The 52,590-nt window shown below is 28.4% G+C and carries 59 protein-coding genes, 1 tRNA gene and 1 riboswitch; of the genes, 12 read left to right on the top strand and 48 right to left on the bottom strand.

Annotated elements, in window-relative coordinates; all coding sequences use genetic code 11:
* The first annotated feature begins 236 nt into the window (after positions 1–236).
* Positions 237–395 carry a hypothetical protein gene (locus H8S10_RS10590; RefSeq protein ID WP_172675781.1) on the top strand — a complete coding sequence of 53 codons (159 nt, stop codon included), beginning with the start codon at positions 237–239 and terminating at the stop codon, positions 393–395.
* Between the two features lie 45 nt (positions 396–440).
* Here the strand turns inward: H8S10_RS10590 and H8S10_RS10585 are convergent, their stop codons facing one another.
* The 13 genes from H8S10_RS10585 to glyA all read right to left on the bottom strand — a co-directional run bounded on the left by H8S10_RS10585 (position 441) and on the right by glyA (position 12,697).
* Positions 441–2,393 (bottom strand): YgiQ family radical SAM protein, encoded by a 1,953-nt coding sequence (locus tag H8S10_RS10585; protein ID WP_186838840.1) that lies wholly within the window; start codon positions 2,391–2,393, stop codon positions 441–443.
* Positions 2,394–2,690: 297 nt separating this feature from the next.
* Positions 2,691–3,203, bottom strand: coding sequence for an AmiS/UreI family transporter (locus H8S10_RS10580; RefSeq protein ID WP_055268127.1), 513 nt, complete (start codon positions 3,201–3,203; stop codon positions 2,691–2,693).
* Positions 3,204–3,235: 32 nt separating this feature from the next.
* On the bottom strand, positions 3,236–4,441 hold the full coding sequence (locus H8S10_RS10575; RefSeq protein ID WP_055268129.1) for an ammonium transporter: 1,206 nt from the start codon (positions 4,439–4,441) through the stop codon (positions 3,236–3,238).
* A gap of 49 nt (positions 4,442–4,490) precedes the next feature.
* Entirely contained in the window at positions 4,491–5,333 is an 843-nt protein-coding gene (locus H8S10_RS10570) for an urease accessory protein UreD (protein WP_186838839.1), read from the bottom strand.
* Position 5,334: 1 nt separating this feature from the next.
* Positions 5,335–5,946 (bottom strand): urease accessory protein UreG, encoded by a 612-nt coding sequence (ureG, locus tag H8S10_RS10565; RefSeq protein ID WP_055268133.1) that lies wholly within the window; start codon positions 5,944–5,946, stop codon positions 5,335–5,337.
* A 97-nt stretch (positions 5,947–6,043) separates the two neighbouring features.
* The gene (locus tag H8S10_RS10560; RefSeq protein WP_055268135.1) at positions 6,044–6,751 is read right to left on the bottom strand and encodes an urease accessory protein UreF; all 708 of its coding nucleotides are present in this window, start codon (positions 6,749–6,751) and stop codon (positions 6,044–6,046) included.
* Positions 6,735–7,205, bottom strand: a complete 471-nt coding sequence (locus tag H8S10_RS10555) for an urease accessory protein UreE (protein WP_186838838.1) — start codon at positions 7,203–7,205, stop codon at positions 6,735–6,737. The genes H8S10_RS10560 and H8S10_RS10555 overlap by 17 nt, the downstream gene beginning before the upstream one ends.
* A gap of 18 nt (positions 7,206–7,223) precedes the next feature.
* A complete protein-coding gene (gene ureC / locus H8S10_RS10550; RefSeq protein ID WP_055268139.1) occupies positions 7,224–8,939 on the bottom strand; it encodes an urease subunit alpha in 1,716 nt (571 codons plus the stop codon).
* Positions 8,939–9,274 carry an urease subunit beta gene (gene ureB, locus H8S10_RS10545; RefSeq protein ID WP_055268141.1) on the bottom strand — a complete coding sequence of 112 codons (336 nt, stop codon included), beginning with the start codon at positions 9,272–9,274 and terminating at the stop codon, positions 8,939–8,941. Before ureB ends, ureC begins: the two co-directional genes overlap by 1 nt.
* An 11-nt stretch (positions 9,275–9,285) precedes the next feature.
* A complete protein-coding gene (locus H8S10_RS10540; protein ID WP_055268143.1) occupies positions 9,286–9,588 on the bottom strand; it encodes an urease subunit gamma in 303 nt (100 codons plus the stop codon).
* Positions 9,589–9,685: 97 nt separating this feature from the next.
* Complete coding sequence (locus H8S10_RS10535; protein WP_055268145.1) at positions 9,686–10,426, bottom strand: carbonic anhydrase; 741 nt, start codon at positions 10,424–10,426, stop codon at positions 9,686–9,688.
* 153 nt (positions 10,427–10,579) lie between these two features.
* Positions 10,580–11,332 (bottom strand): exodeoxyribonuclease III, encoded by a 753-nt coding sequence (locus tag H8S10_RS10530; protein ID WP_055268147.1) that lies wholly within the window; start codon positions 11,330–11,332, stop codon positions 10,580–10,582.
* Between the two features lie 129 nt (positions 11,333–11,461).
* Positions 11,462–12,697 carry a serine hydroxymethyltransferase gene (gene glyA, locus H8S10_RS10525; RefSeq protein ID WP_186838837.1) on the bottom strand — a complete coding sequence of 412 codons (1,236 nt, stop codon included), beginning with the start codon at positions 12,695–12,697 and terminating at the stop codon, positions 11,462–11,464.
* A gap of 112 nt (positions 12,698–12,809) precedes the next feature.
* Between glyA and H8S10_RS10520 the strand changes: the two genes are divergently transcribed.
* On the top strand, positions 12,810–13,574 hold the full coding sequence (locus H8S10_RS10520; protein ID WP_186838841.1) for a threonine/serine exporter family protein: 765 nt from the start codon (positions 12,810–12,812) through the stop codon (positions 13,572–13,574).
* Entirely contained in the window at positions 13,575–14,006 is a 432-nt protein-coding gene (locus tag H8S10_RS10515) for a threonine/serine exporter family protein (protein WP_055268151.1), read from the top strand.
* Between the two features lie 200 nt (positions 14,007–14,206).
* Here the strand turns inward: H8S10_RS10515 and H8S10_RS10510 are convergent, their stop codons facing one another.
* The 12 genes from H8S10_RS10510 to secD all read right to left on the bottom strand — a co-directional run bounded on the left by H8S10_RS10510 (position 14,207) and on the right by secD (position 26,500).
* On the bottom strand, positions 14,207–14,476 hold the full coding sequence (locus H8S10_RS10510; RefSeq protein ID WP_055268153.1) for a metal-sensitive transcriptional regulator: 270 nt from the start codon (positions 14,474–14,476) through the stop codon (positions 14,207–14,209).
* A gap of 150 nt (positions 14,477–14,626) precedes the next feature.
* Positions 14,627–14,770 (bottom strand): hypothetical protein, encoded by a 144-nt coding sequence (locus tag H8S10_RS10505; protein WP_156334270.1) that lies wholly within the window; start codon positions 14,768–14,770, stop codon positions 14,627–14,629.
* A gap of 151 nt (positions 14,771–14,921) precedes the next feature.
* Positions 14,922–16,706 (bottom strand): aspartate--tRNA ligase, encoded by a 1,785-nt coding sequence (gene aspS, locus H8S10_RS10500; protein ID WP_186838836.1) that lies wholly within the window; start codon positions 16,704–16,706, stop codon positions 14,922–14,924.
* Between the two features lie 16 nt (positions 16,707–16,722).
* Positions 16,723–17,970, bottom strand: a complete 1,248-nt coding sequence (gene hisS, locus H8S10_RS10495) for a histidine--tRNA ligase (RefSeq protein ID WP_055268156.1) — start codon at positions 17,968–17,970, stop codon at positions 16,723–16,725.
* 13 nt (positions 17,971–17,983) lie between these two features.
* Positions 17,984–19,408, bottom strand: a complete 1,425-nt coding sequence (locus H8S10_RS10490; protein WP_186838835.1) for a coproporphyrinogen III oxidase — start codon at positions 19,406–19,408, stop codon at positions 17,984–17,986.
* A gap of 9 nt (positions 19,409–19,417) precedes the next feature.
* Positions 19,418–20,017 carry an MBL fold metallo-hydrolase gene (locus H8S10_RS10485; protein ID WP_055268160.1) on the bottom strand — a complete coding sequence of 200 codons (600 nt, stop codon included), beginning with the start codon at positions 20,015–20,017 and terminating at the stop codon, positions 19,418–19,420.
* Positions 20,018–20,039: 22 nt separating this feature from the next.
* On the bottom strand, positions 20,040–20,489 hold the full coding sequence (dtd, locus tag H8S10_RS10480) for a D-aminoacyl-tRNA deacylase (RefSeq protein ID WP_055268162.1): 450 nt from the start codon (positions 20,487–20,489) through the stop codon (positions 20,040–20,042).
* A gap of 10 nt (positions 20,490–20,499) precedes the next feature.
* Positions 20,500–22,686, bottom strand: coding sequence for a bifunctional (p)ppGpp synthetase/guanosine-3',5'-bis(diphosphate) 3'-pyrophosphohydrolase (locus H8S10_RS10475; protein WP_055268164.1), 2,187 nt, complete (start codon positions 22,684–22,686; stop codon positions 20,500–20,502).
* Positions 22,687–22,796: 110 nt separating this feature from the next.
* Complete coding sequence (locus H8S10_RS10470; RefSeq protein ID WP_055268166.1) at positions 22,797–23,315, bottom strand: adenine phosphoribosyltransferase; 519 nt, start codon at positions 23,313–23,315, stop codon at positions 22,797–22,799.
* Positions 23,316–23,349: 34 nt separating this feature from the next.
* Complete coding sequence (locus H8S10_RS10465) at positions 23,350–24,204, bottom strand: DHH family phosphoesterase (protein ID WP_055268168.1); 855 nt, start codon at positions 24,202–24,204, stop codon at positions 23,350–23,352.
* 162 nt (positions 24,205–24,366) lie between these two features.
* Entirely contained in the window at positions 24,367–25,242 is an 876-nt protein-coding gene (secF, locus tag H8S10_RS10460; RefSeq protein WP_055264985.1) for a protein translocase subunit SecF, read from the bottom strand.
* A gap of 4 nt (positions 25,243–25,246) precedes the next feature.
* Positions 25,247–26,500, bottom strand: coding sequence for a protein translocase subunit SecD (gene secD / locus H8S10_RS10455; protein ID WP_055264983.1), 1,254 nt, complete (start codon positions 26,498–26,500; stop codon positions 25,247–25,249).
* Positions 26,501–26,923: 423 nt separating this feature from the next.
* On the opposite strand from secD, the gene H8S10_RS10450 reads away from it, so the two are divergent.
* Together H8S10_RS10450 and H8S10_RS10445 are read left to right on the top strand one after the other, a co-directional pair.
* Positions 26,924–27,688 (top strand): DeoR/GlpR family DNA-binding transcription regulator, encoded by a 765-nt coding sequence (locus tag H8S10_RS10450; RefSeq protein WP_055264981.1) that lies wholly within the window; start codon positions 26,924–26,926, stop codon positions 27,686–27,688.
* A gap of 90 nt (positions 27,689–27,778) precedes the next feature.
* On the top strand, positions 27,779–28,579 hold the full coding sequence (locus H8S10_RS10445; RefSeq protein ID WP_055264979.1) for a Cof-type HAD-IIB family hydrolase: 801 nt from the start codon (positions 27,779–27,781) through the stop codon (positions 28,577–28,579).
* Positions 28,580–28,618: 39 nt separating this feature from the next.
* Here the strand turns inward: H8S10_RS10445 and H8S10_RS10440 are convergent, their stop codons facing one another.
* Positions 28,619–30,808: a DNA topoisomerase III gene (locus H8S10_RS10440; RefSeq protein WP_186838834.1), complete on the bottom strand. Its 2,190-nt coding sequence runs from the start codon at positions 30,806–30,808 to the stop codon at positions 28,619–28,621.
* Positions 30,809–30,975: 167 nt separating this feature from the next.
* Between H8S10_RS10440 and H8S10_RS10435 the strand changes: the two genes are divergently transcribed.
* Complete coding sequence (locus H8S10_RS10435) at positions 30,976–31,938, top strand: hypothetical protein (protein ID WP_186838833.1); 963 nt, start codon at positions 30,976–30,978, stop codon at positions 31,936–31,938.
* Between the two features lie 20 nt (positions 31,939–31,958).
* On the opposite strand, the gene H8S10_RS10430 is transcribed toward H8S10_RS10435, so the two are convergent.
* Positions 31,959–33,317, bottom strand: a complete 1,359-nt coding sequence (locus tag H8S10_RS10430) for an MATE family efflux transporter (RefSeq protein ID WP_186838832.1) — start codon at positions 33,315–33,317, stop codon at positions 31,959–31,961.
* 189 nt (positions 33,318–33,506) lie between these two features.
* Positions 33,507–34,277 carry a peroxide stress protein YaaA gene (gene yaaA / locus H8S10_RS10425; protein ID WP_055264971.1) on the bottom strand — a complete coding sequence of 257 codons (771 nt, stop codon included), beginning with the start codon at positions 34,275–34,277 and terminating at the stop codon, positions 33,507–33,509.
* Positions 34,278–34,520: 243 nt separating this feature from the next.
* Between yaaA and H8S10_RS10420 the strand changes: the two genes are divergently transcribed.
* A complete protein-coding gene (locus tag H8S10_RS10420; RefSeq protein ID WP_186838831.1) occupies positions 34,521–35,252 on the top strand; it encodes a phosphatase in 732 nt (243 codons plus the stop codon).
* 84 nt (positions 35,253–35,336) lie between these two features.
* Here H8S10_RS10420 and H8S10_RS10415 read toward each other — a convergent pair whose 3' ends face one another.
* From H8S10_RS10415 to H8S10_RS10395, 5 genes are all read right to left on the bottom strand, one after another.
* Entirely contained in the window at positions 35,337–36,377 is a 1,041-nt protein-coding gene (locus H8S10_RS10415; RefSeq protein WP_186838830.1) for a M42 family metallopeptidase, read from the bottom strand.
* A gap of 24 nt (positions 36,378–36,401) precedes the next feature.
* Positions 36,402–37,031: an isochorismatase family cysteine hydrolase gene (locus tag H8S10_RS10410; protein WP_186838829.1), complete on the bottom strand. Its 630-nt coding sequence runs from the start codon at positions 37,029–37,031 to the stop codon at positions 36,402–36,404.
* Between the two features lie 122 nt (positions 37,032–37,153).
* Entirely contained in the window at positions 37,154–38,617 is a 1,464-nt protein-coding gene (locus H8S10_RS10405) for a leucyl aminopeptidase (RefSeq protein WP_055264963.1), read from the bottom strand.
* A 263-nt stretch (positions 38,618–38,880) separates the two neighbouring features.
* A complete protein-coding gene (locus H8S10_RS10400) occupies positions 38,881–39,318 on the bottom strand; it encodes a DMT family transporter (RefSeq protein ID WP_186838828.1) in 438 nt (145 codons plus the stop codon).
* A 13-nt stretch (positions 39,319–39,331) separates the two neighbouring features.
* Positions 39,332–39,754 carry a DMT family transporter gene (locus tag H8S10_RS10395; RefSeq protein ID WP_186838827.1) on the bottom strand — a complete coding sequence of 141 codons (423 nt, stop codon included), beginning with the start codon at positions 39,752–39,754 and terminating at the stop codon, positions 39,332–39,334.
* A gap of 117 nt (positions 39,755–39,871) precedes the next feature.
* On the opposite strand from H8S10_RS10395, the gene H8S10_RS10390 reads away from it, so the two are divergent.
* The gene (locus H8S10_RS10390) at positions 39,872–40,552 is read left to right on the top strand and encodes a cyclic nucleotide-binding domain-containing protein (protein ID WP_055264957.1); all 681 of its coding nucleotides are present in this window, start codon (positions 39,872–39,874) and stop codon (positions 40,550–40,552) included.
* A 39-nt stretch (positions 40,553–40,591) separates the two neighbouring features.
* Here H8S10_RS10390 and mgtE read toward each other — a convergent pair whose 3' ends face one another.
* From mgtE to H8S10_RS10375, 3 genes are all read right to left on the bottom strand, one after another.
* The gene (gene mgtE / locus H8S10_RS10385; protein WP_055264955.1) at positions 40,592–41,935 is read right to left on the bottom strand and encodes a magnesium transporter; all 1,344 of its coding nucleotides are present in this window, start codon (positions 41,933–41,935) and stop codon (positions 40,592–40,594) included.
* A gap of 192 nt (positions 41,936–42,127) precedes the next feature.
* Positions 42,128–42,289, bottom strand: a riboswitch (M-box (ykoK) riboswitch).
* Between the two features lie 102 nt (positions 42,290–42,391).
* Positions 42,392–42,661, bottom strand: coding sequence for a hypothetical protein (locus tag H8S10_RS10380; RefSeq protein WP_186838826.1), 270 nt, complete (start codon positions 42,659–42,661; stop codon positions 42,392–42,394).
* Between the two features lie 274 nt (positions 42,662–42,935).
* On the bottom strand, positions 42,936–43,772 hold the full coding sequence (locus H8S10_RS10375; protein ID WP_186838825.1) for a deoxyribonuclease IV: 837 nt from the start codon (positions 43,770–43,772) through the stop codon (positions 42,936–42,938).
* Between the two features lie 202 nt (positions 43,773–43,974).
* Between H8S10_RS10375 and H8S10_RS10370 the strand changes: the two genes are divergently transcribed.
* The gene (locus H8S10_RS10370; protein ID WP_055264949.1) at positions 43,975–44,283 is read left to right on the top strand and encodes a rhodanese-like domain-containing protein; all 309 of its coding nucleotides are present in this window, start codon (positions 43,975–43,977) and stop codon (positions 44,281–44,283) included.
* Between the two features lie 106 nt (positions 44,284–44,389).
* Here the strand turns inward: H8S10_RS10370 and H8S10_RS10365 are convergent, their stop codons facing one another.
* The 4 genes from H8S10_RS10365 to H8S10_RS10350 form a co-directional block, all read right to left on the bottom strand.
* Positions 44,390–44,635, bottom strand: a complete 246-nt coding sequence (locus H8S10_RS10365) for a hypothetical protein (protein ID WP_186838824.1) — start codon at positions 44,633–44,635, stop codon at positions 44,390–44,392.
* A 107-nt stretch (positions 44,636–44,742) separates the two neighbouring features.
* Complete coding sequence (locus tag H8S10_RS10360) at positions 44,743–45,153, bottom strand: hypothetical protein (RefSeq protein WP_055264945.1); 411 nt, start codon at positions 45,151–45,153, stop codon at positions 44,743–44,745.
* A gap of 21 nt (positions 45,154–45,174) precedes the next feature.
* On the bottom strand, positions 45,175–45,519 hold the full coding sequence (locus H8S10_RS10355) for a hypothetical protein (protein ID WP_186838823.1): 345 nt from the start codon (positions 45,517–45,519) through the stop codon (positions 45,175–45,177).
* Positions 45,520–45,531: 12 nt separating this feature from the next.
* Complete coding sequence (locus H8S10_RS10350; RefSeq protein ID WP_186838822.1) at positions 45,532–46,884, bottom strand: FAD-dependent oxidoreductase; 1,353 nt, start codon at positions 46,882–46,884, stop codon at positions 45,532–45,534.
* A 132-nt stretch (positions 46,885–47,016) separates the two neighbouring features.
* Here H8S10_RS10350 and H8S10_RS10345 point away from each other — a divergent pair, with 132 nt between their 5' ends.
* Positions 47,017–47,196, top strand: a complete 180-nt coding sequence (locus tag H8S10_RS10345) for a hypothetical protein (RefSeq protein WP_186838821.1) — start codon at positions 47,017–47,019, stop codon at positions 47,194–47,196.
* A 118-nt stretch (positions 47,197–47,314) separates the two neighbouring features.
* Here the strand turns inward: H8S10_RS10345 and H8S10_RS10340 are convergent, their stop codons facing one another.
* Both H8S10_RS10340 and H8S10_RS10335 read right to left on the bottom strand, forming a co-directional pair.
* Entirely contained in the window at positions 47,315–47,695 is a 381-nt protein-coding gene (locus H8S10_RS10340) for a hypothetical protein (protein ID WP_055264937.1), read from the bottom strand.
* A 138-nt stretch (positions 47,696–47,833) separates the two neighbouring features.
* Positions 47,834–48,352, bottom strand: a complete 519-nt coding sequence (locus tag H8S10_RS10335) for a QueT transporter family protein (RefSeq protein ID WP_055264935.1) — start codon at positions 48,350–48,352, stop codon at positions 47,834–47,836.
* Between the two features lie 309 nt (positions 48,353–48,661).
* Between H8S10_RS10335 and H8S10_RS10330 the strand changes: the two genes are divergently transcribed.
* Positions 48,662–48,736, top strand: a tRNA-Glu gene (locus H8S10_RS10330).
* 77 nt (positions 48,737–48,813) lie between these two features.
* On the opposite strand, the gene H8S10_RS10325 is transcribed toward H8S10_RS10330, so the two are convergent.
* From H8S10_RS10325 to H8S10_RS10305, 6 genes are read right to left on the bottom strand one after another with little or no spacing between them, the layout of a single operon-like run.
* On the bottom strand, positions 48,814–50,499 hold the full coding sequence (locus tag H8S10_RS10325; RefSeq protein ID WP_186838820.1) for a diguanylate cyclase: 1,686 nt from the start codon (positions 50,497–50,499) through the stop codon (positions 48,814–48,816).
* A 56-nt stretch (positions 50,500–50,555) separates the two neighbouring features.
* On the bottom strand, positions 50,556–50,681 hold the full coding sequence (locus H8S10_RS10320; protein ID WP_186838819.1) for a cyclic lactone autoinducer peptide: 126 nt from the start codon (positions 50,679–50,681) through the stop codon (positions 50,556–50,558).
* Between the two features lie 43 nt (positions 50,682–50,724).
* Positions 50,725–51,354 carry an accessory gene regulator B family protein gene (locus tag H8S10_RS10315; RefSeq protein WP_186838818.1) on the bottom strand — a complete coding sequence of 210 codons (630 nt, stop codon included), beginning with the start codon at positions 51,352–51,354 and terminating at the stop codon, positions 50,725–50,727.
* Complete coding sequence (locus H8S10_RS10310; RefSeq protein WP_243175861.1) at positions 51,347–51,685, bottom strand: hypothetical protein; 339 nt, start codon at positions 51,683–51,685, stop codon at positions 51,347–51,349. The genes H8S10_RS10315 and H8S10_RS10310 overlap by 8 nt, the downstream gene beginning before the upstream one ends.
* Complete coding sequence (locus H8S10_RS18280) at positions 51,685–51,813, bottom strand: hypothetical protein (RefSeq protein WP_279287175.1); 129 nt, start codon at positions 51,811–51,813, stop codon at positions 51,685–51,687. The genes H8S10_RS10310 and H8S10_RS18280 overlap by 1 nt, the downstream gene beginning before the upstream one ends.
* Positions 51,807–52,364: a DUF5317 family protein gene (locus H8S10_RS10305; protein WP_186838817.1), complete on the bottom strand. Its 558-nt coding sequence runs from the start codon at positions 52,362–52,364 to the stop codon at positions 51,807–51,809. Before H8S10_RS10305 ends, H8S10_RS18280 begins: the two co-directional genes overlap by 7 nt.
* 124 nt (positions 52,365–52,488) lie before the next feature.
* On the opposite strand from H8S10_RS10305, the gene H8S10_RS10300 reads away from it, so the two are divergent.
* The coding region (locus H8S10_RS10300) for an IS1 family transposase (RefSeq protein WP_347707662.1) at positions 52,489–52,590 on the top strand (102 nt) is incomplete at its 3' end.

The following is a 52,590-nucleotide window of genomic DNA, read 5'->3' as shown; positions in this document are numbered from 1 at the left end:
ATCAATTTTATTGTAGGTTTGTTTACCATACAATAAAAAATTCAAACTTATATAATTTTCAAAGAGCGAGCAATTCTATGAAAAATCAAGCTATTTTTTCATATCAACTTAACAGATTCAGTATTATCATTATTATTTTGCTATTTTTAAAAATAATTATCCTTGTTATTTTAGTCATAAATCTCCTTTTACTTAATATAATGTAATGTAATGTTAATAAAAAGGAGAGAGGAAAAATGAGTAAACAAAAAAGAGGTAAGTATATTAAAACTATTCCTGGTTGGAGGGGCACTTGTCCAGTATGTGGAAGAAAAAGAGTAAAACTAGTATGGACAAAAAAAGGTGAAGACGGGAAAACATTAAATATTTGTAAATTATGTTCAATTAAAAATTAATTATAAAAAAAGTTTACAGACTTAATCTGTAAACTTTTTTATTAATTATCTTCTTTTTTTAGATTTTTCTCTTCCTTTACTAATATCTTTTCCTTTATGCTTTGAGCTATTTTTAGAATTTTTTCTATTATTAGACTCTTTATTTTTATTGTTATTGCTTGATTTTTTCCTCACTAAACCATGTGCCTCTTTGTATCTTTGCTCTTTTGATTTAATTAAGCATTTTGGCCCATTTCCAATTAAATCTTCTCTGCCAGCTTTCATTAAAGCATCATAAACTATATTATAATTTTTAGACTTACTAAATTGTAATAATGCTCTTTGCATAGCCTTTTCTTCTTTACTTTTTGGAACATATACTTCTTTCATAGTTATTGGATCTAATCCAGTATAAAACATAGTTGTTGATAACGTTCCTGGTGTTGGATAAAAATCTTGAACTTGTTCTGGTTGATATTTAATATCTCTTAAATATTCTGCTAGTTTTATAGCTTCTTTTAATGTACTTCCTGGATGACTAGACATTAAATAAGGTATAATATATTGCTTCTTTCCTAATCTCTCAGTAATTCTAAAGAATTTTTGTCTAAATTCTTCATATGTTTTTCCTGCAGGTTTTCCCATATGTTTTAAAACTTCTTCTGATACATGCTCAGGTGCCACTTTTAACTGACCGCTTACGTGATGTTCTACTAATTCCTTAAAGAATGTATCATCTTTGTCTGCCATAACATAATCATATCTAATTCCAGATCGTACAAAAACTTTTTTTACTTTAGGTAGTTTTCTTACAGATCTTAAAACATCTAAAAATTCTTTGTGATCTACTTCTAGATTCTTACATGGACTTGGACTTAGACATTGCTTAACTTTACATGCACCTATAGTTAACTGATGTTTACATGCTGGTTTTCTAAAGTTAGCTGTTGGTCCACCAACATCATGTATATACCCTTTAAAATCCTTCATCTCTGTCATTTCTTTAGCTTCTTTTACTATTGACTCTTTACTTCTACTTTCAACAGCTCTTCCTTGGTGAAATGTAATTGCACAGAATGAGCAATTTCCAAAACATCCTCTTGAACTCATAATACTAAACTTAACTTCTTCTAGAGCAGGAATTCCTCCTGCCTCTTCATATGATGGATGATATTGTTTTGTAAATGGAAGATCATAAACTGCATCTAGTTCTTCCCTATTTAATATAACTTCTGGCTTATTTACTACTAAATATTTATCACCTTGATCTTGTACTATAGTTCTTCCTCTTATAGGATCTTGTTCTTGATATGTAACTTTAAAAGCTTCACAATACTTTATTTTATCTGTTGATACTTCTTTAAATGAAGGAATAACTATATGTTCTTCATATACTTCATCTAAGTCATCTACTAAATAGCAAGTTCCTGGTACGTGTCTAATATATTTTGCATCAAATCCCTCATTTAAGCATCTTGCTACTTCAACAATTTGTTTTTCACTCATTCCATAAATTAAAAGATCTGCTCCACTATCAGTTAAAATAGATTTTCTTACTTTATCAGCCCAATAATCATAATGAGCAAATCTTCTTAAACTAGCTTCTACTCCACCAATACAAATATTTATATTTTTGTAAGCTTCTCTTATTTTATTACAATAAACTATTGTAGCTCTATCTGGTCTTAGTCCCATTTTTCCACCTGGAGAGTATAGATCCTTTTCTCTTAATCTCTTACTTACAGTATAATGATTAACCATAGAATCCATATTACCTGCATTTACTAAGAATCCTAAACGCGGTCTTCCAAGTTTCATAAAATCATCTGTACTATGCCAATCTGGTTGAGGAATTATTCCTACTTTATATCCCTCATTTTCTAAAACTCTTGAAATTATAGCAGTTCCAAAACTATGATGATCTACATACGCATCTCCTGTCACTATAATAAAATCGCACTGTTCCCAGCCTCTTTCTATCATATCTTCTTTACTTATAGGTAAAAATTTATTCTCCATTTAATCACATCTTTCATTTTCTTTTTATTTATATTAAAAATTATTTCTTTTTAATTCGACATCTATTAATATAACATCTAATTCTATTCTTGTTAATACTTCATATTAAATTACCATAATATTTATTATTAACATATTCTTCCCCATAAGACACTTTTTCTAACATAATACTATCTTCTCTTTTATATTAAGTGAAATATAATTATTTACAAGATATAAATTTTTATCATAAAAAATAAAAACTTACAAAAAAAAGACTGCTACACTTCTGTAACAATCCTCTTCCAATATATAATTTTATTTAGGATACATATTAATTAATAATAAAAATCCTGGTATCCATGCAGTAAATATACCATCAAAAATTGATAAATATCCTACAAATTTACCTAAATCTTTTTTCATTACTAATTCTATAAAGCCTGTTAACCATAGTAATCCCCATAGTAACCATATAAATATCCAATATATATTTCCTATTGTGAAATCAATAAACTTTAATGTTGATCCATCAATAAATGCTAATGGAACTGTATTTATTGCTACGAATAAACAATACCAACCGTATAATCTACCATCTAAATTAAATATACCTCTTGCTGCGATATATAAATATGTGAAACCAAATAACAATCCAGTTCCAGCTGCAAAATAGTTACCTTGAATCACTGCTACAATATTTAATATAAATGATAGCATTCCAGTAAATACATTAAATACTGATGCTGATTTTGCATCTACATTAGAAAGTCTTCCAACTCCATTAAGTATAAGAACTACTCCAACATATATTAAAACTACTCCTAGCATTTTTCCCTCCTATGTTTTTTATGTTTTTTCAATTATTGTTCTGGCTTGGTTTCATAATTTTCTTTAAAGAACGCTTGATCTAATCCTTTTAATTGAATCTCATCACTTACTTTTATAGATTTAATCTTATCTACTACTTTGAATATAATAAAAGTCATCAAAACAGAATAAACAATTATTATTCCACAACCTAATAATTGAATTAAAAATTGATTTAAACCAGCTGAAACCCCATTTACTCTTGGATCAGCTAATACACCAACTAATAATGTACCAATAAATCCACCCATTCCATGAACGCCCCATACATCAAGAGCATCATCCCATTTTTTTCTTTCAAATTCAACACAGAAGAAACATACAACTGCTGCAATTGCTCCAATTAATACAGAACTTAGTGGGGTTACATATCCTGATGCTGGTGTTATTGTTGCTAAACCTGCAACTGCACCTATTATTATTTCTAAAAATGATGCTCTTTTACTATGCATTGCATATAAAATTGCCCAAACTATCATTCCTGTGGCTCCTGCAATTGCTGTATTTGTAAATACTATTGCTGCAGTTTCAGCTGCTGCTAAAGTTCCACCTGCATTAAATCCAAACCAACCAAATAATAACAAGGCAGCTCCAATTGCAACTAACCCTAAATTAAATGGTCCATGCTCATTTTTGTATTTTCTTTCACCTAAGACGTATATTCCACCTAAGCATCCAAATCCTGATGTTATATGGATTACCGCTCCACCAGCAAAATCTACAAATCCTAGCTTACTTAAGAATCCTCCTCCCCATACCCAGTGAGCGACAGGGAAGTAAACTAGTATCATCCAAATTATTAAAATTTTAATCCATCCACTTACAGTTAATCTATTTGCATAAGCTCCTGTCATTAAAGGAGCTGTTATTATGGCAAACATTAATTGATACATAAAAAACATTAAAAATGGTATATTATCGCTATAATTTAAATTAATCATATATGTAATATCTTTAAAAGCAAAGTATTGAAAAGGATTTCCAATAACTCCACCAATATCATCACCAAAAACTAAACTAAATCCTCCAAATACCCATAATAATGTTACAATTCCTATTGAAATAAATATTTGAAACATAATAGTTAAAGAATTTTTTCTTTCAACCAATCCACCATAAAAAAATGCTAATCCTGGTGTCATAATTAAAACAAGTGCTGTAGCTAAAATTATAAATGCTACATCGCCATGAATAATCATAAAATCACTCCTTCTTAGTTTATCTTTTGCTATTTTAAGATAATAATCCTTAGTTTTTTCTCATAACTAAATCCTTAGATCCTAGAAAGTTTTTACGTATATAATTATGACAAACACTCATGGCTGACTCTATATGCTGTGTTAAGTTACCTAATACTCTAAGTACAAAACCATTTACATCTAATTCTGATATTCCAAAATCTATTGGTAAATTGAGTTTTTCCACTTCTCTCCTTAATTCTTCAATAACATTACTAGTAATATTTTTATTAATAATAAGTAATGTTCCAAAGTTTAAATACTCCTCAAAAAAGCCTAATTTCGTTACATCATTCTCTCTAGGATTAACTATTAAATTATCTAATAAAACTATTTTATTATTAATATAAACATTACTCTTTAGCTGAACATTACTATATGCAAATTTATCACCTTCTGGTGACCATCCTGCAGTAATACCATCACTATAAATAAGCGTAGAACTTTCATCTAAATAAATATTATTAACTTGTTTATAAATAGCATTTTTATATAAAATAACTGTATCAGCTATGTATTCCAAAATACTATTTTCCCCCAACTCAATAGTAGTTTCTTGTAACACCTTATCTCCATGCTCACACTTATAAACTTTTGTCGATGCTTGTGTAGTTATTATTGCACGAGTATTATCTTTAAGGATAAATATATTTTTGTACTTTTCCCCTTCAATATATCCTCCACCAAGTTGTAACAAGTAATATGTTGGAATTCTTTCCCTATCATTTCTTATGTTTGCAGATACTTTTACTAATCCTTCATAGTACTTTTTCGTAGTTATTACTCTATTATCTTTTTGCTCTAATACTAATTCAATAGTACCAGCATATTCTTTTTTTACTAACTGCTCCATATTAAGAAATGCCCTCTAATAAGCAATTTTTCTTTATCCAATTAATTACTTCTTGAATTCCTTCATCTGTTTTTAAATTGGTAAACATAAAACTATTTTCGGATCTAAAAGCTAATGTATCTTTTCTCATAATCTCTAAATTTGCTCCAACATATGGTGCTAAATCTATTTTATTTATAATAAACAAATCACTTTTTATCATTCCTTGACCTGCTTTTCTTGGAATTTTTTCACCTTGCGCAACATCAATTATGTATATTGAGAAATCTACTAAATCCGGACTAAATGTTGCTGCTAAATTATCTCCTCCGCTTTCTAAAAATATAATATCTAAGTCGTCAAATCTACTCTTTAATTCTTCAAGAGCTTCAAAATTCATTGATGCATCTTCTCTTATGGCAGTATGTGGACATCCTCCAGTCTCAACTCCTATTACCCTATCCTCAGATAAAACTGAATTTTTAACCATAAACTTAGCATCTTCTTTTGTATATATGTCATTAGTTATAACTGCGCAACTATAATCTTTGCTCATTACTCTTGTTAATCTTTCAATAAGTAAAGTTTTACCACTACCAACTGGTCCACCAACACCTATAACAACTGGCTTCATATTTTCAACACCCTTCTATTTATAATCTTTATTTAATATGAATGAGAGAACCCCCTCATTCATATTAATATATGTATTAATTTTTATATTTTTATAGCTATGACATGAACAATCTAAATTCCATTGTTTCATGTTTAATTTGTGATAACTCTAATCCTGGACTATTAGCTCCAAAATCATCGTAATCTAAATTCATTATTTTTTCATAAAGATGTATAAATTCTTCACTATAATTTTTTAATAGAATTTGCCCATCTTTCTGTCCTAAGGGAATAGTTCTTACTGCATTACTTATTAATGTTGAAACGGTACTATACATATGATAAATTATTGCTTCTTTTAAATTAAAGTTTAGAGAATACATTAATATTCCAAAAACTAGAGCGGGATGGCCAAATATTTCTTTTTTCCTTAACTTATCATTATAATCTTTTAATAAATCAAAGTCATATAAATCCATAAATAACTTAATCATTCTACTTGCAACTAACTTTCCTCCATTGCGGCTTTCTTTAGCTACAGTTTGAACCGTTATTAGTCTATCAAGTTCGTATATAGATTCCATATCATTTTTTTCAAGAAAACTATATAATAACCTTATAGCTAAACCATCACTATAAATAAATTGTTCTTTTAAATAAACATCAAGCCAACTATTAAAAGTATTAGTATCATAAACTTTTTTTAATCTTAAATAAGTTTCCATTCCATAAGAATGATTAAATGATCCTATAGGAAAGTTAGAATCACATATTTGGATAACCCTTAAATGTTTTAATATATCATTATCAATTTGCATGTGCATGAGTATGAGTGTGTCCAAACTCAACATGTCTGAACGCTTTCTCTAATTTTAAATTTTCTCTTGAATAGTTAATTTTATCTCTTTTTAACTCTTCTTCTACTAATGAATCATATTGTATAATCATCTTTCCATCATTAAACTGTGCTTGTAAATGTCGATTACCCAAAGAATGAGCAATTATCCCCATTTCTGTAATATTATCAGGCTTAATAACTAATACATCTTCGCCTTTTACTTTTATTACTACAAGATTTTTGCCATCATTTAAAAGAATATCTCCATCTTTTAATTCTTCATTTTTATCTAAAGCAATGCCATACTCGTTATTATGATCAGATGTTACTCTTAAAATTCTTTTTAAAGTATCATCACTATTTATAAATATTTTCTCAATATGATAATTATTTATATTTTCTATATCCCTTATATTCCCTTTTATTTGGTTAAAGATCATATAGCTCTCTCCTTATAATTAGAATAAAAAGTATCTTTGAGCTAATGGTAATTCACTTGCAGGTTCGCATGTAATTAATTCACCATCAACTGTAACATCATAAGTTTGTGGATCTACTCTAATTTCAGGAGTAGCATCGTTTAACTTCATATCTTTCTTAGTTAAATTTCTAATTCCACCAACTGGTAATACAGTTTTTTGTAGTCCTAACTCTTCTTTTATTCCATGTTCATATGCATAGTTAGAAACAAAAGTTATACATGTTGGGAATTTTGCTTTTCCAAATGCAGCATAACAATCTCTGTATACTACAGGTTGACATGTTGGAATAGATGCATTAGCATCTCCTATAATTCCTCTAATTGCCATTCCACCTTTAATTATTAGATGTGGTTTAACTCCAAAGTAAGGTGGCTCCCAAAGAACTAAATCTGCAAACTTACCAACTTCTACAGAACCTATATATTTATCCATTCCTTGTGCTATTGCTGGATTTATAGTATATTTAGCAATATATCTTCTAACTCTGTTATTGTCGTTATACTCACTATCATTAGGGAATGTTCCTCTTTGTTTTTTCATTTTTGAAGCTGTTTGCCATGTTCTTGTTACAACTTCTCCAATTCTTCCCATAGCTAATGTATCAGAACTCATAATACTAAATATTCCCATATCTTGGAATATATCTTCTGCTGCTATTGTTTGGTGTCTAATTCTTGAATCAGCAAAAGCTATATCTTCTGGAACTTTAGGATCTAAGTGGTGACAAACCATCATCATATCTAAATGTTCTGCAACAGTATTTACTGTATATGGTTTAGTTGGATTAGTTGATGCAGGTAAAACATTAATTTGAGATGCAACTTCCATCAAGTCTGGTGCGTGACCTCCACCAGCTCCTTCAGTATGATAAGCATGAATTACTCTTCCTGCAATTGCTTGAATTGTATGTTCTACAAATCCACCTTCATTTAATGTATCACTATGTAATGCAACTTGAATATCATATTTTTCAGCTGTTTCCAAAGAGTAATTTATAGCTGATCTTGTAGCACCCCAGTCTTCATGAACTTTTAATCCAATTGCTCCAGCTTCAATTTGTTGTGCATTTACATCTATATTAGCTCCGCTTCCTTTTCCTAATATACCAACATTTACAGGCCATCCTTCAGCAGATTTTAACATTTGTTTTATGTTCCAAGGTCCTGGTGTTGAAGTAACAGCATTTGTACCATCTACAGGTCCTGTTCCTCCACCTACTAATGTTGTTATACCACCTTCTAATGCAACTTGTGCACATCCTGGGTGAATATAGTGAACATGAGTATCTATTCCTCCAGCAGTTAATATTCTTCCTTCTCCAGCTAGTGCTTCTGTTCCTACTCCTACTACGAAATCAACATTATCCATAGTATCAGGGTTACCACCCTTACCTATAGCAAGAATCTTTCCATCTTTGATTCCTACGTCAGCTTTATATATACCAGTATAATCAACTATTGTTGCACCAGTAATTATCATATCTGCAACTTCTGGATGCTTATTAGTTTGGGTCGCATTTTGCCCCATACCATCTCTTAATGTTTTTCCACCACCAAACTTACACTCATTTCCATATCCAGTGTAGTCTTTTTCTATTTTTATAAAAAGATCAGTATCGCCAAGTCTTATACTATCTCCTTCAGTTGGTCCAAATAACTCTGCATATCTATGTCTATCTATTTCGAAACTCATTACTTTTCACCACTCCCTTTTGACATTCCATCTAAGAATCCATCGCACATGTTTCTTATACCATAAACTCTTCTATATCCACCAATGTCTATTAAATTAACTTCTTTTTTATCTCCAGGCTCAAATCTAACAGCAGTTCCTGAAGGAATATCTAATCTTTTTCCCCAAGCTGCTTTTCTATCAAATGCTAATGAATCATTTACTTCATAGAAATGATAATGAGACCCTATTTGTACTGGTCTATCTCCAGTATTTACAACTTCTAAAGTTATAGCATCTTTGCCTTCATTATATAAAATATTTCCTTCTTTTATCTTTAATTCTCCAGGTATCATACTCTACCTCCTTATTGTATTGGATCATGAACTGTAACTAGTTTTGTTCCATCTGGGAATGTACATTCTACTTGTACTGTATGAATCATTTCTGGAACACCTTCCATTACATCATTCCTTGATAATATTGTTGTACCATATTGCATTAATTGCTCTACAGTTTTACCTTCTCTCGCGCCTTCTAACATTTCATCAGTTATTATTGCCATAGCTTCTGGATAATTAAGTTTTAGGCCTTTACTTTTTCTTTTTCTTGCTACATCTGCCGCAACAGCAACCATTAACTTTTCTTGTTCTCTAATAGTTAAATGCAAAACAAATTCCTCCTTGCTATTTTGTTATATATAAATTTACAATAAATTCATTACATATAGGTTATTTTTCCAAAGATAACTCTTTTTATTCATTTTTTCATTTGTTAAAAGTTACTTTCCCATTTAAATCATAATAAGCTCCAACTACCTTTACCTTGCCTTCACTTATAAGATTTTTTATTATCTCATCCTCAGATATCTCTTTTACTACTGAATCTATATTAGCTCTTATAGCATCATCAATTGTTCCATTTGAATTTACATTTGGTTCAATCTTTTCAACTATATCTTCAATATGTCCTGTAGCTTTTTCACCTTTTACTACGCTGTTGTAAGTTGCAGTTACTGCTCCACAACTTTGATGCCCTATAACAACAATAAGAGGACTATGTAAATGTTCTGCACCATACTCAATAGATCCTAATGCATCATCATCAACAATATTTCCAGCTATTCTTATATCGAATATCTCTCCTAAACCAGCATTAAATATAGTTGTAGGTGTTACTCTTGAATCTGAACAAGAAACTATAACAGCATAAGGATTTTGCCCATCCTTAAGCTCATTTCTTCGTGCAGAATCTATATTTCTTAGCTCACTTTTATCACTTAGAAATCTAGCATTCCCATCTTCTAATAATTTCATTGCCTCTTCAGCTGTAGTTACCTTTGTATCAACATTTACATTTTCTCCTATACTAGAATCATTCGTTTTATTTTCACTTTGACTAGTTGAAGTATTATTTGAAGTATTACTTCCATCATTTACCCCTTTCGATGTGCACCCTGCAAATATAATTGATGTTGCTAATAGCATTGCTATGAAAGCTTTATTCATATCAATAACCTCCTTTAACTTTTATATTATAAAAATTCTTATAAATAACACTTTCAAATTAAGTTTGCCCAAATACATATAAATTATTAAATAATAATAAAAAATATAGACATAAGTATTATTTTTACTTATATCTATATTTCTGATTTAAACTTATTTAATTACTAGTTCTACTGGACAATGATCCGAACCAAATATTTCTGTATGTATTTTAGCACTAACTAACTTATCTTTTAAAGCTTCTGATACTACAAAATAATCAATTCTCCATCCAGCATTATTTTTTCTTGCATTAAATCTATATGACCACCAAGAATAGCTTCCAGTTAAATCTGGATAAAAATATCTAAATGTATCTATAAATCCTGAATTTAGTAAAGTAGAAAACTTCTCTCTTTCTTCATCAGTAAATCCAGCATTTTTCCTATTTGTAGAAGGATTTTTCAAATCTATCTCTTTATGTGCTACATTTAGATCTCCACATAAAATTACAGGCTTATTTCTTTCTAAGCTTTTTAAATAGTTTCTAAAATCATCCTCCCACTTCATCCTATAATCTAATCTAGCTAATTCATTTTGTGAATTTGGAGTATATACAGTAATTACATAATAATCATCAAATTCTAATGTTATTACTCTACCTTCTTTATCATGCTCTTCAATATTAATTCCATATGAAACAGTTAAAGGTTTAACTTTTGTAAATATTGCTGTTCCTGAATATCCTTTTCTTTCTGCGTAGTTCCAATATTGATAATATCCTTCTAACTCTAAGTTTATTTGTCCTTCTTGTAATTTACTTTCTTGAATACAAAAAATATCTGCATCTACTTCTTTAAAAAACTCTAGAAATCCTTTCTGCACACAAGCTCTTATTCCATTTACATTCCAAGATATTAATCTCATATTTTCCTCCATTGCTTATCATTTATATTTTAATATTTTATTTATACTATAATCCATATAGATATAAACTTTAAAGCTTTATTTCAAAATAATACTTTTCCATAATTAATCTTTAACTTTAATTAATCTTTAACTATATAATGGGTGCTTCTCGCATAAAGCTGTTACTCTATTTTTCAACTCTCCTAAATCTAAATTTCTATTAGATATTGCATCATTAATTATTGAAGCTACTTCAATAATATCCTCTTCTTTAAATCCTCTTGTTGTAACAGCAGCAGTTCCTATTCTAATACCTGAAGTAATAAACGGACTTCTTGTTTCATTCGGAACAGTATTTTTATTTACAGTAATTCCAATACTATCTAATAGTTTCTCTGCCTCTTTTCCTGTAATATTCTTATTAGATAAATCTACTAATAACAGGTGGTTATCTGTTCCATTTGATACTATCTTAAATCCAAAATTAATTAATTCTCTTGAAAGGATTTTACAATTTTTAACTACATCATTTATATAAGTAACAAATTCTTCTTCTAAAGCTTCTTTAAAACACACAGCTTTTGCTGCTATAACATGCATAAGTGGTCCACCTTGCATCCCTGGAAAAATATTCTTATCTAATTCTTTAGCATACTTTTCTTTACATAAAATTAATCCACCTCTAGGTCCTCTTAATGTTTTATGTGTTGTGGATGTAACAAAATCTGCATATGGAATAGGTGAAGGATGTACCCCTGCTGCAACTAATCCAGCTATATGAGCCATATCAACCATAAGAATAGCTCCTACCTCATCACATATATCTCTAAATTTTTTAAAATCAATTATTCTAGAATAAGCACTAGCTCCTGCTACAATAAGCTTAGGTTTTGTTTCTACAGCTATTCTTCTAACTTCTTCATAATCTATCTCTTCTGTAATTTTATCTACACCATAGAAAGCAAATTTAAATAACTTTCCTGAAAAATTTACTGGTGACCCATGAGTTAAATGTCCCCCGTTACTTAAATCCATTCCTAATACAGTATCTCCTGGATTTAATACTGAAAAATATACAGCCATATTAGCTTGTGATCCTGAATGTGGTTGTACATTAGCATGTTCAGCATTAAATAACTTTTTGGCTCTCTCTCGTGCTATTTCTTCTACTGTATCAACTATATGACATCCTCCATAATATCTTTTATTTGGATATCCTTCCGCATATTTATTTGTTAGATAAGAACCCATTGCTTCCATTACAGCTTTAGATGTAAAATTTTCTGAAGCTATTAACTCTATTCCATTTTTTTGTCTATCTAATTCACCTTGAACTAAATCAAAAATTTCTTTATCACTATCTTTTAAATTATTAAAATTCATTCTCATCACCTTTTTCTTTTTTTCTAAATTATAATTTTTTTCTAAATACATATCAACTGTTTTTTTCTCTTATCTAATGTTATAATACATAAGTAAAATTAATTTAGGAGAGATAATTATGAATGAAATACTTCAAGTTGCTACTTTTGCAGGACAAATGATTCTTGAAAATGGTGGAGAAACTTATAGAGTTGAAGAAACAATTTGTAGAATTTGTAAAGCTTTTGGTGCTGAAGAAGCAGAAAGTTTTGCTACTCCAACAGGAATTATGGCTTCTATTTGCCATAAAGGTCAAACCTATTCTCTAATTAAGAGAGTGTCAAAAAGAACTGTTGATTTATATAAAATCGATTTAGTAAATGACTTATCTAGAAATATTCTTACAAAGAATCTTTCAGTTAAAGATTTTAAGTCTGAGCTTCAAAAAATAAATATTAGTGAAAGATATTCAAATAATATAACATTACTTTTCTCAGCTTTAGGTGCTTCAGGTTTTGCTATATTATTTGGTGGTAATATGAAAGACTTTCTAGCAGCTTTTATAATAGGATTTATTATAAAATTCATAACAATAAAAGGAAGTGATATGCAAATAAATCAATTTTTTATAAATAGTCTATCTGCTGCTGTAGCTTCATTCTTAGCGATAATACTTGTAAAAATAAATTTAGCAGCAAACCTTGATCAGACTATAATAGGATCTATTATGCTATTAGTTCCTGGTCTTGCAATAACTAATGCTATTAGAGATACTATTGCTGGCGATTTATTATCAGGACTTACACGTGCAGCTGAGGCTTTTTTAGTTGCTATCTCAATTGCAGTAGGTTCAGGAGCTGTATTAAGCTTTTGGTTATCTAATATTGGAGGTATATAGATGTTAATTTTTCAAACTTTTTCAGCGTTTTTAGCTACATTAGGATTTGGAATAATTTTTAATATTAAAGGAAAAAAACTTTTTTTTGCATCTCTTGGTGGGGCTATTGGTTGGTTTTTCTATTCATTATCACTAAAATTTAATTTTTCTGAGCTATCATCATTATTTATATCTGCTATATTTTTTAGCTCTTATTGTGAAATATTTGCAAGAATATTAAAAACACCAGTTACTACTTTAGTAATTTGTTCACTTATTCCATTAGTACCTGGTGGTGGTATGTATTATACTATGCTAGAAGCCGTAAATGGTAATGTATCAAGTTCATTAGATCTAGGTTTAAATACTCTAGCATCTGCTGGAACACTTGCTCTAGGAATAATTTTCGTATCTACTATAACAAAATTAGTAACTACACATAAAAGACATTAAAAAAGGAAATGAACTAAATCATTTCCTTTTTTAAGTTAAGGAGAAATATAAAATCTCATTTGCAAAATGTCTTAACTCATATTTGAATTGTACAAGTTAATAAATTATTTGTCAATAATTTATTATTTTTTTTATCAATTTACTAATAAACTATATCAATATATTTATTTTTTAATAATCTACATTATTTGTAATTCTAATTACTTTATAAAAGTATTTATATTTTTTATAAGCTTCTTTATACTCTCATATTCTTTAGATTCTTCATCTAATTGCAAACAATTATTTGCATAACTCTCAATAAGTAGTCCTCCAACCTTATTAATAGCAGATCTTACAGCTGACACTTGAATTAATATATCATCACAACATACATTTTTTTCAACCATACCTTGTATGCCTTTAACTTGTCCTTCTATTCTCTTTAGTCTATTTATAATATCTTTATTAAGTTTATCATTACTATCCATTATTTTCTCTCCTAATACCTACATATGCTATATTGTAACACTTAAATTAGAATTTGTGAAATTTTGTTATAAAATCATATTTCAATATATAAATTATTATAAGAAAATCTTTTTTAATTATAAAATCCCAGCTTTACAGCTGGGATTTTTCTATTTTTTCTTTGTTAACTTTTTATATAATTTTGCATTTGAAATTAAGTCCATAAAATCATCAGCCATTTCAACTAAAAGATTTCCTTTTAATTTACCTTTATGAAGTTTTCTCTTAACATTTTTCATAGGACCTTTTTTCATCTTAAGTTCCTCCTATCTTTACTATAGTAAGTACAATATATATTTTATACAAAATATAATTTTTTATCCTTGTACTTTTGTAAAACAGATTATAAAAGTAAACTTCATTAATACAAAAGAGCTAAAGTTATCTCCTTTAGCTCTCTTACAATTATTTAGCTTTATCTACTTTAGCAATTCCTAATTCATCTAATTGTTTTTGATCAACTACGTTTGGTGCTTCACTTAAGTAACAGTATGCATTTTGGTTTTTAGGGAATGCAACAACATCTTTAATATTGTCTGTTCCAGATAAGAACATTACCATTCTATCAAGTCCAAATGCTAATCCTCCATGTGGTGGTGGTCCAAACTTAAATGCATCTATTAAGAATCCAAATCTTTCTTGAGCTGATTCTTCTGTAAATCCTAAAGCTTTGAACATTCTTGTTTGTAAGTTTGAATCATGTATTCTTATTGATCCTCCACCTAGCTCTTCACCATTAAGAACTAAGTCATATGCCTTAGATCTAACTGCTCCTGGGTTTGATTCTAACATATCTAAATCTTCATCCATTGGTGCTGTAAATGGATGGTGAGCTGCAAAATATCTTCCCTCTTCTTCATCATATTCAAATAATGGGAATTCTGTAATCCAACAGAAGTTAAATTCTGATTTATCTTTAATTAAATCAAATTGTTTAGCTAATTCTAATCTAAGTGCACCTAAACTTTGGAATACAACAGAATTTTTATCAGAAACCATAAGTATTGCATCTCCATTTTCAGCTCCCATAGTTTTAACTATGTTCTCTGTAACTTCATCAGTTAAGAATTTAGCTATAGAAGATTTATTCCCTTCTTCTTTAAGTTGAATCCAAGCAAGCCCTTTAGCTTTATATGTCTTAACAAAATCAACTAATTTATCTAATTGCTTTCTTCCTAAATCAGCTCCACCTTTTAAGCATAAAGCTCTAACAGATCCACCATTTTCTATAGCAGATTTAAATACTACAAAATCCATATCTTTAACAGCTTCTGTTATATCAGTTATTTCCATTCCAAATCTTAAATCTGGTTTGTCTGAACCGTACTTTTCCATAGCTTCTTTAAATGGCATTCTTCTAATTGGAAGTTTTATTTCATGACCTAATACCTCTTTAAATACATGGGCTACAAGACCTTCATTCATAGCCATTACATCATCTTGCTCAACAAAACTCATTTCTAAATCTATTTGAGTAAACTCTGGTTGTCTATTTGCTCTTAAATCTTCATCTCTAAAACATTTAGCTATTTGGAAGTATCTATCAAATCCAGATACCATTAATAATTGTTTAAATATTTGAGGTGATTGAGGAAGTGCGTAGAACATTCCTGGATAGTTTCTTGATGGAACTAAATAATCTCTAGCTCCTTCTGGTGTACTCTTAGTTAGTATTGGAGTTTCAACTTCTAAGAAACCATTATCACTTAAGTAATTTCTTACTGCCATAGCCGCTTTACTTCTAATCATAAAAATTCTTTGCATGTCAGGTCTTCTAAGATCTAAATATCTATACTTTAGTCTTATATTCTCTGCTGCATCTAAATCTTCCTTTATATATATTGGAGGAGTTTCAGATTCTGAAAGAACTTTTATACTTTCACACATTAACTCAACCATACCAGTTGCCATATTTTCATTAGGAGATTGTCTCTTAACTATTTCTCCTGTAACTGCTATACAGTACTCTGGTCTTACAGCTTTTGCTTTTTCAAAGCTTTCAGCATTTATTTCTTCACCAAAAACTATTTGCATTATTCCAGTTCTATCTCTAAGATCTATAAATTGTAGACCTCCTAATTTTCTATTTCTTTGAACCCATCCCATAAGAGTAACTTTTTGTCCTATATTAGTTTCTCTAGGTTCTCCACACATAAGGCTTCTTTTTAAGCCATTTAAAGCTTCACCCATCGTCATTTCCTCCTAATTATCTTATTACATTAACTATTTCTTCTATATGATCTAAACTTACTTCAAATTGTTCTCCATCACTCATTCTCTTAAGTTTGATTACTTTATTTTGAAGTTCGTCATCACCTAAAATTGTTGTAAATGCAGCACCTATTTTATTAGCATACTTCATTTCTGCTTTTATGCTTCTTCCCATATGATTTACTTCTGTTTTTATACCTACTTCTCTTAATTTATTTGCTAAAGTAAATGCAGCAAGCTTTGCTTCCTCTCCTCTAGCTCCAATGTAAAGATCAAAAAGAATTTCGTTTGGAATCTCAATACCTTCCTTTTCTAAAATCATTATTAATCTCTCTACACCCATACCAAAGCCAACAGCAGGCATCTCAGGTCCACCAAGTTGTTCTATTAGCTTATCGTATCTACCACCACCACAAACTGTGAAATCATCATTTAAAATTTCAAAAATAGTTTTAGTATAATAGTCTAATCCTCTAACTATACCTGGATCAACTTTATATGGAATACTTAATGCATCTAAATACTCTTTTACCTTTGTAAAGTGAGTATCACACTCATCACACATAAAATCTAATATTATTGGTGCATTCTTAGTTATTTCATTACATTTATGATTTTTACAATCTAAAATTCTCATTGGATTCTTTTCAAATCTAGATTTACATAAATCACATAAATTATCATAATTCTCTTTTAAATATTGCTTTAATGCTTCATTATATTTAGGTCTACAACTTGGGCATCCTAAATTATTTATATTTAGGCTTAAAGAGCTTAATCCTAACTTTTTTAAAACATTCATTGCAAAAGCAATTACTTCAGCATCCATTGAAGGTTCTTTAGATCCAAATATTTCAGTACCGAATTGATGGAACTGACGGAATCTTCCCTTTTGTACATTTTCATATCTGAAACATGGTGTAACATAATATAATTTTGTTGGTTGAACCTCATTAAATAATCTGCTTTCAATAAAAGCTCTAACAGCAGGTGCCGTTCCTTCTGGCTTTAATGTTATGCTTCTATCCCCTTTATCATTAAAAGTATACATTTCTTTTTGAACAATATCTGTTGTATCTCCTACACCTCTTTTAAATAGTTCAGTATGTTCAAACATTGGAGTCCTTAACTCTCTCATTCCATAATATTTTGCTATCTCCTTGAACGTATTTTCAACATATTGCCACTTATACGCATCTTGAGGTAACATATCTTTTGTACCTTTAGGTGCTTGTATATCCATCCTACTTTTCCTCCTAATTACGATAAAGGGTATCTAATAAATTAATTTTACCATTTACCATTTCTTCTATTCTATTTGAATATTCTTTGATATCTTTTATATTTCCAAATCGCTCTATTCTATCTTCTTCTAAAAATACTACTTTAGTTACAGCATCTGCACCTAAAGCTATTATAGTTTGCTTATCTTCAATCATCTGAATATTATATATACATTCATTACCTTCTTTAGAATATCCTAAATTCTCCATATTTCCAACCATATTTTTTTGTCTATACATATAATACGGTTTTAGTCCTAACTTTTTAGCAAGTTCCATACTTTCATTATACATAGAAGCCAACTCTTCTTGCTTCTTTACTTGTATACCTTTCTTTAAAATAAAGTTTTCATAAAGTATAGATGCTCTTTTTAAAGAAAGTCCATGTACTGTTAAACTATCTGGTTTAAGATTATAAATCTCATCACATGTAGTCTTAACATAATCTAATCCTTCACCAGGTAATCCAATTATAATATCCATATTTATATCATTAAAGCCCATCTGTCTTGCAAGATTAAACTTTTCTTTTACATCATTTACATTATGTCCTCTTCCTATTGCCTTTAATGTATCATCATTCATAGTCTGAGGATTTATGCTTATTCTTGTAACATTATAATTTTTCATTGTTTGAAGTTTTTCAACTGTTATACTATCTGGTCTGCCGCATTCAACTGTAAATTCCAAAATGTTTTTATTTTTTACAAAAGCATTATACACTTCTTTCATAATATTTTCAAATTCTTCATTATTTACTGCTGTTGGTGTGCCTCCACCAAAATATACTGTTTCAATTTTTAAGTTTCTTTCTTCAACGTATTCGCTAATTTTTCTTATTTCATAAGTTAAAGCTTCTAAATATGGATTAACCAATTTTTTACTTCCTAAAATTGAATTCGCAGTGAATGAACAATAAAAACATCTAGTGGGACAAAATGCCATTCCTATGTAAATAGATATCTTTTTTTCATCATCATTTACAAATTTCTCTTCAGTTTTTGCTACTTCTATACATAGTTTTGCCTTTTCTTCTGAAGCTAAATGCTTTTCTTTAAAGATTTTTATAATTTCCTCTTCACTCTTACCTTCTTCTAAATATTTTAAAGCAATTTTAGAAGGTCTAATTCCAACTAATATACCCCAAGGATATTCTTCATTAGTTAATTCTTTTAATGACATAAAGACTAATCTCTTTATATCTTCCTTAATTTTTTCTCCGATTTTTACAGATTTATTAAAATCTTTATAAGAAAATTTAACTTCATCTTCAAGCACTTCTACAACATATTCCCCATTATCTTCAAATTTAATTTCATCTAACGAAAAATATATATTAAACATTTGATATACGTCATATCTATATTTAAGGTCATTTAATTTAATTTTAATTTCCATTTTCTCTCCCTACTGTAAGAAAGGATTTCTCATTCTTTCGTAAATAATTGTTGAACTTGGTCCATGCCCTGGATATACTTTAGTATTCTTATCTAATACCATAAGTTTTTCTTCTATACTACTTATAAGTGTATCATAATTTCCACTTATAAAATCTGTTCTTCCAATTGAACCTTGGAATAAAGTATCTCCAGTAAATACATTATCTTCAACTAAGAAGCACATTCCACCTTTACTATGCCCTGGAGTGTGTAGACATTTAACATTAATATTGTTGAAATCTAATATATCCCCATCACTTATTGCATTATAATCACTAGGTAATTTTGCATATACAGTATTATCCTTTTTGCAATTGTCTACTTCCCCTTCATTCACATATAAAGGCACTTTATACTTTTCTTTTAGCTCTTCAACTGCTCCAATATGATCAAAATGAGCATGTGTTAAAAGTATTGCCTTAACGTTACATCCTAATCTATCTATCTCCCTAATAATGCTTTTTCCATTAGCACCTGGATCTATTACTAATGTATCTTTACTTAATTCATCTATAACGAAATAACAATTAGCTCCATATTCGCCCATAGGATAAGTATTAATTATCATAGTAGTCACCTCTTTTTTTATATTAAAACACTTTTTTACTATCTAACAAAATTGTAACCGGTCCATCATTTTGAATTTCAACATCCATGTGAGCTCCAAAAATCCCCGTTTCAACTTTTATTCCAGTTTCTTTTAGCATTTCTATAAATTTATTATATAGCACTTCTGCCTCACTACCACCTAAAGCATTCATAAAATTAGGTCTTCTACCTTTTCTACAATCTCCATATAAAGTAAATTGTGATATAGCTAAAATTTCGCCATCAATATCTTTTACAGATAAATTCATCTTATCATTATCATCATGAAAAATTCTTAAGTTAATCACTTTATCTACTATATATTTCAAATCATCTAAAGTATCATCCACATTTATTCCAATAAGTACATTTAATCCATACTGAATACTACCAACAATTTTTTCGTCGACTTTTACACTAGATTTTTTTACTCTTTGAACTACCGCTCTCATTTTTTCCCCTTTAACTTCTTAATCTATAAACATCAATAATGCCTTTTAACTTACGTATCTTCTTCATTAAATCCTTAAGCTGCTCAATAGAATCTATTTTCACTTTAATACTTATAAATGCTAAATTCCCCTTAGTAGACTTTGCATTTAGTCCATTAAGTGATATTTTAGCTTCATTAATTATAGTCATAATATCTGTTAATATTCCCATCCTATCTTCAGCTTTAACTTCAATCTCTGTTATATAACCTACCCCTTGAGAATTTCCCCAAGAAACTTCTATAGTTTTTTCTCCATCATTTTCAATAAGAGATTTTAAATTATTACAATCTCTTCTATGAACAGATACTCCTCTACCCTTGGTGATATATCCCAATATATCATCTCCAGGTACTGGATTACAACACTTTGCAAATCTAACCATTAAGTTATCTAATCCCTTAACAGTTATACCATAAGTATTTTCTTTTTTACTTCTTTGATTCTTTGCTATATGCTCATCAATAGTCTTTTGTATCTCTGCTTCTTTATTCTTATCGTCTTTTACTAAATTCTCTTCTTTTAATCTAGCAATATATGATGAAGCTGTTATAGCTCCTAGTCCTATTAGTGCATATAAATCTTCCAAATTATTTATATTATATCTCTTTGCAAACTTATCGTAACTCTCGCCTTTAGCTATTTCATTATATACAACGCCTTGCTTTTTAAGTTCTTTTTCGAATATCTCTTTACCTTTTGTTATATTCTCTTCTTTCTTAGCCTTCTTAAACCAAGCTCTTATCTTACTTTTAGCTTGATTGCTTTTAGCTATACTTAGCCAATCCATGTTAGGTCCTTTAGCATTATTAGAAGTTAGGATTTCAACTATTTCACCTGTTTTAAGCTTATAATCTAATGGTACAATTTTACCATTTACTTTAGCTCCCACACACTTATTACCTATATCAGTATGAATTCTATAGGCAAAATCTATTGGTGTTGCTCCATTAGGTAAATCTATTACAACTCCCTTAGGCGTAAATAAAAATATCTCGTCCGTAAATAAATTTATTTTAAATCCTTCTATAAACTCCTCCGCATCCGACGTTTCCTTTTGCCACTCTAACATGTCTCTAAGCCAAGCAAGCTTGTTTTCAAAATTCTTTTCTTTCCCTTCTCCTGATGCATCGCCTTCTTTATACTTCCAGTGTGCAGCTATACCATATTCAGCTGTTCTATGCATTTCAAAAGTTCTAATTTGAATTTCAAAAGTTTTACCTTGAGGCCCTATAACTGTCGTATGTAAAGATTGATACATATTTGGCTTAGGCATAGCTATATAATCTTTAAATCTGCCTGGAATTGGTTTATAAATGGTATGTACAATTCCTAAAACCTCATAACAATCCTTTACTGTATTAACCAGTACTCTTATCGCAGTTAAGTCAAATATTTGTTCTATATTTTTATTTTTAGTAATCATTTTCTTATAAATACTATAAAAATGTTTAGGTCTACCATCAATATCTGCATCAATTCCAGAGTTCTCAAACTTAACGTGCAAATCATCTATAATAGTAGAAATATATGTTTCTCTTTCTACTCTCTTTTCAGCTATTTGTTTAACAAGGTCATAATACTCATCTTCATGTAAATATCTTAAACAAAGATCTTCTAATTCCCATTTGATTTTTGATATACCAAGTCTATGGGCCAGAGGTGCATAAATATCTAAAGTTTCCCTTGCTTTCTGTTTCTGTTTCTCCTTTGTCATATACTTAAGAGTTCTCATGTTATGTAATCTGTCAGCTAATTTTATAATAATTACTCTGATATCATTAGCCATTGCAAGCAACATCTTTCTAAAATTATCAGCCTGTTGCTCTTCCTTTGACTTATACTCCATCTTAGTTATTTTTGTAACTCCGCTAACTAAATTCGCAATTTCTTCATTAAATATTTTCTTTATATCTTCATATGTATAATCTGTATCTTCAATAACATCATGAAGTAACCCTGCTACTATGGTACTTGTGTCCATTCCCAACTCTGCTAATATAGTTGCAACATCTATTGGGTGTATAATATATGGTTCTCCAGACTCTCTCTTTTGTCCTTTATGAGCTTCATCAGCAAGCTTAAAAGCTTTGATTACTAAATCTATATCAACATTTGTACAATTTTCTTTAATCTTATTTATTAATACTTCAATCATTAGCTATTTACTCCTTTAGATTACCTCAAAATCCTAAAGTCAAAGGCTGGTTAATTAACCAGCCCTTATCATTCTAATTATATATTAAAATTTAGGGTTTTACAATAGAATTAAATATCATATTGAACTAATGACATTACTTCATACCCTTTAAGTTTATCTCTTCCATGTAACTCTGTTAACTCTATTGCAAAGTCTAATGAAACAACTTCTCCACCTACTTGTTCTACAAGTTTAGCTACTGCTTCTATAGTACCTCCTGTAGCAAGTAAATCATCAACTATTGCAACTCTTTGCCCTTTTTTTATTGCATCTTTGTGTATTTCTAATACATCTACACCATATTCTAATGCATAATCCACTGAAACTGTTTCAGCTGGTAATTTACCTTTTTTTCTTACTGGAACAAAACCAACACCTAAAGCATATGCAACAGGCACTCCGAAAATAAATCCTCTAGCTTCAGGCCCTAATATAACATCAACATTTTTATCTTTTAAATGTTCAACAATTAAGTCAATCGACTCCTTAAATGCTTCTCCATCTCCAATTAAAGTCGTGATATCTTTAAAACTAATGCCTTCTTTAGGGAATCCTTCAACTATTCTAATTTTATCTTTTAAATTCATATTAACTCCTCCATGAATTTTATTATTACCTTAATTATACATTTTCTTTAGACTTATTCAAATACTTTGTAATCTGTTCTGCTCTTTCTTTTCTATTTGTAATGAGCAATTCAATTATTATTCTTGCATTGTCCATCATCGTTACTACATTTATAGTCGGCGTTATAATCTTTATAATTTGCTTTATGTCATCATCATTCATCTCAGTAATATTATACGCATCTTTTATAGCTCTTAGTCCATAATTATTCGTATTAGTTAAGAACTTTTTACCTTCTTTCAATATGACACCATTTTCGCCCTTAAGAGGAACATTTGCTGACTGCTCACCAATAAGTATTAAATCTAGATACTTATTTATACTCTTTATGTTATAATATATTGCTATTGCCTGCATTAGTTTAAATACTAATCCACTTATAGACAAATTCTTATATCTATATTGACACCCTTTTTGATTAGGGTTTATGTATATGTACTCGCATTTTGTTTTTAGGTCTTTGTTTTCTAAGACCATTAAATCTATGTTTAACTTTTTACAAAGCTCTTCTTCTTCTTTCGACTTTAACCCAATACCTAAAGTGATAAGTACTTCAGCACCTAAAAAATGAACATTATTAATAATGTCCTTTGATGTTATACTCGAATCACCTGACGAATCATCGTGAACTACATATTCAATATCTGCATTTAAATATTTCAAAACCAGTATTAGGGATGAAATAGCACATAATCCATCTACATTAGGTATCCCATAAACCACTATTTTTTCTCTATTATTAATTGCAGATACCATTCGCTCAATAGCTCTATTCATATCCTTAAGTATAAAGGGATTATATCCAGTTATGTAATTTGGACTATATATACTTTCCCAAAACTTACGCATTTTAAACTCCTCCATAAAAATAAGAAAACATCTATATTATAATTTAAATTTATACATATTACAAATGTTTTCTAATAAAAAAGTCTAATTATTCTAAAGTTTTCTCTCTTTCTCCATACAAAAAGGAATTAACTTAAGTTAATTCCTTCTTATTTTCCCTAATTATGCAACTTTTCCTCTTTTATTTTTATGTTTATTTCCATCTCTTAGTTTAACCCATATTGGTGATGCTATAAAAATTGAAGAGTATGCTCCAGCTGTTATACCGATTAAAAGAGGGAATGAAAACTCTCTTACTGTTGGTACGAATAAATTTACAGCTCCTATAGCGAATAATGTAGTTATAGTAGTCTTAATTGATCTTCCTAATGTTTGAGATATACTCTTATCTGCAATTTCAGCTGATGTAGCTCTTCTCATTGTTTTAGTATTTTCTCTGATTCTATCAAATATTACTATTGTATCATTCATAGAATATCCTACCACAGTTAATATCGCTGCAATAAACGGAGTATTAACAGGTATATTAAATATAGCATACACAGATATAGTAATTAACACATCATGTAATAATGCAATTACTGCTGCAATACCATAATCCATTTTAAATCTTATAGCTAAATAAATAAGCATTGCTATACAAGCAACAAATAATGCTATTATCGAATTTCTTGTTAACTCTCTTCCAACACTAGCTCCTACTTGAGTTTGTGATAATAGTGCTGTATCTTCTAATGAATAAGTTTCTTTTAACTTATCAAAAAGTTCTGTTGTTTTTGTTTCATCTAAATCTCTATCTTTTATTTCATATTGAGTATCTTCTACAGTTTTAGTTACAGCATCTGGTACAATTGCCTTAACTACTTCATCTACTTCTGGTTTATTATATTCTTTTCCAAAGTCAATAACTAACTTTGTACCACCTTTAAAATCTATACCGAAATTTAACCCTTTAGTTAACATAAATCCTAAACCAACTACTATTACTATAAGGGATATTGAAAACCAAATTTTAGATTTTTCTACTATCTTTGTCATCTTTTTACCCCCTCTTAACCTTAAAATGCCATGGTTTGCTTAACATCCCCATATTTATGGCCCATTCTGTTAACTTCCTAGTTACAAAAATTGCTGTAAACATACTTAACACTATACCTATCATCAATGTAACAGCGAATCCTTTTACAGGCCCTGTTCCCATGAAGTAAAGAACTAATGCTGCAATAACAGTTGTAACGTTAGAGTCAATAATAGATGTTAATGCATTGTGGAATCCTGATTTTACAGCACTCTTAGCTGAAATACCTTTAGCCATTTCTTCTTTTATTCTTTCAAATATTAATACATTGGCATCAACTGCTAAACCTATAGTTAATAAGAATCCAGCAATACCAGGTAATGTAAGTGTTACATTCGCCTCTACAAATACTATTAACACTAAAGTTGTATATAGTGTTAATGCTATTGAAGCTATTACTCCTAACATTCTATAGTTTAATATCATAAATATAAATATTAATAAAATACCAACTGCTCCTGCTTTCATAGCATTAGGCATAGCTTCTGCTCCTAATTGAGCTCCTACATTTTCAATTGAAGCAACTTTTAAAGTTACTGGAAGCGCTCCTGAATTTATAAGTCCTGCTAAATTTTTAGCTTCATCTATAGTCTTACTACCAGATATCACAGCTTCTCCACCTGATATTACTGATTCAACTACTGGACTAGATATTAAATCTTCATCCATATAAATTGAAATTGTTTTATTTAAATTCTTTTCTGTAGCTTCAGCAAACTTTTGTTTACCTTCTTCATTTAATTTTAATGATACAACTGGCTTACCTGTAGTACTATCTGTCATAACGCTTGCTTCTTCTACATCCTTACCATTAAGAACTTCATTGCCTTCTGAATCTTTAAAGGTTAGGTTACCTGTTTTTTGTAGTGATTCAACTATTTCTTTAGAGTCTACTTGTCCTGGAATATCTACTCTTATTCTTCTATCACCTTCAACAGTAACTGTTGTTTCTGCAACTCCAAGTTTATTAACTCTTAAATCTAACAGTTGTTTTGTCTTTTCTAGGTTATTATCTAAATCTTCTTTAGATAAGTTTTCATCTGTTATCTCCATTAATACAGAAACTCCACCTTGAAGATCCAAACCTTTAGTAATTGCTTTATCGAAAGATTTAAATTCCCATCCTCCAATTTCAACACCTTTAAAACCAGCAAAACTTAATGATATTATAATAATAACGGCTAATATAAATAGTGTCGCACTTCTACCTTTTTTCATTTTCTTCCCCCTCTTTACGTTTTCATATCACATTAATTATATTATGTATATGACTTAATATCAAGTTTGTTGTAATCTTTAATACCAAGTATACCAATTAAATCCTTGAATAACATCATATTTTCTAATTTTATAGATAAAATTCACTTTTTATCTTATTTATTGCTATTTTTATAATATAACCACTACCGAATAGTGCCATTTTTTAAATAAATACTAGTACTTATAATTGCTCTATAAACTGCCAACATATTATAAACTTCTTTTATACACTTTATACTTCCTGTATCTAGAACTAATTTTACTATACATACTAAATATTATTTATTATCACTTTATATTTCTTATTATCATTTTAAATTGTTTAAACTTGTTTTTAATCGTTATTTCATTTAAAATACTATTTAGATAGGAGGAGTTAAATTGTTTGCAGAAGAGAGATTAGATCAAATATTAAATATATTGAATTCAGAAGGAAAGATTAAAGTAAAAAATCTTAGCCAGCATTTTAATGTTACTGAAGATTGTATAAGAAAAGATTTGAAACACCTTGAAAATCTAGGCCATTTAAAAAGAACTTATGGTGGTGCTATAAAAGTTCGTCAATCAACAACTCAATACGACACAATCGAGCGTAGCAAAACAGATGTTTCTATTAAAAGCAAAATAGCCGAGAAAGCTTTTAATTTAATTAAAGATAGGGAAACTATTTTTTTAGATTTATCCACTATAAATATGCTTATTGCAAAATTGTTATCTCAAAGTAATAAAAGAGTTACTGTAGTAACAAATATGTTAGATATTATAAATATATTATCTTCAACTGAAAATAATGTTACAGTAATAGCTACAGGTGGTCTTTTAAACAAAAGCCTAAATGGATTTGCTGGTGCTACGGCTATAAGTTTCATAGAAAAATATAAATTTGATATTTCTTTTATAGGTAGTTGTGGTATCGATGTTTTTGATAAAAGTATTACTACTTTTGAAATAGAAGACGGATTAACTAAAACCGCTATTATAAAGTCTAGCAAAAAAGCTTTTTTAGTTATGCAACAAACTAAATTTAATACTGATGGCAACTTTAAGTTCTCAAATATCGAATCTATAAACGGTATTATAACTGATTCATTACCTTCTATAGATATTGTAGATATATTGCATGAAAATAATATTATAATTTTGTAAAATAACATTCTTTTCAAAAAATGAAATTGGCATTTACTTTTCAATGCTATAATATTTTATGGTATATTATTAAACTTTTGGAGGAATACTATGAAACTTTTAGCTTGTGATTTAGATGGAACTTTAGTTGAAACCGAGAAAAATTTTATAAGGAAAGATAATATAGAAGCTATAAAAAAACTTAGAAAAGAAGGCCATAAATTTATTGTTTCTACAGGAAGAGATATAAAAGGTATTAAATCAATTTTTAAAGACAACAAAGAAATAGAATTTGATTACTTAGTACTTTGTAATGGCGCTCTTATATTAGATAATAATTTTAATCAAATATATAAAAATACTTTGCCTCATAATGTTGTAAAATCTGTTTATGATGATATTTATAAAAATAATAGCCATAAAGATGCTGCAATGTATGTAACTTATGAAAATACCAGTTCTATATTTTACACCGGTTGCAATAAGGAATTTAAAGATTTCCTAGGAACTTTTGAAAATATCAACAACGAAGATGAAGTATTTTCAAAAGAAAGAGAATATAATTTAATAAGTATATTTTCTAAATCAAGCAACAATGATAATGCCGAAAAATTAAAAGAACAGTTATTAGATACTTTCGGCGAGTCTTATGGAATATTTAGAAATCAAGCATTTGTTGATATGGTTGGGAAAGATTGCAGTAAAGGTTCTGGCTTAAAGAAGATAATCGAAATAGAAAATTGGGATGCAAATAATTTGTATACCATAGGTGATTCCTATAACGATATATCTATGTTTAATATAACAGATAATAGTTTCACTTTTAATCATGTAGAAGATGGTGTAAAAGCACATGCTAATCATACTGTAGATTTTGTTCACGAATGCATTGACATAATTTTAAATTCTTAATTATAAATGGACCGGAATATCCGGTCCATTTTCTATATTCTAGCTTTTAAACTCCTTTAAAAGATCTGCAAATGGATTATTTATATCCTCTTCAGCTTCTTTTTTCATTTTTTTCATTATATTATTAACTTCTCTTTTATTAACTTTATCAGATTTCGAACCAAATCTTTTATTAAATACTGAAGCTTTTTCTCTAAAACTGCAATTTGTATTTGGACAAACGTAAATTTGACCTTCTCCTTGTCCTCTTAACTCTAATTTTTTCTTACACTCAGGACATCTAGCATTTGTAGTTCTACTTACATTCTCTCTATAACCACACGCTCTATCTTGACAAACATTCATAGTTCCATTTTTTCCTTTAACCTCTAAAAGATATTTTCCACAATTAGGACATTTCTTACCTGTTTTATTATCATGAACGAATTTACTATTATCACTTTTTACATCTTCTACCAAAGCTGTAGAATAATTTTTCATTTCTCTTATAAACTCATGTGCATCAGATTTACCCTTGCTTATCTCATCTAGCTTCTTCTCCCACTTTGCAGTTAAAATTGGCGATTTCAATTCATTTGGCACTAATTCTATTAATTGTTTTCCCTTAGATGTTGGATAAATTTCCTTTCCTCTCTTTTCTATTACAAAAGAATTAAATAGCTTTTCAATAATATCAGCTCGAGTTGCTACGGTACCAAGTCCCCCTGTCTCATTAAGAGTTTTCGCCTCTTCACCACTTACATTTACAAATCTTTGTGGATTTTCCATAGCAGACAATAATGTAGCTTCTGTAAATCTTGACGGTGGTTTTGTTTGTCCTTTTTTAATATTAGCTTTGGTAATAGTTATTTTATCTTTTATATTAATTTTAGGTAAAACTTGTTCTTTTATATCCTCCCCATGTTCTTCATCAATTAATTCCTTATCATATACCCTTTTCCATCCTTTAGCTTTTATAATTTTACCTTTAGCTATTAGTCTTTCTCCGTTTACTTTTGCTTCAATTGTTGTTTGAGTATATTCAAATGGCGGTAACATTACACTTAAAAATCTTTTAACTACTAAATCATATACCTTTCTTTCTTCTGAACTTAAATTTGAAAGATTAGGTTTTTCCTCAGTTGGTATTATAGCATGGTGATCACTTACTTTAGAATTGTCTACAAATCCTTTATGTGCATTTATTTTGCTCTTCATTAACTCTTGTGCTACTATTCTATACTCACCGATAGCAACAGAATTTAACCTATCCTTTAAAGTAGGAACTATATCTGTAGAAATATATCTTGAGTCTGTTCTCGGATAAGTTAAAATCTTATGATTTTCATATAACCTCTGCATTATTGAAAGTGTTTGTTTAGCTGAGAAGCCCCATAATTTATTACAATCTCTTTGAAGTTCTGTTAAATCATATAATGCCGGTGAAAATTGTTTTTTATCCTTCTCTATTATATTAGTTATCTCACCAATGCGATTATTTATATTTAAAAATACCTTATTAGCATATTCCTCATCAAAAATTCTTCCATTATTATCATTATTAACCCAATTCAAAGTTATCCCATCAGAATTACCTTCAATTGTAAAATAATCCTTTGGTTTAAAATTCTTAATTTCTTCTTCTCTATTAACTATCATTGCAAGTGTTGGTGATTGAACTCTTCCTGCTGAAAGCTGTGCATTATACTTACAAGTTAAAGCTCTAGTTACATTTAATCCTACAAGCCAATCAGCTTCAGCTCTGCAAACTGCAGCCTTATAAAGATTCTCATATTCTTTACCTGGCTTCAAGTTATTAAACCCTTCTAATATAGCCTTAGTAGTTTGTGATGAGATCCACAATCTCTTAATTGGCTTTCTTACTCCAGCTTTCTCTATTATCCATCTTGCAACTAATTCTCCTTCTCTTCCAGCATCAGTTGCAATAACTATTTCTGAAACATCTTCTCTATTCATTAATTTTTTTACTTCATTATATTGCTTTCCAGTCTTTTTAAGCACAGTAAGCTTCATATGCTTAGGCAACATAGGCAATGTTTCCATAGCCCATTTCTTATATTTCTCATCGTATCCTTCTGGATCCATAAGGCCAACTAAATGTCCCATAGCCCAAGTTACTATATATTTATTTCCTTCTATATATGAACCTTTATTTTGATTCAATTTTAATACTTTTGCTATATCTCTTCCTACAGATGGTTTTTCTGCTAAAACTAGTATTTTGCTCATATTATCTCCTTTTCTCTTAGGAATTTTATTATATTATATCATACTTTGCAGTAAATCATATTTATATTATATATAAAGAAAATTTACTTGGAGGTTATAAAATAAAAATTTCTCACTTGAATTTAAAGAACAGCATAAATTATATAAAAATAATATAGGTGAATATAATGAAAAAATTTATAATTATTACATTATCAATTATTATTATTTTCTTACTTGGATTAAATATTTATATAGTATCAAGTAATGATTCTATTTCTTCAAGTGTAGATAATTTACAATCACGAAAATCTGAAATAGATTCTCTGAATAGTTACAGTACAAATATAATTAATTTAGCTCATATTCAAAAATCTTTTCTATTAACCGGTAGCGAAAACTTTAAAAATCAGTATTCAACTTCTTTAGAATCTGCATATAACACTCTCGACGAACTTTTGTCTAATAGTACTATAACAAACTCCGACAAAGTAGAAATCATTAATTATTTAAACGACTACGAAAATATAAATAATGACTTTTTTGAAAACCCACCTACTCTACCTTTATCTCAAGAATTAGAGGATAAAGTTTTGAAAAGTGATGAAATCCAAAATAATATACTTGGTAAACTAAGTACTATTATTGCTGCTAAAACTGATTCAACATCTAAAACGTCTTCAAATATAAGCAATTCTATATCATCTCAAAACAACATAGTAAAAGTTTTAAGTAGCTTTTTTACACTCGTCATTTCTGGACCTATTTATTATTTCATAAAGAAATATAAGAATGGCGAGATTACTTTTAACAATATAATAGATACTATAAATGAAGGCGAAAAAATAGTAGATAAATATTCTAATGTCCTAACTTATATAAATATTACTGAAAAAATTAACTCTCAACTTGAAAAAGATTGGCAGGAAGTATATAACTTAGTTACATCTCTACAAAGTTCTATTTCTAATATACGGTCTCAATTATTAAAATTACAACAAAGCGATTCTTACACTTTTAAAGAAAAACTTGAAGAAATAGAAATTCAAGTTTTAGAAATAAAACTACTTGTAAAGCAACTCCCAAATTACCATCAGTTTATAAGTGACTTATCTAAAAACCTAACCAAATGTACTGAAAATAAAAAATAGGCCATATCTCGGCCTATTTTTTATGCAAAATCTCGCGTAAGATTTCTAACCCACTTACCACTAAAAACTCTAATAACACTTATAATTGACTTAATTATCTCATCACTTTTAACTATAAAAAACACTACAGCTACTGGCCAATTTAAAATAAATGCTGCTATAAAGCCTAAAGGTATAGCTACAACCCACATAAATATAATATCGTTTATTAATACAAATTTAGCATCTCCTCCACCTCTAAGTACTCCCATCATAAGGTTTATTCCTAATGACTGGAATATAACAATTATAGATGTTACAGACATTAAGTCGATTGCTATACTTTTTGTTAACTCTGATACATTGTAAAAATCAACTACAAATGGCTTAATTATTTGAATCACTATAGCTGCCATAATTCCCATTAGCACACTTAATACACCTATTGTTCTTGCGTACTCTCTGGCTTTATCATTTTTACCTTCACCAATAGTATTACCTATAATTACTGCAGTAGCATTTGATAGTCCAAAAATAAATACAGTTACAAAATTAAATACAACATTACTTATACTATTTGCTGCAACTGTTTCAGTTCCAAGTCTACCAATTATTATAGATATCATAGTAGATCCACTAGACCAAAGTAATTCATTAAATAAAACTGGCGTACAATTAGCAATATAATCTTTTAATATTACCTTATCTACTTTTAATAAATGTTTTACTTTTAAATTTATCTTATTTTCAAAGAATACCATGAAGCACATTACAATAGTAAATTCAGTTATCCTTGCAATAACTGTGGCAATAGCTGCACCTTTTACTCCTAATGCCGGAGCTCCAAGCTTTCCAAAAATGAATACCCAATTAAAGAAAGCATTAACTACTAGCGATGCAGTGTACACTACTAGTGATATTCTAACTGTTTTAACCGAGCGTAGTATCATAATCGTACAGTTAGTTATTGCATAAAATATGTATCCTATAGCCACTATCCTTAAATAAGCACTTCCTGCTTCAATAACATTAATATCAGAAGTATAAAGCTTTATAAACATACTCGGAATAAACATTGCTATTCCTATAAAAATTGATGTAATTACAATACATGCTCTATACATTAATGCCAATATTTTATGTATGCTTTTAACATCACCTTTTCCCCAATATTGTGATATTAAAATATTAGATCCCCCAGCTAGTCCAAACATTAAAACCATAAGAATAAAAAATAAATTATTTCCTATAGCGGCTGCTGATAATTGAATTTCTCCTAACGATCCAAGCATCATTGTATCTATCATACCAACTGCAAAGTTTATTAAATTTTGTACAGCAATCGGCAAAGCTATACTCATAATAAGTTTGTAGAAGTTCTTTTCTTTGCTAATCAACATTTCATTTTCCCCTTTAAATAATTTTCTTTAGTTATTATAATACATATCTTAGTATTTTGCTAAGATTTTCTTAAAGTTTATTTTCATATTTTGAAATTTCAAATATACTTTTGTAATAAAATAAAGCCCTTTTAATTTGTAAAAGAGCTTTAACTGTATCTTTCGTTTTTTTAATAGGATCTTCTTAACCTATCCTCTTGTAAATATAAGTTCTGTATCACTACTAAGTTCGTTATTTAATATATAATTATCTTTATCAAATAGTTTAATATCTTCAACATTAGTAATCTTATTTTTTATAATGTAGTTAACTAATAATCCTCTAGCCTTCTTAGCATATGTTCCTACTACTTTATATTCTTCTCCTTTCTTTTCTTTAAATTCAACATTTATCACTTTGTATACTTTATTTATTTCCTTTAAATCAAGTACTTTGCTATACTCATTAGAAGCTATATTTATAAGAACCTTGTCTCCATAAGATTTTTCTATTTCCTCTAAAATAAATTTAGTTAATTTATCTTCCCAATAATTATATAAATTACGGTAAGTCTTAAATTTAATTTTAGTTCCCATTTCTAATCTATATTCCTTTATCATATCTAACGGTCTAATAATTCCATATAACCCTGATAAAATTCTTAAATTACTTTGAGCAAATTCTAAATCTTTTTTATCAAAACTCTCAGAAGCTATTCCTCTATATACTGCCCCATCAAATGCTAACAATGCTTCTTTGCAAGCTATCTCATCAGTAAAAAATTTTTGATATCTATTATAGTTTTCTTCTGCTAACTTTTCTGACATCTTCATAAGTGAAGCTAACTCATCAATATTATATTTATTTAATACTTCCACCAACTCATTTATTTCATTATTAAAAATCGTATTTGAACTATATCCTGCTTTATTTTCTTTAGTAAAATCTAAAGTTTTTGCAGGAGAAATTATCATTAACATAACATCTCTCCCCTAATTTTTTTAATTATATATTATATTAAACAATAACTATTATCAATTATTTTTTTATTTTAAATATGTTTAAAATAAAACTTATAATATACTAATTATATATTATTCAACAGATGTATATGTTTACTTTGATAACTTTTAAAGTTCTTATAACTTATTATAAGTTGAAATTATTTTTGATTGTTTATATACTACTTATATAATAATACTTTATATACTAAGGAGAAATATATGAACTATTCATCTGATTTGCATACACATACTATTGTAAGTGGTCATGCTTACTCAACATTGCTAGAAAATATAGACCATTGCTCTAAAAACGGAATAAAAATCCTTGGAACATCTGAACATGGTCCAAAAATGCCTGGTGCACCACACTATTGGTACTTTGGAAATCTTAAAGCAGTTCCAAGAGTTATAAATAATGTTACTATCTTAAAAGGATGCGAAGCTAATATATTAGATGTCGATGGTAACTTAGACATGCCAAAAGACTTAACTACATGTCTAGATTATATGATAGCTTCTTTTCATGAACCTCTTTTCCCAATGACTTTATCGAAAGAAGAAAAAACATCTGCTATTTTAAATACTTTAGATAAAAATGAAAAAGTGGAAATTTTAGGGCACCTAGGGAATCCTAATTATGTACTAGACTATGAAACAGTAGTAAAAAAAGCAAAAGAAAAAAATATTATGATTGAAATAAATAACAGTTCTCTTATGGGTTCCTCAAGAAAAGGAAGCGATGTAAACTGTGAAAATATAGCTAGACTTTGTAAAAAACATGGTACTAAAGTCATCTTAACTTCAGATGCTCATATAAACACAGCTATATGTAACTTTGAAAAAGGCATAGAATTATTTAAAAAAATAGAGATGCCAGAAGAGCTTATTATGAATGATCCTGATAAACTAATAGCTCATCTAAAATCTAAAGGTAGATTATCTGATTTATAATCATATTTCACCAACTATTATAAATATTAAAAATTATCTTTAATAAAAATGGAGTTACTTACGCAACTCCATTTTTTATTATACTTATATAAGATATAATGTCAGAAGCTTTATTGTATTCTCCAACGCTGTGTAATGGGTTCTTTCCATTCCATGTGATGCATGAACTCCTGGTCCTATTAAAGCTCCTCTTATATTATTTCCTGCTTTTAATGCAGCGCCAACGTCTGAACCATACATTGGATATATATCTACCGCATAGCTAATATTATTTTTCTTAGCTAAATTAACCAAATCTGTCACCATATTATAATCATATGGTCCACCAGAATCTTTTGCACATATTGAAACATCATATTCTGTACAACTTAAATCTTCTCCTATACAGCCCATATCCACTGCAATCATCTCTGTAATATCACTTGGAATATATGATGTTCCATGTCCAACCTCTTCATAGTTTGATATTAATATCTTTGTTTTATATTTAGGCGTAATATTTTCTCTATGGAACATTTCTAATAATGCCATTAATGCCGACACACTGCCCTTATCATCTATAAATCTCGATTTAATAAATCCACTTTCAGTTATAGTAGTTTTAGGATCAATAAATACAAAGTCTCCTGGAGCTATTCCTAATGCTTCAACATCATTCTTATCTTTAACAACTTCATCTATTCTTATTTCCATATTATTAGCATCACGCTTTTTAGTTGTAGCATCTTCATATACATGAGCTGCAGGACTTGTGCTTAAAAAAGTACCATCATAAACTTTACCATCTCTAGTTCTAATCTTACAATACTCACCATCTAAAGTTGGTACAATAGGCCCTCCGATCAAAGTGAATCTTAAAGTACCCGACTTAGTTATTGATCTCACCATAGCACCTAAAGTATCTACATGTGCAGATAACCCGATTACTCTTTCATCACTACTTCCTTCAATAGTTATAATTCCTCCACCTTTGTTGTTTCTTTCGAATTTATAACCAAACTCTCCTACAAGTTCTTCTATCTTATCCATTATCTCAAAACAAAAACCTGTCGGTGAATTAAATTCTAGTATCTTCTTTGCTGTAGATAATAAGTAATCTTTATTAACACTATAATTTGTGCTCATTTACATTTCCTCCCTAGTAATTTATTAAATAATCTCTGATACTACTTCAATACCATTTGATTTCATATTAGATAAAGCAAATAAGTTCATCTCATCACCTGGATGCCCTGGTATATCAAAAGTTTCAACACAATTAGCTGGAACTAATACCCTCTTGCCTAGATTCATTTGATTAAAATATGTCTTTAATGTTAACGTAAATTGAAGTACACATATATCTGTAACACAACCAACAACAATAAAGTTATCTACTTTGTCAATTATTCCATCTAACCACCTTTTAAATTCTGGTGCATGGAATCCATTAGTACTATTTTTCTTTATAATTCTAATAGTTTCATCTTCACTTACAGATTCTTTTAATCCATCTATTAACTCTTCTTCTTTAGTATTTACAATGCAATGTGATGGATAAGCCTTTAATTCCTCTGCATCTTCATTATGTGAATCAACAAAATAAACTTTACTATATCCTTTAGTTTTATTATTTAATTCTAATAGATTAGTAGACATATTTTTAACTCTAGTAGAAGATAAAATTCCTTCTTCTACAAATCCTACAACCATATCTACCACTATTAAAGCTGTGTTTTCTAAAGGTAATGATTTTAATTCTATAGGTAATAGGTTTAACTCTTCTATTATTTCTTTCAAAACTTTTCCCTCCTACTCTTATAATTTTTCCTTATATTATATATAGTACCAAATTATTATTCTAAGTAAAAGCATCTAAATAAAAATAGGAACTGTATAACACAGTTCCTAAAATACCTATCTTATTTTTTATGACATCCACATGATCCTTTAGCTAAGTAATACAAAGTTCTTACAGGAGTACCTGTACCACCTTTTACTATATACTCACTAATAGGCGCTTTTGTGTCTGAAGTTCCTGCTATATCAAGATGAATCCATGGCTTATCTTGTACAAATTCTTTTAAGAACATTCCTGCAACAATTGTACCTGCTCCATTTGGATCTACATTTTTAAGATCTGCTTTTTCTCCTAATATTTGCTTTCTATAATGTTTAAATGTTGGCATTCTCCAGAAAATTTCATCAGTAACATCTGCTGCTCTCATAAAATCATCATAAAAATCTTCGTCATTAGTCATTAATGCAGTTGTATAATTTCCTAAAGCTACTATCGCTGCTCCTGTTAAAGTAGCTAAATCAATAACCTTTGTTGCTCCTTCTTTTTCAATAATATAAGTTATAGCATCTATAAGTGTTAATCTTCCTTCTGCATCAGTATTTAACACCTCTATAGTCTTTCCAGCCATTGATCCAATAATATCTCCAGGTTTATAAGCTTCTCCAGAAACAAGGTTTTCACAAGCTGCAACTACCGCAACTACATTTTTCTTTAATTTATTTTTTGCTATAGCAGACATAGCCCCAATTACTACTGCTGCACCACCCATATCTCCATTCATTCCAACCATAGAGTTAGATGGTTTTAATGAGTATCCACCTGAATCATATGTAAGACCTTTACCTACTAGTCCTAATACCTCGCTATTTTCATTGTCTCCCATATATCTCATAACTATAAGTCTTGGTTTTCTAGAAGATCCCATACCTACAGATAAGAATGCTTTCATTTCTAAGTCTTTACATTCTTTTTCATCAAATACTTGAACTTCAAAACCAGATTCTGCTCCAATTTTGATAGCTTCATCAGCTAAGCTTTCTGGGTACATAGCATTTGCTGGTTCATTTATAAGGTCCCTAGCCTTAATTACACCATCAACTATATTATTAACTTCTTCTAATCTTTCAGTAGCCTTTGATAACTTTTCAGTTGGAACTCCTGAAATATAAACCTCTGGATTATACTGACTTTTTTGTTCTTTATATTTATCAAAACTATAAAGAGCTAGTCTAACTCCTTCAGTTATCCCTTTTATTCTTCCACCCACACATATCTTATCAGTTCTGAAAAACTCTATACCTATTCTTTCTATTTTTAATTCTTTTGCTTTTTTTGCAGCTTTTGCCATTGCATTTCTTAATACTTCTCCATTTAGAAGTTCTTTTTTTCCTAAGCCAACAAATATCTTATATTTTACTTTTTCCTTCAACTCTGTAATGTAGAATATTTCTCCCTCTTTACCTTTAAACGAAGATATCTTTAATATATTATCTAATTCAGCAGAATTATTTTCTCCATCTTCAAAAGTAGGTATTATTAAACCATCAACAAATTCAAATGATACATCTTTGATACTTATATTCATAATTATTCCTCCTTTATTAATTTGCTATGTTTCTTAATATATTACCATCATTTTTAACCATTTTCTAGTAAAAAGTAGTCATTTTTAAAGTTTTTATAAAAAAAACTATCTTTTTTTATCAAATAATGCTTATCTATATATTTATTATGACCTCCATTACTTTCTACTATGCTTATTAAATTCTCACTGAATATATAGTAACAAAAAAGAGCAACCTTAATTACTATTTAATAGTAATTTGGCTACTCATAACTTCTATTCTTCTATTCTTCTATTTTCTTTTCATCAATTCTAGAGTTATATAAAATCCCTAAAATAATTATTATTGCTCCAATTAACTTACTAAAAGATGTCTCAGACATCACAAAAAAATCTATAATTATTCCTGTAATAACTTGTCCAACAAATAATAATAAAGTACTATACACTACAGGTATCTTAGGTATTATTATATTTGATAAATAAACTACACTTACACCTATTGCTCCACCTAAAAAAACATAGAATGGCATCTTTGCAAATGTTTCTGTAGTAACATTTATACTATTTCCTAATACGACTAATACTAAAGTTGAACAAATTAATCCTACAATATAATTTATGCAAGTACTTTGCAGAACTCCAATTTTCTTACCTAAGGATGAATTTACTATCATCGATAATGTAGTTAATATTCCACCTAACATAGCTAAAATAATCATTTACTACTCCTCCTTAAAATACAGTCATAATGACTAACCCTACTAACACAATAGCAAAGCCTATAAGTTTTTTCTTATTAAATCTATATTTATTCATTCCAAATAATCCAAAATGATCTATAAATGATGAGAATATTAACTGTGCAAATACTGCTAGAGAAGTTGTTAATGCAACTCCTATTTTACTTATTGTAATCATATTAACCAAAGTTAATGACACTCCTATTGCACCGCCAAAAAACATATATATAGGAAGTTTTTCTCTAACTGTAATTTTTGCTCTTTTAATTAACATTATAATAGCTATTGTAAAAAGTCCTACTGTATGTATTATAATCAAAGAATATGTTAATCCCACATTTCCTTCTAAACTCCCATTAAATGAAAGCATAATCGATATAAGTGCACCAATAACTAGTGCTAAAATATTATACATTTATTTTCCTCCTAAACTTATTTATTCTATATATAAGTTACTAAGTCTATCAAATTTATTATAGGACATTTGTCCTTTTTTCTTATAAATAGTATAATTTTTTAGGAGGTAACTTAAATGAAAGAGATAATAAATGCTGAAATTCTTAAACACTACATAAATGAATACTCACTAGCAAAGTATTTGAATAAAAATTTAATAAATTCTTGTAAAATTTATACTTTTGAAAAAAATGAATTTATATGTACATTGAACGAAAAATTAGAGTATATGTATTTCTTAGTGAAAGGAAAAGCGAAAGTTACAACACTACTTTCTTCTGGTCAATCTCTTTTACTATGTTTTAATAATCCATTATCGATAATAGGCGACTTAGAACTATTAGATAATCCTTATGCTGATTGTAATGTAATTACTCTTGAAAACTGTATTTGCTTAGCTATTCCAATATGGTCTATACATAATCATGGATATAATGATCCTCTTTTTTTAAGATTCATCATATCATCACTTGAAAATAAGCTTAGAAATAATTCTATTTATAGCTCCATAAATATTTTATATCCTCTAGAGAATAGATTTGCTAGCTATTTGTTATCAGTTCTTCCTTCTAACTCTACTTCACTTACCATAGAAGGTGTAAATCACATATCTGAACTACTAGGCTCTAGCTATAGACATCTAAATAGGGTTATAAAAACTTTAGTAGATTCACATGTCATTAAAAAGAATAAAAATGAAATCCAAGTTTTGAATCTAAAAAAGCTTGAATCTCTAGCAAAAGATATATATAGATAAAAAACATACGGCTTTTGCAAAGTGCAAAAGCCGTATGTTTTACAATAACTTTTCTACAAAAATTGTTGCTAAACCTAAGAAGAATAAGAATCCAAGTACATCTGTAAATGTTGTTACAAATATTGATGATGCAAGCGCTGGATCAACTTTTAGCTTCTTAAGTACAACTGGTACTACAAATCCTGATATAGTAGCTACTATCATATTTAATATCATAGCTACACCTATTATTAGTCCAAAGAATAACTTTCCTTCCCACAGATATCCTAGTACAGCTATGATAGCACCTATTACTACTCCAGTAACAAGTCCTATTCCTATTTCCTTAAAGAATACTCGTTTCATATTATCAAAATCTAATTCGCCTAATGCAAGTCCTCTTACGATTATTGTTAATGTCTGTGTACCTGCATTTCCACCCATTCCAGTTACTATAGGCATAAATGTTGCTAGTGCTACAATTCTTGAAATAGTCCCTTCAAACATACCAACAACAGCAGATGCTAAAATAGCAGTAAATAAATTTACTATAAGCCAAGGAAGTCTACTCTTAATAGATTCAGATAAAGTCCCACTAATTCTTTCGCCTTCGTCAACTCCTCCTAGACGATGGATATCTTCGGTACTTTCATCTCTTAAAATTTGCATAACATCATCTACTGTAACTATACCTAGTAATCTATTATAATTATCTACTACTGGCATAGTTAAATAACCATACTTTTCAAATCTATGTCCAACTTCTTCCTGATCTAAATCATAAGGTATCCCTTCAACCTTAACATGGATAATATCAGAAATCTTAGTCTCAAAACTGCTAGTTACAACTTCTTTTAATGATACTACACCTTTTAAACGATCTAGTTCGTCTATAACATATAAATCATATATATTTTCAACATCTTCTGTTGTACCTTGAAGATATTTTAAAGTATCTTCTACAGTCATTTCTCCTTTTACTGAAACAAATTCTGTAGCCATTATACCAGCAGCAGTATCAGGTTCATAACTCAATAATTGACGTGTTCTTCTTGCATCTTCTGCTGTCATCTTTGAAAGAATCTTATTTGCCTGTTCTTGACTTAAAATACCTAAAAGGTCTGTTAATTCATCTGAAGACATTTCTTCAATAATATTTTTTTGCTTATTTTCAGAAAACTCAGTTAAAATTTCATATTTTTCTTCATCTTCTGCTTCATCAATAATAGATGCTATACATTTTTCAGATAATCTATTTAATATATCTTTTCTATCTTCTTCATCTTCTCTTAATATATCAAGTATATCTACAGGGTGAATCCCTTCAATATATTTCATTATTCTATCTTGTGGTGCATGAAGCAAAAACTTTCTTAACTCTTCTTTATTCATATTTAATTTCATGGTTAATTCCTCCCTTTAGACAGGAAAAAGACCACTTTCATCAGTGGTATAATGAATCTTAATCCTATCTTTCAAATATTCAATTGTATTTATCCACCTATGGGCCGGATAAGAATCCATTAATACCACCTCCTATTAATTTTCAAATAAAAAAGACTTTTTGCCCCACGACAAAAAGTCCTAAAAACAACTTTTAAATAATCGTAGAGCTTTAGCACTATAAAGCGTAGACTTTTTCAGTCAGCTACATTAAAAATCACCTTTACGATGATTCTTGTTAACCCATTGGAATCTCTAGATTTTTCTGGGCAGCAGCATATTTCTTTATAGGAGCCTCACCTAACAATATCATATCTAATTCTATTATTTATGGTACAAAATATACTTACTCATGTCAATATAAAAGTTGATTTTATATTATTTTTTTTTTACAAATTCTATAATTGTTTTACTTATTCATTCACTTAAATTAGGAAAAATAGGCAAACCAGCAATATTAGTATTTTTTCCTTCTTTGTTGTGTTCTAATTTTCTTTCCTCTTCCCTATCACCTTTAACCCCTTCAATATTTAAATCACTTAAAACTTCTTCATTTGAAGCATCATCATTTATTTTTAAGCCATCAATATTATTGCTTATTCCTAAAGTATAATCATTAGTAAAATTATGAGAAGATAAGTTTTCTGTGTTTTTTAATGCAATTTTATCAAATATATGTTTTGTCATATTTTTACCCTCCTTTATACTTTTAGTATTCCAATGCTTATTGCAATAATTCAAAATTTTTTATAATTTTAGTAATACTAATTTCACATAATCATATATTGTATTAGCCCTTACTAACACTACTTTTTAATATAGATAATACTAATGAAATTATTATCAAAGCTAAAAAAGATTACTGATTATTATTTATATGTTTAATTATAAGTAATTAAACATATAAATAATAATCTAGTTATCAGATATTAATATCTAATAGCTAGATTATTTATTCTCCCTAAACTTCTTCGTAAACACTCTTTAATAATTCTATCTCTTTAGCATATCCATCTAATTCATTAGGTGTTTCTAAAAAGAATGGTAAATGTCTTAACTTAGGGTGATTAATAATTCTTTTTATTCCTTCAAAACCTATAAAACCTTCACCTATTTTTTCATGTCTATCTTTATGGCTTTTAAATGGATTTTTTGAATCATTAAGATGTATTGCTTTTAACTTATCAAGTCCTATTATTCTATCAAATTCATCTAATACGTTATCTAAATCATTAACTATGTCATATCCAGCATCATATACATGACAAGTATCTAAACATACACCCATATGGTCCTTAAGATTTACTCTGCTAATTATTTCTGCTATCTCTTCAAAACTTCTTCCAACTTCAGTTCCCTTACCAGCCATTGTTTCTAACAAAATAGTAGTTGTTTGTTCTGGTTTAATAACTTCATTTAATAAGTCTACAATATAATTAATGCCAACTTCGGCTCCTTGCTTAACATGGCTTCCTGGATGAAAATTATATAAATTATTTGGTATATATTCCATTCTAATTAAATCGTCAGCCATCATTTCTTTAGCAAATTTTCTCGTATTTTCATCAGCTGAACATGAATTTAGTGTGTAAGGCGCATGAGCTAACAATACTCCAAAGTTATTATCATTAGCTAATTTCAAAAATGCATCAATATCCTTTTGATCAATGTCTTTAGCTTTCCCACCTCTAGGATTACGAGTGAAAAATTGAAATGTATTCGCTCCTATTTTCAATGCTTCTTTCCCCATATTTTCAAAACCTTTTGTAGTTGATAAATGACATCCTATTTTAAGCATGTATTTTTCCTCCGTATCAATAAATCATCTAAATTAAATCTAATTTTAATTATATAATTATTATTCTATCTCTTATATTATAATAGTATTTATTTTAATATTTGTAAATAATAATTATTAATTAATAAAGTATTCTATTGCATTTATAATTTATTTTTCTTATAATTTACTTAAATAATTAGATTATCAGCGAGGACTAAAAATGATTAAATCAATTAATAATATATCTGCTTTAAAATTAATAGATGAAACGAAAGATTTACTTATACTAGATGTAAGAAGATTTAGTGAATTTAAAAGTGGTAAAATTCCTAAATCTATAAATATTCCAGTTGATGAACTAGAATATGAATTAGAAGAAATTGAAGAGTATAAAGATAAACCTATCTTAGTATATTGCAAAAGTGGGATACGTAGTAGTGTAGCTTGTTCTCTCCTTGAAGAAGAAGGTTTTTCACATCTATACAATTTAAGAGGTGGAATACTAGATTATACTGGAACTATAGAATAAAAATTAGAGGCCGTTCATTTATTTGAACTGCCTCTAATTTTTTTTGTGTTTTTTTCATCTCATTAATATTATGCTAAATATAATTTAATTTTATCTATACTATTTATTATAATATTTTTTTCAAATTATCTATTCTATATTCTTTGATAACTTTTTCTTTACCTTCTGTAACTATTATCAAACTAGCAATATCACCTTTACACTTAAAAATGCTTCCTTTTGTTTTACTTCCAATTACATTTACTGATGTACCTTTTTTTAAAGGTTTAATTTTATCAGAATTACAAAATTCACATCTTTCATTTGATTGAAATACTCTTCTACATTCTAAACAATAATTTAAAGATTTCATCAACTCTCTCCTTCACATAAAATAATATATCTATATAAATCACATATTAATTTATATGAAGTTGTCTACACTTTTAAAACTATTAATATAACTTATTTATATCATTTTTATTTTATAAGCTTTGTAATCTCATTATAAGATTCAGGTATAGTAAAAATTATATTTTCATCTATTCTAAGTTTACATTCTGTTTTACTTTCTTGAATTTGATTTAAATATAATGAATTTGATTTTATCTCTTTAAATTTTGTCGGTGCTAAACTTATGTTAAAATACTCACCTTTCATACCTGTAATTTTAACAACATTACTGTTATTCCCACTTTTAACCTTTAAACTTATAATATTATTGCCTTTAAGCATTACTTTATCTGTTGGATAATACTCAACATCAATTATTCCAGTTAAAGTTATAAACCCTCCACTTATTTTCTCTCTCCATAACATACTAATTTCATATTTATTGCATAAATCTGAAAGTAACTTTCCTAATTCATGCGTTGATAACATATATTCCATTCTAAATCTCTCCTATTTACTTTATCTAAAAACTTGCGGCTTCGCAGTATGATTAATATAGTTAACAGCTCTCATCTTAAATCTTTCTACCTCATCCAATTTATAAAAATGTAATAAATCAGATATTAAAAATAATGAATTCATTATTGAATATCTAAGATTATTTACTTGATCTATTCCTGCTCCAGTTTCAACAATTTCATCACTTTTAAACTTTAATACTTCAATATCATTCAACATTCTATCAAACTTACTAATTACTTCTTCCTTGTTTGTATCCTTAATATCATTAGAAATTAATTCATTTAAATATGTAATTAATTCATTATTTAATATTGAAAATTGTTCATATGTATTTAACATCATACATGTACCTCACTAACTATCTATCCCTTGTGGAAACTTAAAAATATTCAAAGGATCATATTTACTTTTTATCTTCTTAAGCTTAGATAAATTTTCTCCAAAATACTCTTCCTTATAATTTTCTAATTCTAACAATGGAAAGTTTATAAAAGAACCTTTAGTAATATTTTTTATATAACTAAACTTATCTAAAAACCATCTCTTATTTAATGGTGCATATTTTGCTTCTTCCCATACAGATTGGAATCCCATAATAAATTTTGCATCTCTATAATTAAAAGCTGTCTTATCATTTTTAAGATCTAAAACGGCTCCACCTAGTCCATAAAATGTAATAGCTGTATATATAGCTCCTTCTGCTCTATCTTCTATTAAATTTATTAATTCTTTGATTTCATTTTTTGAGTACTCTTTATATACAAATCTTCCTGATGATTTATAACTCTCATAATCCGGATGACTATCTTGTATTTTTCTGTTAGCCTCCAAAACAGTTCCATACTCCATTTTAAGTAATAAATTCGTCGAAGCTTTTTTTAATGGTTCCAGTACTTCATTAGCTTCTTTTTTATCACCATATAATAAAGCAGTAAATTTCACACCTTTACCATTTTCCTTAGAATTATAAATACTTAGCTTTCCATTAAATCTTTTATCTAAATTTTTATACATTTTCTGCCAAGTATTTATCAATTCAACAGCTTCATCAATATCACAATTATTAAAATCTCCATTAATTAACGTGGCCATTTCTATTTTTTTAGGCAAAGCAAATTTCATTGATATAACAACACCAAAATTCCCTCCACCAGCTCCTCTACAAGCCCAAAATAAATCTTCATTTTCTTTCTCATTTACGGTTAATATTTCACCATTATAGTTAACTAACTCTAACTCTATAAGTGTATCACATGATAAACCAAATAATCTTGTAGAATATCCCCAGCCACCTCCAAGAATTAACCCCGAAACGCCAACTGTTGGACAACCACCACCTGGAAAAGGATAACCTTTATTACCTAAAGCCTCATAAATCTCTCTATTTCTTACTCCTCCACCTAATTTAACATATCCTCTATCTTCATCTATGCAAATACTATTAATTTTACTAACATCAATCACTAACAAATCATTTCCTGTTGAAAAACCTTCATAATTATGACATCCAGATCTTATTCTAAAAGATATCTCATTCTTTCTAGCCCATTTAATTGCATTAGATATATCTTCTTTATTATTACAATAATTGATTATATAAGGATATTTCTCTATAGCCCTATTCCAGCATTTTCTACTTTCCTCATACTCAAAATCATCTTTTGTAATAACATCTCCAGTTAGCATAGAATAATCATAGTTATACATTTATTCACCTCAATTTTTCTATAAAATATTCTTTTACATATATAATAATATATTTATTAATTTTTTTATAGTATAAAATAATTATAATTTATTAATAATAATTACAAGAACTAAATTAAAGGAGTATTTTATATGTCTAAAATGAAAAAGATAAACGATCTTACTTATGTACAACTCAAATCTTGTACAAGTCATGCTAAGCCTTCTAAAGAACCTAATGATGGTTATTTTATAGAAAAAAATCCTAATGACAGTTTTTCCTCCGAAGGTACAGTACGCTACGGAGAAGAACAGGATGTTGATGATTTATAAATAACCTTATTTTGTAACTTAACAAAAAATGCTGAAGAAATATTACACTTTTTAGTGTTTATATATTTTCTCTTCAGCATTATTTTAATTCAATTAAATAACTTTAATTTTATATTTATTAAGATTTATTGACTTTTGATATCTGTATCTTTTTAGCTACTACTTGTGGAGGAATTGATTTAGTCATTGCTTTATCTAATTTAGCAAATATTAAGTCCCCAACGCAAACTTCCTTTTCCACTTTCTCTTGATTTCCACATTCATTTCCTAGTATTTCAGTTTCTTCAGTAACTATTAAAATTAATTCTTCTTCGTATACTGAGCATCCTTTAATATATCCTTTTGCTTTAACTCTAACACTATTTTCTTTTTCATCTTTTATGACTTCTGAAACCTTTCCCATAAAAATAGGTGATTTCTCTTTATTACTTGCAAAAGTAGAAAACGATAAAGATAATATAAGTACTAATGTAATTACTAAAACTCTTTTAAGTTTCATTTTTATTTCTCCTTTGTAAAAATTAATATTTTATAAAGTTATTTTCTCTCAATTTACTATGTAATATTCCTTTAATTTTCTATATTGTATATAAAAAAGAGATATGAAAACTTTCACATCTCTTGGTTTCAATTATATTTATATATTCTTAGCTAATCCTAATTTTAAAAAATATCTTCCGTACTTCTTTGCAAGTAATGAACCCAAAGGAACCCCTATCACTGTAACAACAATAAATTCTCCAAATGCTACTTGAAGCATTGTTATAAGCATTGGTACATTTATAGTTATATGAAGCATCCAACCAATTATTAATCCATTAAATATTGTTGGCCAAATTGATGAAACTAACAATGATACCTTAATATTCTTTATAGTATTTTTAGTCCAGTATATAACAACACAACTCATAAATGTTGCTAAAGAACCAAAAACTACATCCATTATTCCATATCCACCTAATATATTAGATAATAGACATCCTAAAGTTAGTCCTAAAATATATAAAGGATCAACAAAGGCTAATAATACCATAATTTCTGATAATCTGAATTGAACTGGGCCAAAACTTATTGGTGCTAATATTAAAGTTAATACAGCGTACAGAGCAGCAATAACTCCTGTTACTACAATTCTTTTAGTTAAATTTTGATTCATTTTTATTTCCCCCTATTTCTTAAATAGAGCCTCTTAACTTGAAAATAATAAAGGCTATAGATTTATAAAAATCTATAGCCTCAGTTACAAACAAGCATAAGTAAATAAACAATGTATAAATATTCTTATACATCTTATTTAACCTAGTTTTATTTATAGACAGGAGGCTTTCGAACTGTCTTCTATTAAATTTATCTCGTTTATTATAATTTAATAACGCATTAAAATCAAGATATATATCACAATTATTTTTCATACTTTATGAATATTTTGCCATAAAGCGGTAATATTATATAAAGAAAGAAATGTGGCTTGTTGGTCAAGAGGTAAAGACATCACCCTCTCACGGTGAAATCGGGGGTTCGATTCCCCTACAAGTCACCACTTTATATAATTAAAACTTACTACATAAAAAAGAACCCATCTTCATCTAAAACATTTTGCTTAGATGGAGGTGGGTTTTATAAAAATGCAACATTACTTTCTATTACCTCAATAAAAGCTTTTGCAATTTCCGGGTCAAATTGTTCACCACTACATTTTCTTAATTCCTCAATACCTTCCTCGTAACTTTTTCTTCTATTATAAGGTCTATTAGAAGTCATAGCATCGAAACTATCTACAACAGTTAGCACTCTTGCTAAATAAGGAATATTCTCTCCACTTAATCCATCTGGATATCCTTTTCCATCATATCTTTCATGATGATGTTTTATAAGCGGAATTACATCCTTAAGAGATTCAACAGATTTTATAATCTCTACTCCATTCTCTGGATGCTGCTTTAACTCTTCCCATTCTTCCTTTTCTAGCTTCATTCTCTTAACCAATATTTCCTTAGCTATATTTATCTTACCAATATCATGCATATATGCACCATATATTAAATTACTTTTATCAACATCAGAAAGATTAAGCTTGTCTGCCAAAAGTCTGCTATATATAACTACTCTTTCAACATGACTATATGTATATCTATCCTTTGCATTAATTATACTAATTAATGTTTTAATAGATGTTACAAGTTCAATATCTTTATCATCAATATTTTTCTTTAAATCATCCAATATTGATATATACGTTTCTACTCTATTTTTATTAAAGAATTTTGCTCTATATAAAGCATCATCAGCACTTTTAATAAGCTCAACTTCATCCTTAGCTTTATCCGGGAAAACAGAAACTCCTATTGAAGTTGTTATTTTACCTTTCGGCTGATTTTCTTCCCCTTCAAAATATGTTTCTTCTACATTTGCTCTTATTCTTTCTGCTATTTCTAAAGCTTCTTTTTCAGTAGTATCATCTAAAATAACAGCAAATTCTTCTCCACCATATCTTGCAACAATATCTTCTTCTCTCACCGAATTAGAAACAATAGCAGCTAATTCTTTAAGAATATTATCACCTTTCTGATGACCGTATAAATCATTGTAATGTTTAAAATAATCTATATCTATAAAGATCATGGATACAGGTTTACTTTCCTTTCTCCCAATCTCAACTTTCTCTTTTAATTTATCTTGAAAATATCTATGATTATATACATTAGTAAGACCATCATAATTAACCATATCCTCAAGTTTTTTTATATGCTCACCTTCAATTTTAACATAAAATCCTAAAGGCCAAGCTGTCAACATAAAAATTCCTGCCAAAATTAAGTCATTCTCAAAATATATATTTATATCTGCTCCTTTAAACATAAGAAGGTCCATCGCTAAAATAAGCGTCGATGAAATCATTGAAATACAAAGTCCATATTTCATTCCAAACTGAATTGTTGTTGAAATAATTATAAAAAGAAACAAAAACTTATATTGACTTTCATATCCTCCAGATAAATATATTATTCCAGTAAATATAATTATAAACATTATTAACTCTACAACATTACTAATAAAATAATTTCTTCCTTTTAATTTATTATTATTTGAAAATGTCCACATAAAATATATACTTAAAAAAATCATAAGAGGTATAAAAAACCAAATCAATGTAAAGTAAGCTTCTTGCGAATTCAGATTTTGAACATCACTTTTAAAAATATACTTACAAAGTATAATTCCAGTAAGTAAAAGAGATGCTAACTTCACTATTGATACAATATCTTTTATTTGCTTTTGTTTTGTATTTTGTACACTATTCATACTTTCTCCCTGTAATAGCATTATTATAGGATCAGTTACCCGATCCTATAATTCAATTATTCTTCTCTTAAGCACTTTGGCTCTTCTGGTTGATATAATGCAAAAAAGCATGCTGATGTTGCTATCATTGATGCAAATAAAGTCGCTACAGTAGCAACAAACATTAATATCTTCTTTTTCATATTTCTCACCTCCTTCAATATCTTTTATTTTTTATTCATTTACTTAAAATAATCCATCAAACTTAACAACTATAATATGTCCTATTTTAGTTAATGTAAAAACTTGCCAAGTCATTCCAAGAGATATACATAATGTATATGTAACCAACTTACTATTGCTATTAAACTGATAGCAAATGATATTGCATAAACAAATTATAAAATATATTATTAAAATTTTTATAGAATTTATCTTCAATCTTTTTCTATTTTTCTCATTTTTTATAGGTTTAGAGGTGCTATCCACAGGTGCCAATTTATTTACTAAATATAAGGCCCAAATAAAAACGACTATACTTAAAAATAAAATATTCCAAGTTCCTATATCAATCATTCTACACAATTTCCCAATTACTACACTAACTAATGCTCCAATTACAGCACATTTACCAGGAGTACTAGCATGAACTCCTCCAGAACTTTTTCTTAATACACTTATAATAATTGATACCAATAAAGCTTCTATAAAAACATTAAAAATTATACCTAATATTACAACAGTTATAATTGCAATTACCGTTTGAATCACTCCAAAAATCCCGTAATTAATGACTTCTCTCTTATCTTGGCTTAAATTTAGTTCTGTTGATATGCTATTTGAAATTCTATTACATAACCTTTCAATATTAAACATAGCTAAGCCTGTCTCTTTTCTTTAAGATTATATAATATGAACTAATTATTATTCCGAACAAAATTAATGATGGTAATCCATAGATAGTCTTCATAACTGTGTCTGAAAGAACTTTATCTAGTTTTGATCCTAAAATTAGACTAAGTAATCCAACATTTACTCCCTCACATATAAATAAAATAATAATCATTGTTATAGATGCTTTTATAGACTTTAAAATATCTATTTTGCTAACTGTACAAGTTATAACTATTGCCATAATAATATTTAGAATTGTATGTACTCCGTAATTTATTGGAAGCATTCTTATAACAAATACGCATATCACCATTAAAAAAGCTGATAATAAATATTTTTTTTATCTACTATCGTTTTAGAAAAAGAGTATATAGCAAACATATATATAAACGATTCTGGCATAGCCCTAAAAACGAATTCAAATACAGATAATTTTAACATAGACTTTCCTCCTTAGCTTTCAAATTTATTTTTTTTATAGAATTAAATATTATTAAAAACACAAAAACTCTTATTAATATATCTCCAATACTTAGTACACTGTAACCTAAATCTATAAAATCCGTTAGAATTTTAAAACTAGTTGTGCTTCCCCCCAATATATGTATATCATTTACTACTTGAAAAGCATCCGGTTTTGCATATCCTGTTATATATGATAATGTAGGATATACTGGCATAAACCCGCCATTAGCCCTTATAGCTAAATCATTAAGTAATCCACCTAGTGATATACAACTAGCACCAACTATGGCACTTATATATACTTCATATTTATAAACTAAAAAAATATATGAGCATAAATAAATTGTCTTGAAAAATACTAGAACCTTAACTACTTCGTAGTATTCATTCCAAATCATAACTTGTCCAATCCAATATAAAACTTCCATTATTATCACAGGATATATTTCCCATGACTTAAATAATGGTTTTATATTATATCCCTTAATTTTAGAAACAATAAATGCTATTAAAATTGTTTCAATCATATTTCCCCCCTAAAATTAAATTTCCGATCTGTTAAGTTATATGAACATTGCTCTTCTCAGCCCAAGGAAATACAATAGGTTTGCGATACTAAATAATACCCCCTTCAAAAAGGAGAGAAGAACAATGAGCAAAACTAATATAAAATGCCCACGCTGTAATTCTGATAAACTATACAAGTTTGGTATGAATAAGCAGGCTAAACAAAAGTATCAATGTAAGCAGTGT

Origin of the sequence: Clostridium sp. NSJ-49 (assembly GCF_014287725.1) — a bacterium.
In the GTDB taxonomy this organism is placed as follows: Bacteria; Bacillota; Clostridia; order Clostridiales; family Clostridiaceae; genus Clostridium; species Clostridium disporicum_B.
The sequence above is the reverse complement of the archived record's forward strand: the minus strand, read 5'-3'. Positions and strand labels throughout refer to the sequence as shown.

Coding starts and splice junctions, on each gene's coding strand:
- H8S10_RS10590 (WP_172675781.1), top strand. CDS start 237: ATGAGTAAACAAAAAAGAGGTAAGTATATTAAAACTATTCCTGGTTGG.
- H8S10_RS10585 (WP_186838840.1), bottom strand. CDS start 2,393: ATGGAGAATAAATTTTTACCTATAAGTAAAGAAGATATGATAGAAAGA.
- H8S10_RS10580 (WP_055268127.1), bottom strand. CDS start 3,203: ATGCTAGGAGTAGTTTTAATATATGTTGGAGTAGTTCTTATACTTAAT.
- H8S10_RS10575 (WP_055268129.1), bottom strand. CDS start 4,441: ATGATTATTCATGGCGATGTAGCATTTATAATTTTAGCTACAGCACTT.
- H8S10_RS10570 (WP_186838839.1), bottom strand. CDS start 5,333: ATGGAGCAGTTAGTAAAAAAAGAATATGCTGGTACTATTGAATTAGTA.
- ureG (WP_055268133.1), bottom strand. CDS start 5,946: ATGAAGCCAGTTGTTATAGGTGTTGGTGGACCAGTTGGTAGTGGTAAA.
- H8S10_RS10560 (WP_055268135.1), bottom strand. CDS start 6,751: ATGCACATGCAAATTGATAATGATATATTAAAACATTTAAGGGTTATC.
- H8S10_RS10555 (WP_186838838.1), bottom strand. CDS start 7,205: ATGATCTTTAACCAAATAAAAGGGAATATAAGGGATATAGAAAATATA.
- ureC (WP_055268139.1), bottom strand. CDS start 8,939: ATGAGTTTCGAAATAGATAGACATAGATATGCAGAGTTATTTGGACCA.
- ureB (WP_055268141.1), bottom strand. CDS start 9,274: ATGATACCTGGAGAATTAAAGATAAAAGAAGGAAATATTTTATATAAT.
- H8S10_RS10535 (WP_055268145.1), bottom strand. CDS start 10,426: ATGAATAAAGCTTTCATAGCAATGCTATTAGCAACATCAATTATATTT.
- H8S10_RS10530 (WP_055268147.1), bottom strand. CDS start 11,332: ATGAGATTAATATCTTGGAATGTAAATGGAATAAGAGCTTGTGTGCAG.
- glyA (WP_186838837.1), bottom strand. CDS start 12,697: ATGAATTTTAATAATTTAAAAGATAGTGATAAAGAAATTTTTGATTTA.
- H8S10_RS10515 (WP_055268151.1), top strand. CDS start 13,575: ATGTTAATTTTTCAAACTTTTTCAGCGTTTTTAGCTACATTAGGATTT.
- H8S10_RS10510 (WP_055268153.1), bottom strand. CDS start 14,476: ATGGATAGTAATGATAAACTTAATAAAGATATTATAAATAGACTAAAG.
- H8S10_RS10505 (WP_156334270.1), bottom strand. CDS start 14,770: ATGAAAAAAGGTCCTATGAAAAATGTTAAGAGAAAACTTCATAAAGGT.
- aspS (WP_186838836.1), bottom strand. CDS start 16,706: ATGGGTGAAGCTTTAAATGGCTTAAAAAGAAGCCTTATGTGTGGAGAA.
- hisS (WP_055268156.1), bottom strand. CDS start 17,970: ATGGATATACAAGCACCTAAAGGTACAAAAGATATGTTACCTCAAGAT.
- H8S10_RS10490 (WP_186838835.1), bottom strand. CDS start 19,408: ATGGAAATTAAAATTAAATTAAATGACCTTAAATATAGATATGACGTA.
- H8S10_RS10485 (WP_055268160.1), bottom strand. CDS start 20,017: ATGATAATTAATACTTATCCTATGGGCGAATATGGAGCTAATTGTTAT.
- dtd (WP_055268162.1), bottom strand. CDS start 20,489: ATGAGAGCGGTAGTTCAAAGAGTAAAAAAATCTAGTGTAAAAGTCGAC.
- H8S10_RS10475 (WP_055268164.1), bottom strand. CDS start 22,686: ATGATTGAAGTATTAATAAATAAGATTAAAGAAAATTGTACAAATGTT.
- H8S10_RS10470 (WP_055268166.1), bottom strand. CDS start 23,315: ATGAATTTAAAAGATAAAATTAGAATAGTTGAAGGATTCCCTAAAGAA.
- H8S10_RS10465 (WP_055268168.1), bottom strand. CDS start 24,204: ATGCGTAAGTTTTGGGAAAGTATATATAGTCCAAATTACATAACTGGA.
- secF (WP_055264985.1), bottom strand. CDS start 25,242: ATGACAAAGATAGTAGAAAAATCTAAAATTTGGTTTTCAATATCCCTT.
- secD (WP_055264983.1), bottom strand. CDS start 26,500: ATGAAAAAAGGTAGAAGTGCGACACTATTTATATTAGCCGTTATTATT.
- H8S10_RS10445 (WP_055264979.1), top strand. CDS start 27,779: ATGAAACTTTTAGCTTGTGATTTAGATGGAACTTTAGTTGAAACCGAG.
- H8S10_RS10440 (WP_186838834.1), bottom strand. CDS start 30,808: ATGAGCAAAATACTAGTTTTAGCAGAAAAACCATCTGTAGGAAGAGAT.
- H8S10_RS10435 (WP_186838833.1), top strand. CDS start 30,976: ATGAAAAAATTTATAATTATTACATTATCAATTATTATTATTTTCTTA.
- H8S10_RS10430 (WP_186838832.1), bottom strand. CDS start 33,317: ATGTTGATTAGCAAAGAAAAGAACTTCTACAAACTTATTATGAGTATA.
- yaaA (WP_055264971.1), bottom strand. CDS start 34,277: ATGTTAATGATAATTTCTCCTGCAAAAACTTTAGATTTTACTAAAGAA.
- H8S10_RS10420 (WP_186838831.1), top strand. CDS start 34,521: ATGAACTATTCATCTGATTTGCATACACATACTATTGTAAGTGGTCAT.
- H8S10_RS10415 (WP_186838830.1), bottom strand. CDS start 36,377: ATGAGCACAAATTATAGTGTTAATAAAGATTACTTATTATCTACAGCA.
- H8S10_RS10405 (WP_055264963.1), bottom strand. CDS start 38,617: ATGAATATAAGTATCAAAGATGTATCATTTGAATTTGTTGATGGTTTA.
- H8S10_RS10400 (WP_186838828.1), bottom strand. CDS start 39,318: ATGATTATTTTAGCTATGTTAGGTGGAATATTAACTACATTATCGATG.
- H8S10_RS10395 (WP_186838827.1), bottom strand. CDS start 39,754: ATGTATAATATTTTAGCACTAGTTATTGGTGCACTTATATCGATTATG.
- H8S10_RS10390 (WP_055264957.1), top strand. CDS start 39,872: ATGAAAGAGATAATAAATGCTGAAATTCTTAAACACTACATAAATGAA.
- mgtE (WP_055264955.1), bottom strand. CDS start 41,935: ATGAAATTAAATATGAATAAAGAAGAGTTAAGAAAGTTTTTGCTTCAT.
- H8S10_RS10380 (WP_186838826.1), bottom strand. CDS start 42,661: ATGACAAAACATATATTTGATAAAATTGCATTAAAAAACACAGAAAAC.
- H8S10_RS10375 (WP_186838825.1), bottom strand. CDS start 43,772: ATGCTTAAAATAGGATGTCATTTATCAACTACAAAAGGTTTTGAAAAT.
- H8S10_RS10370 (WP_055264949.1), top strand. CDS start 43,975: ATGATTAAATCAATTAATAATATATCTGCTTTAAAATTAATAGATGAA.
- H8S10_RS10365 (WP_186838824.1), bottom strand. CDS start 44,635: ATGAAATCTTTAAATTATTGTTTAGAATGTAGAAGAGTATTTCAATCA.
- H8S10_RS10360 (WP_055264945.1), bottom strand. CDS start 45,153: ATGGAATATATGTTATCAACGCATGAATTAGGAAAGTTACTTTCAGAT.
- H8S10_RS10355 (WP_186838823.1), bottom strand. CDS start 45,519: ATGATGTTAAATACATATGAACAATTTTCAATATTAAATAATGAATTA.
- H8S10_RS10350 (WP_186838822.1), bottom strand. CDS start 46,884: ATGTATAACTATGATTATTCTATGCTAACTGGAGATGTTATTACAAAA.
- H8S10_RS10345 (WP_186838821.1), top strand. CDS start 47,017: ATGTCTAAAATGAAAAAGATAAACGATCTTACTTATGTACAACTCAAA.
- H8S10_RS10340 (WP_055264937.1), bottom strand. CDS start 47,695: ATGAAACTTAAAAGAGTTTTAGTAATTACATTAGTACTTATATTATCT.
- H8S10_RS10335 (WP_055264935.1), bottom strand. CDS start 48,352: ATGAATCAAAATTTAACTAAAAGAATTGTAGTAACAGGAGTTATTGCT.
- H8S10_RS10325 (WP_186838820.1), bottom strand. CDS start 50,499: ATGAATAGTGTACAAAATACAAAACAAAAGCAAATAAAAGATATTGTA.
- H8S10_RS10320 (WP_186838819.1), bottom strand. CDS start 50,681: ATGAAAAAGAAGATATTAATGTTTGTTGCTACTGTAGCGACTTTATTT.
- H8S10_RS10315 (WP_186838818.1), bottom strand. CDS start 51,354: ATGTTTAATATTGAAAGGTTATGTAATAGAATTTCAAATAGCATATCA.
- H8S10_RS10310 (WP_243175861.1), bottom strand. CDS start 51,685: ATGGTGATATGCGTATTTGTTATAAGAATGCTTCCAATAAATTACGGA.
- H8S10_RS18280 (WP_279287175.1), bottom strand. CDS start 51,813: ATGTTAAAATTATCTGTATTTGAATTCGTTTTTAGGGCTATGCCAGAA.
- H8S10_RS10305 (WP_186838817.1), bottom strand. CDS start 52,364: ATGATTGAAACAATTTTAATAGCATTTATTGTTTCTAAAATTAAGGGA.